The sequence below is a fragment of the Ruegeria sp. BHSA118 genome (assembly GCF_059613405.1).
The window spans coordinates 1-56,466 of record NZ_JBXWSM010000020.1 but is presented as its reverse complement, the minus strand read 5'-3'; the positions used below and the strand labels follow the sequence as shown (position 1 = coordinate 56,466).

At 57.7% G+C, this 56,466-nt stretch carries 51 protein-coding genes, 1 tRNA gene and 1 pseudogene; 38 read left to right on the top strand and 15 right to left on the bottom strand.

From position 1 onward, the window contains the following. Positions 1–131 precede the first annotated feature (131 nt). Positions 132–1,799, bottom strand: a complete 1,668-nt coding sequence (locus AC2FNN_RS08575) for a GMC family oxidoreductase (RefSeq protein ID WP_496757913.1) — start codon at positions 1,797–1,799, stop codon at positions 132–134. Between the two features lie 211 nt (positions 1,800–2,010). Here AC2FNN_RS08575 and AC2FNN_RS08570 point away from each other — a divergent pair, with 211 nt between their 5' ends. Beyond that, on the top strand, positions 2,011–2,922 hold the full coding sequence (locus AC2FNN_RS08570) for a LysR family transcriptional regulator (protein WP_496757912.1): 912 nt from the start codon (positions 2,011–2,013) through the stop codon (positions 2,920–2,922). A gap of 267 nt (positions 2,923–3,189) precedes the next feature. Here the strand turns inward: AC2FNN_RS08570 and AC2FNN_RS08565 are convergent, their stop codons facing one another. Next, on the bottom strand, positions 3,190–3,699 hold the full coding sequence (locus tag AC2FNN_RS08565; RefSeq protein ID WP_496757910.1) for a MarR family winged helix-turn-helix transcriptional regulator: 510 nt from the start codon (positions 3,697–3,699) through the stop codon (positions 3,190–3,192). A 77-nt stretch (positions 3,700–3,776) separates the two neighbouring features. On the opposite strand from AC2FNN_RS08565, the gene AC2FNN_RS08560 reads away from it, so the two are divergent. Both AC2FNN_RS08560 and AC2FNN_RS08555 read left to right on the top strand, forming a co-directional pair. Beyond that, positions 3,777–4,664 carry an EamA family transporter gene (locus AC2FNN_RS08560; protein WP_496757908.1) on the top strand — a complete coding sequence of 296 codons (888 nt, stop codon included), beginning with the start codon at positions 3,777–3,779 and terminating at the stop codon, positions 4,662–4,664. Between the two features lie 12 nt (positions 4,665–4,676). Continuing rightward, a complete protein-coding gene (locus AC2FNN_RS08555; protein ID WP_496757906.1) occupies positions 4,677–5,318 on the top strand; it encodes an NAD(P)-dependent oxidoreductase in 642 nt (213 codons plus the stop codon). A gap of 76 nt (positions 5,319–5,394) precedes the next feature. On the opposite strand, the gene AC2FNN_RS08550 is transcribed toward AC2FNN_RS08555, so the two are convergent. Continuing rightward, positions 5,395–6,489: a Gfo/Idh/MocA family protein gene (locus AC2FNN_RS08550; protein ID WP_496757904.1), complete on the bottom strand. Its 1,095-nt coding sequence runs from the start codon at positions 6,487–6,489 to the stop codon at positions 5,395–5,397. Positions 6,490–6,501: 12 nt separating this feature from the next. Beyond that, positions 6,502–7,212: a GntR family transcriptional regulator gene (locus AC2FNN_RS08545; RefSeq protein WP_496757902.1), complete on the bottom strand. Its 711-nt coding sequence runs from the start codon at positions 7,210–7,212 to the stop codon at positions 6,502–6,504. Between the two features lie 104 nt (positions 7,213–7,316). Between AC2FNN_RS08545 and AC2FNN_RS08540 the strand changes: the two genes are divergently transcribed. From AC2FNN_RS08540 to AC2FNN_RS08515, 6 genes are read left to right on the top strand one after another with little or no spacing between them, the layout of a single operon-like run. Then, positions 7,317–8,471: an LLM class flavin-dependent oxidoreductase gene (locus AC2FNN_RS08540; RefSeq protein WP_496757900.1), complete on the top strand. Its 1,155-nt coding sequence runs from the start codon at positions 7,317–7,319 to the stop codon at positions 8,469–8,471. Beyond that, positions 8,471–9,361: an aldo/keto reductase gene (locus AC2FNN_RS08535; protein WP_496757899.1), complete on the top strand. Its 891-nt coding sequence runs from the start codon at positions 8,471–8,473 to the stop codon at positions 9,359–9,361. The genes AC2FNN_RS08540 and AC2FNN_RS08535 overlap by 1 nt, the downstream gene beginning before the upstream one ends. Then, the gene (locus AC2FNN_RS08530; protein ID WP_496757898.1) at positions 9,361–9,876 is read left to right on the top strand and encodes a flavin reductase family protein; all 516 of its coding nucleotides are present in this window, start codon (positions 9,361–9,363) and stop codon (positions 9,874–9,876) included. Before AC2FNN_RS08535 ends, AC2FNN_RS08530 begins: the two co-directional genes overlap by 1 nt. Before the next feature lie 53 nt (positions 9,877–9,929). After that, positions 9,930–10,517, top strand: coding sequence for a TRAP transporter small permease (locus tag AC2FNN_RS08525; RefSeq protein WP_496757896.1), 588 nt, complete (start codon positions 9,930–9,932; stop codon positions 10,515–10,517). Continuing rightward, positions 10,518–11,807, top strand: coding sequence for a TRAP transporter large permease (locus AC2FNN_RS08520; protein WP_496757894.1), 1,290 nt, complete (start codon positions 10,518–10,520; stop codon positions 11,805–11,807). 24 nt (positions 11,808–11,831) lie between these two features. Further along, positions 11,832–12,893, top strand: coding sequence for a TRAP transporter substrate-binding protein (locus AC2FNN_RS08515; RefSeq protein WP_496757893.1), 1,062 nt, complete (start codon positions 11,832–11,834; stop codon positions 12,891–12,893). A 30-nt stretch (positions 12,894–12,923) separates the two neighbouring features. On the opposite strand, the gene AC2FNN_RS08510 is transcribed toward AC2FNN_RS08515, so the two are convergent. Further along, the gene (locus tag AC2FNN_RS08510) at positions 12,924–13,394 is read right to left on the bottom strand and encodes a tetratricopeptide repeat protein (RefSeq protein ID WP_496757892.1); all 471 of its coding nucleotides are present in this window, start codon (positions 13,392–13,394) and stop codon (positions 12,924–12,926) included. A gap of 3 nt (positions 13,395–13,397) precedes the next feature. Between AC2FNN_RS08510 and AC2FNN_RS08505 the strand changes: the two genes are divergently transcribed. From AC2FNN_RS08505 to AC2FNN_RS08460, 10 genes are all read left to right on the top strand, one after another. Further along, entirely contained in the window at positions 13,398–14,681 is a 1,284-nt protein-coding gene (locus AC2FNN_RS08505; RefSeq protein ID WP_496757890.1) for a cytochrome-c peroxidase, read from the top strand. Positions 14,682–14,814: 133 nt separating this feature from the next. Continuing rightward, positions 14,815–15,915 carry an MHYT domain-containing protein gene (locus AC2FNN_RS08500; RefSeq protein ID WP_496757889.1) on the top strand — a complete coding sequence of 367 codons (1,101 nt, stop codon included), beginning with the start codon at positions 14,815–14,817 and terminating at the stop codon, positions 15,913–15,915. Between the two features lie 139 nt (positions 15,916–16,054). Next, the gene (locus AC2FNN_RS08495; protein WP_496757888.1) at positions 16,055–16,888 is read left to right on the top strand and encodes an FAD binding domain-containing protein; all 834 of its coding nucleotides are present in this window, start codon (positions 16,055–16,057) and stop codon (positions 16,886–16,888) included. Between the two features lie 12 nt (positions 16,889–16,900). Continuing rightward, a complete protein-coding gene (locus AC2FNN_RS08490; protein WP_496757887.1) occupies positions 16,901–17,431 on the top strand; it encodes a (2Fe-2S)-binding protein in 531 nt (176 codons plus the stop codon). Then, positions 17,428–19,845: an aerobic carbon-monoxide dehydrogenase large subunit gene (locus AC2FNN_RS08485; RefSeq protein ID WP_496757886.1), complete on the top strand. Its 2,418-nt coding sequence runs from the start codon at positions 17,428–17,430 to the stop codon at positions 19,843–19,845. The genes AC2FNN_RS08490 and AC2FNN_RS08485 overlap by 4 nt, the downstream gene beginning before the upstream one ends. 138 nt (positions 19,846–19,983) lie before the next feature. Further along, complete coding sequence (locus tag AC2FNN_RS08480) at positions 19,984–20,817, top strand: AAA family ATPase (RefSeq protein ID WP_496757921.1); 834 nt, start codon at positions 19,984–19,986, stop codon at positions 20,815–20,817. Further along, positions 20,817–22,004: a vWA domain-containing protein gene (locus tag AC2FNN_RS08475; RefSeq protein WP_496757885.1), complete on the top strand. Its 1,188-nt coding sequence runs from the start codon at positions 20,817–20,819 to the stop codon at positions 22,002–22,004. The genes AC2FNN_RS08480 and AC2FNN_RS08475 overlap by 1 nt, the downstream gene beginning before the upstream one ends. A 12-nt stretch (positions 22,005–22,016) precedes the next feature. Further along, positions 22,017–22,829: an XdhC family protein gene (locus AC2FNN_RS08470; RefSeq protein WP_496757883.1), complete on the top strand. Its 813-nt coding sequence runs from the start codon at positions 22,017–22,019 to the stop codon at positions 22,827–22,829. 106 nt (positions 22,830–22,935) lie between these two features. Then, on the top strand, positions 22,936–23,388 hold the full coding sequence (locus tag AC2FNN_RS08465) for an SRPBCC family protein (protein WP_496757882.1): 453 nt from the start codon (positions 22,936–22,938) through the stop codon (positions 23,386–23,388). A gap of 293 nt (positions 23,389–23,681) precedes the next feature. Then, positions 23,682–24,011: a cupin domain-containing protein gene (locus AC2FNN_RS08460; RefSeq protein WP_496757880.1), complete on the top strand. Its 330-nt coding sequence runs from the start codon at positions 23,682–23,684 to the stop codon at positions 24,009–24,011. 294 nt (positions 24,012–24,305) lie between these two features. Here AC2FNN_RS08460 and AC2FNN_RS08455 read toward each other — a convergent pair. Together AC2FNN_RS08455 and AC2FNN_RS08450 are read right to left on the bottom strand one after the other, a co-directional pair. Further along, positions 24,306–24,382 (bottom strand) — tRNA-Pro (locus AC2FNN_RS08455). Between the two features lie 400 nt (positions 24,383–24,782). Beyond that, a complete protein-coding gene (locus AC2FNN_RS08450) occupies positions 24,783–25,898 on the bottom strand; it encodes a THUMP domain-containing class I SAM-dependent RNA methyltransferase (protein WP_496757878.1) in 1,116 nt (371 codons plus the stop codon). Between the two features lie 297 nt (positions 25,899–26,195). Here AC2FNN_RS08450 and AC2FNN_RS08445 point away from each other — a divergent pair, with 297 nt between their 5' ends. From AC2FNN_RS08445 to nqrF, 6 genes are read left to right on the top strand one after another with little or no spacing between them, the layout of a single operon-like run. Further along, complete coding sequence (locus tag AC2FNN_RS08445) at positions 26,196–27,539, top strand: Na(+)-translocating NADH-quinone reductase subunit A (protein ID WP_496757877.1); 1,344 nt, start codon at positions 26,196–26,198, stop codon at positions 27,537–27,539. Positions 27,540–27,544: 5 nt separating this feature from the next. After that, a complete protein-coding gene (locus AC2FNN_RS08440) occupies positions 27,545–28,753 on the top strand; it encodes an NADH:ubiquinone reductase (Na(+)-transporting) subunit B (protein WP_496757876.1) in 1,209 nt (402 codons plus the stop codon). After that, the gene (locus AC2FNN_RS08435) at positions 28,746–29,573 is read left to right on the top strand and encodes a Na(+)-translocating NADH-quinone reductase subunit C (protein WP_496757875.1); all 828 of its coding nucleotides are present in this window, start codon (positions 28,746–28,748) and stop codon (positions 29,571–29,573) included. Before AC2FNN_RS08440 ends, AC2FNN_RS08435 begins: the two co-directional genes overlap by 8 nt. Further along, positions 29,573–30,226, top strand: a complete 654-nt coding sequence (locus AC2FNN_RS08430; protein ID WP_496757873.1) for an NADH:ubiquinone reductase (Na(+)-transporting) subunit D — start codon at positions 29,573–29,575, stop codon at positions 30,224–30,226. Before AC2FNN_RS08435 ends, AC2FNN_RS08430 begins: the two co-directional genes overlap by 1 nt. Then, a complete protein-coding gene (nqrE, locus tag AC2FNN_RS08425; RefSeq protein ID WP_050603817.1) occupies positions 30,226–30,834 on the top strand; it encodes an NADH:ubiquinone reductase (Na(+)-transporting) subunit E in 609 nt (202 codons plus the stop codon). Before AC2FNN_RS08430 ends, nqrE begins: the two co-directional genes overlap by 1 nt. Positions 30,835–30,844: 10 nt before the next feature. Further along, on the top strand, positions 30,845–32,068 hold the full coding sequence (gene nqrF, locus AC2FNN_RS08420; RefSeq protein WP_496757871.1) for an NADH:ubiquinone reductase (Na(+)-transporting) subunit F: 1,224 nt from the start codon (positions 30,845–30,847) through the stop codon (positions 32,066–32,068). Positions 32,069–32,127: 59 nt separating this feature from the next. Here the strand turns inward: nqrF and AC2FNN_RS08415 are convergent, their stop codons facing one another. Further along, a complete protein-coding gene (locus AC2FNN_RS08415; RefSeq protein ID WP_496757869.1) occupies positions 32,128–33,141 on the bottom strand; it encodes an NAD-dependent epimerase/dehydratase family protein in 1,014 nt (337 codons plus the stop codon). A 235-nt stretch (positions 33,142–33,376) separates the two neighbouring features. Here AC2FNN_RS08415 and AC2FNN_RS08410 point away from each other — a divergent pair, with 235 nt between their 5' ends. Next, positions 33,377–34,090 carry a metallophosphoesterase family protein gene (locus AC2FNN_RS08410; RefSeq protein ID WP_496757868.1) on the top strand — a complete coding sequence of 238 codons (714 nt, stop codon included), beginning with the start codon at positions 33,377–33,379 and terminating at the stop codon, positions 34,088–34,090. 11 nt (positions 34,091–34,101) lie between these two features. On the opposite strand, the gene AC2FNN_RS08405 is transcribed toward AC2FNN_RS08410, so the two are convergent. Continuing rightward, the gene (locus AC2FNN_RS08405) at positions 34,102–34,626 is read right to left on the bottom strand and encodes a CBS domain-containing protein (RefSeq protein ID WP_171636230.1); all 525 of its coding nucleotides are present in this window, start codon (positions 34,624–34,626) and stop codon (positions 34,102–34,104) included. A 123-nt stretch (positions 34,627–34,749) separates the two neighbouring features. Between AC2FNN_RS08405 and AC2FNN_RS08400 the strand changes: the two genes are divergently transcribed. The 7 genes from AC2FNN_RS08400 (at position 34,750) to AC2FNN_RS08370 (ending at position 42,205) form a co-directional block, all read left to right on the top strand. Further along, complete coding sequence (locus AC2FNN_RS08400; protein ID WP_170345279.1) at positions 34,750–34,935, top strand: hypothetical protein; 186 nt, start codon at positions 34,750–34,752, stop codon at positions 34,933–34,935. A 66-nt stretch (positions 34,936–35,001) separates the two neighbouring features. Next, positions 35,002–36,027 carry an FAD:protein FMN transferase gene (locus AC2FNN_RS08395; protein ID WP_496757866.1) on the top strand — a complete coding sequence of 342 codons (1,026 nt, stop codon included), beginning with the start codon at positions 35,002–35,004 and terminating at the stop codon, positions 36,025–36,027. A 15-nt stretch (positions 36,028–36,042) separates the two neighbouring features. Continuing rightward, positions 36,043–36,279 carry a (Na+)-NQR maturation NqrM gene (gene nqrM / locus AC2FNN_RS08390; RefSeq protein WP_496757865.1) on the top strand — a complete coding sequence of 79 codons (237 nt, stop codon included), beginning with the start codon at positions 36,043–36,045 and terminating at the stop codon, positions 36,277–36,279. Positions 36,280–36,350: 71 nt separating this feature from the next. Continuing rightward, positions 36,351–38,021 (top strand): sulfatase-like hydrolase/transferase, encoded by a 1,671-nt coding sequence (locus AC2FNN_RS08385; RefSeq protein WP_496757863.1) that lies wholly within the window; start codon positions 36,351–36,353, stop codon positions 38,019–38,021. A gap of 192 nt (positions 38,022–38,213) precedes the next feature. Continuing rightward, entirely contained in the window at positions 38,214–39,737 is a 1,524-nt protein-coding gene (gpmI, locus tag AC2FNN_RS08380) for a 2,3-bisphosphoglycerate-independent phosphoglycerate mutase (RefSeq protein WP_496757862.1), read from the top strand. Further along, complete coding sequence (locus tag AC2FNN_RS08375; RefSeq protein WP_496757860.1) at positions 39,728–40,858, top strand: murein hydrolase activator EnvC family protein; 1,131 nt, start codon at positions 39,728–39,730, stop codon at positions 40,856–40,858. The genes gpmI and AC2FNN_RS08375 overlap by 10 nt, the downstream gene beginning before the upstream one ends. Before the next feature lie 6 nt (positions 40,859–40,864). Continuing rightward, on the top strand, positions 40,865–42,205 hold the full coding sequence (locus tag AC2FNN_RS08370; RefSeq protein ID WP_496757858.1) for a S41 family peptidase: 1,341 nt from the start codon (positions 40,865–40,867) through the stop codon (positions 42,203–42,205). Between the two features lie 42 nt (positions 42,206–42,247). On the opposite strand, the gene AC2FNN_RS08365 is transcribed toward AC2FNN_RS08370, so the two are convergent. From AC2FNN_RS08365 to AC2FNN_RS08355, 3 genes are all read right to left on the bottom strand, one after another. Next, entirely contained in the window at positions 42,248–43,774 is a 1,527-nt protein-coding gene (locus AC2FNN_RS08365) for an MFS transporter (RefSeq protein WP_496757857.1), read from the bottom strand. A gap of 78 nt (positions 43,775–43,852) precedes the next feature. Next, positions 43,853–44,212, bottom strand: a complete 360-nt coding sequence (locus AC2FNN_RS08360; protein ID WP_496757855.1) for a hypothetical protein — start codon at positions 44,210–44,212, stop codon at positions 43,853–43,855. Positions 44,213–44,223: 11 nt separating this feature from the next. Continuing rightward, positions 44,224–44,985: a DUF6478 family protein gene (locus tag AC2FNN_RS08355; RefSeq protein WP_496757854.1), complete on the bottom strand. Its 762-nt coding sequence runs from the start codon at positions 44,983–44,985 to the stop codon at positions 44,224–44,226. 253 nt (positions 44,986–45,238) lie between these two features. On the opposite strand from AC2FNN_RS08355, the gene AC2FNN_RS08350 reads away from it, so the two are divergent. From AC2FNN_RS08350 to AC2FNN_RS08335, 4 genes are read left to right on the top strand one after another with little or no spacing between them, the layout of a single operon-like run. Continuing rightward, positions 45,239–48,346, top strand: coding sequence for an ABC transporter transmembrane domain-containing protein (locus tag AC2FNN_RS08350; protein ID WP_496757853.1), 3,108 nt, complete (start codon positions 45,239–45,241; stop codon positions 48,344–48,346). Then, positions 48,339–49,223, top strand: coding sequence for a CPBP family intramembrane glutamic endopeptidase (locus AC2FNN_RS08345; RefSeq protein ID WP_496757920.1), 885 nt, complete (start codon positions 48,339–48,341; stop codon positions 49,221–49,223). Before AC2FNN_RS08350 ends, AC2FNN_RS08345 begins: the two co-directional genes overlap by 8 nt. 60 nt (positions 49,224–49,283) lie before the next feature. Beyond that, complete coding sequence (gene accD, locus AC2FNN_RS08340; RefSeq protein ID WP_496757852.1) at positions 49,284–50,213, top strand: acetyl-CoA carboxylase, carboxyltransferase subunit beta; 930 nt, start codon at positions 49,284–49,286, stop codon at positions 50,211–50,213. Then, positions 50,210–51,484 (top strand): bifunctional folylpolyglutamate synthase/dihydrofolate synthase, encoded by a 1,275-nt coding sequence (locus AC2FNN_RS08335; RefSeq protein ID WP_496757851.1) that lies wholly within the window; start codon positions 50,210–50,212, stop codon positions 51,482–51,484. The genes accD and AC2FNN_RS08335 overlap by 4 nt, the downstream gene beginning before the upstream one ends. Before the next feature lie 44 nt (positions 51,485–51,528). Here AC2FNN_RS08335 and zapE read toward each other — a convergent pair whose 3' ends face one another. Further along, a complete protein-coding gene (gene zapE, locus AC2FNN_RS08330; protein ID WP_496757849.1) occupies positions 51,529–52,596 on the bottom strand; it encodes a cell division protein ZapE in 1,068 nt (355 codons plus the stop codon). A gap of 148 nt (positions 52,597–52,744) precedes the next feature. On the opposite strand from zapE, the gene AC2FNN_RS08325 reads away from it, so the two are divergent. Next, a complete protein-coding gene (locus AC2FNN_RS08325; protein ID WP_496757847.1) occupies positions 52,745–53,980 on the top strand; it encodes an MFS transporter in 1,236 nt (411 codons plus the stop codon). Between the two features lie 45 nt (positions 53,981–54,025). On the opposite strand, the gene AC2FNN_RS08320 is transcribed toward AC2FNN_RS08325, so the two are convergent. Next, positions 54,026–56,065 (bottom strand): bifunctional aldolase/short-chain dehydrogenase, encoded by a 2,040-nt coding sequence (locus AC2FNN_RS08320; RefSeq protein WP_496757846.1) that lies wholly within the window; start codon positions 56,063–56,065, stop codon positions 54,026–54,028. Positions 56,066–56,140: 75 nt separating this feature from the next. Further along, positions 56,141–56,466, bottom strand: a pseudogene (locus AC2FNN_RS08315) (S-methyl-5-thioribose-1-phosphate isomerase); the annotation flags it as partial.

The window sequence follows — 56,466 nt, the reverse complement described above, 5'->3', positions numbered from 1 at the left end:
CCTCGGGGCCTGAATTTTTTCGCGCCCAGCAGGGTCAGGCGTGCAGCACCGAATGCCGGTCACCGGAAGATCGGAGAACGGCTTGTGCGTGGTTCCTCCGGGAAGTTGTTGCACCCGGATGCCTACAGGGTTTATTGACCCGCCAACATCCAGCCTGCGGCCTTTTCTGCAATCATGATCGTGGGCGAATTGGTGTTGCCACTGGTGATCTCTGGCATGATCGAAGCATCGACGACGCGCAGCCCAATCACCCCCTTCATGCGCAAATGCGGATCGAGAACGGCGGTTTCATCATCCTCTCGGCCCATCTTGATCGTACCAACCGGGTGAAAGATCGTGCTGGCGATGTCGCCTGCCAAACGGGCCAGTTCCTCGTCGGTTTGATACTGAATGCCCGGCTTGAATTCTTCCGGCTCGTAAGCTTCCATCGCGGGCTGAGACATGATTTCGCGCACCTGCCGCAAGCTTTGAGCGGCAACCCTGCGATCTTCGTCTGTGTCGAGATAATTGGGGGTAATCTGGGGCGGCTGACGGAAATCCGAAGACGCGATGCGGACATGCCCGCGGCTGGTCGGATTCAGGTTGCAGACGCTGACAGTGATGGCGGGGAAATCATGCAGGTCTTCGCCAAACGCCTCAAGGCTCAGCGGCTGGACGTGGTATTCGACGTTGGCGTGCGGTCTTGCCGGATCAGACCGGGTGAAAGCCCCCAACTGGCTGGGCGACATGCTCATCGGGCCAGAGCGCTTCAGCACGTATTCCAGTCCGATCTTGGCCTTGCCTATCAGCGAATTGGCCAGGGTGTTCAGCGTCTTGGTGCCCTTGACCTTGTAGACCGCGCGAATTTGCAGGTGATCCTGTAGGTTCTCGCCCACATAGGGCGCATCCATGACGACATCAATTCCGTGCTTTTTCAGAAGCGCCGCCGGGCCGATCCCCGACAGTTGCAGGATTTGCGGCGAGTTCACGGCGCCCGCAGACAAAACCACCTCCTTTGAGGCCTCGACCGCAATGGGCTGTCCTTTGTGGCGGACTACTGCGCCGGTACAATGCAGCCGACCAGCCTCGCCTGTTTCGAAGGTCAGTTTCTCAACCTGCGCCTCTGTCCAGATCGTCAGGTTCGGGCGCGACTTGGCGGGGCGCAGAAATGCCTTGGAGGTATTCCAACGCCAGCCAGAACGCTGGTTGACGTCGAAATAGCCAACCCCGGCATTGTCGCCGGTGTTGAAATCATCGGTCTTGGGGATGCCGTTTTCGACCGCGGCTTCGGCAAAACTGTCCAGAACATCCCAGCGCAGTCGCTGTTTTTCCACCCGCCATTCGCCGCCATGCCCGTGCAGATCGGAAAACCGGCTGTTGTCGCCAGTGCGTGGGTCGGCACCGTCATCCAGCCGGTAGTGGTTCTCATGAGCCTTGAAGTCGGCCAGCGCGTTTTCCCAGTTCCACGCCTCTTCACCGGTGAGCTTGGCCCAGTTGTCATAGTCGCGGGCCTGGCCCCGCATATAGATCATCCCGTTGATCGAGGAACACCCGCCCAGCGCCTTCCCGCGCGGGTAAAGCAGGCTGCGCCCGTTCAGCCCCTTAGCGGGTTCGGTTTTGTACATCCAGTCTGCGCGCGGGTTGCCGATGCAATAGAGATAGCCAACCGGAATGTGTATCCAGGGATAGGTATCGGGCTTGCCCGCCTCAAGCAGTAAAACCCGGTTCCCTGGATCGGTGCTCAGCCTGTTGGCCATCAGGCACCCGGCCGATCCGCCACCAACCACGATATAGTCGAACCTGTTTGCGCCGTCAGACATCTTTGTCTTCCACCTGTTCTGTCGTTGCTTCGCCATTTGCGCACCGGCAAGGAAACGGATTCCTGTTTTCTGGTACGAGGCACTTTTTATTCACCTCCGAGGGTGGGGGCGGTTCCCCACCACCACACAACGCTGGTTTTACCGATCTCTGCGGGAGCGGCGGGCAAAAAGCTAATGACAATTTGCACAATACCATATTAGTAAATTTTATATGGACCGGTTTTCGAGCATTAACACCATCCTGGCCTTCGTGACGGTGGCCCGGGAAGGCAGTGTTTCACGCGCAGCCGAGGTGCTGAACCTGACACAGCCGGCCATCAGTCATCAAATCAAGCGTCTTGCCGAAGATACGGGGCTTACCTTGTTCAACCGAACCGCAACCGGGTTGCAGATCACTCATGACGGCACTGCGGTATTGGCGAAGGCTCAACACGTCCTCGATGCAGTCAGTGATTTCCAACGCAGTGCCCACCAGCGCGTTGGGCGCTTGAGTGGAAAACTGACGATCGGCACGATCGTCGATCCGGAGTTCATCCGGTTGGGGCGTCTGTTGGCGAATTTGCGCGCAGAGCATCCTGATGTTGAAACCGAACTGAAGCACGGGGTCAGCGGAGATATTTTGACATGGCTCAGGCGGGGTCGGGTTGATGCCGGGTTTTACCTGTGTGGGCCCGATGACCTATCCAGCATCGGGTCGGACGGAGACGATCCGGTGCATGCCATCAAGCTGGCCGAATTCACGTATCGCGTGATCGGGCCGGCTGGCTGGCAGAAGCAGGTGGAAGAATCCGACTGGTCTTCGCTTGCAGCCCTTCCTTGGATCGGCACGCCCGAAGCCTCTGTTCACCATCGCCTTCTGGCCAAGGTTTTCGAACGCCACGCCTGCCGCCCGAACGTGGTTGCGCTGGTGGATCAAGAAGCTTCGATGCTTGAAATGGTGAGATCGGGTATTGGCCTGAGCCTCTGCCGCGAGTCCATCGCGCTGCATCAAAAGCAATCCTTCGGGCTTGCCGTCTGTAATTCCGTGTCAGTTCCTGCGTGCCTGTGTTTCGCGGCATTAGAACGTCGCAAAGACAACCCGATGATAGCCGAGACATTCGACCTGTTGCTCCGGTCCTGGTGATCGCGCCTGGAGAGGCTGCAAAAATACCCTCTGAGGTGTGTTGCAAATTGCCATCCGACGCGTTCTGCGCGTGGTACGGCGGACGGCGCTTCGTCTCGCGAAATGCAAGTTCGCATGGTTCAGGACTTTGGGCCTGCGGCCAAAGTCCGGTCTGGCGGGTGCCGCGGAAGCGACGGCAGCCTTCAACCAATTGCCGGTCTGGGCCGTCCATATCGGTACGACATAGGACCAACAGGTCGTGGTCATGCGTTGCACCTTGAAAGACGATCATTCGCGCGAATTCACCCCACTTTCGGAGTTCACCCTTTCATCCAGTGTTTTCAGAAGCCTGTTCAAGTCCTCGGCTTCTGCCGAAGTTAGTCCGCGCAAAAGGCGATGCTGTGTGTCGACATGATCGACGACGGCTTTCTCGATCGTCGCAAATCCGGCTTCCGTCAAACGGATCAGAAACCCGCGCTTGTCTTCGGGGTTTGGCACCCGCTCGACGAGGCCGTGTTTGACGAGTTGATCGATGCGATTGGTCATTGTTCCTGAGGTCACCATGGTCAGGTCCAGCAATTCCCCAGGGGATAAGCCATCGGTTTTTCCGGATCTGCGCAGGGTCGCCAGGACATCAAAGCTGGCGGCGTTCAACCCATGAGCCTTCCAGGTTCTTTCCATTTCACCCCGAAGCTTGGCAGTCAAACGTGACAGCCGACCGATGATTTCCATCGGTCCGACATCAAGGTCGGGCCGGGCCCTGTTCCATTGGGCAATGATGCGGTCTACGTGGTCCATGAAACTATATTGCGGAGTTATCTCTTGACGTCAAGATAAATAGGTATATCTTGACGTCAAGATAATGGAGGTCCGCGATGAGACATCTCGACATTGCACTAACAGCCATTGCGCCGCTGGTTTGGGGCAGCACCTACTTTGTTACGACGGAATTCCTTCCTTCAGGGTATCCGGTGACGATGGCCGCCCTGCGCGCTCTGCCTGCCGGCCTTCTGCTGCTGGTAATGGCGCCGCGCTTGCCGAAAGGAATTTGGTGGCTGCGCATTTTCGTTCTCGGCGCGCTCAACTTCACGCTTTTCTGGGCCTTTCTGTTTATCGCAGCCTATAGGCTGCCGGGAGGGGTCGCGGCGACGGTCGGTGCGATACAGCCTCTGATCGTCGTGTTCCTAGCCGCGATGCTGCTTGGGACAGCGATCAGAGCGTCGGCCGTGATGGCTGCCTTGATCGGCATCTTTGGTGTCGGGCTGCTTGTCCTCGGGTCAGGTATAAGGCTTGATCCCTTTGGTTTGATTGCCGGAGTTTGCGGGGCGGCCTCGATGGCGGCAGGCACGGTCCTGACTCGGAAATGGCAACCTCCGGTGCCGCTGCTTACCTTCACCGCCTGGCAGCTGACCGCCGGCGGTCTGTTGCTGGTGCTTCTGGCCGTCTTCATCGAGCCGCCGCTTCCAACACTGGATGCACGAAACCTCTCAGGCATCCTCTACCTTGCGCTCATCGGGGCTGCGCTCACTTATATCCTGTGGTTTCGCGGTATCTCACGGATAGAGCCAGGGGCCGTCTCGGCGCTTGGTTTTCTCAGCCCGCTCTCCGCCGTTCTGATCGGCTGGGCCTTGCTGGGTCAGGCGCTGACACAGATGCAGATCGCCGGGGCCGCGCTTGTCTTTGCAGCAATCTGGCTTGGTCAAAGGGCGGTGCGTACCCGCCCATCTGACCTTTCGAAGAACCCCATCCGCTACCCATCGTAAAGGAGAACTCCGATGAAACTCATAGTATTTGGTGCCACTGGCGATGTCGGTTCTCGCGTCGTAACGGAAGCGCTTGCTCGCGGGCATCTCGTAACCGCAGCTATTCGAAACGAGGCAGCGATTGCCAAGCTGCCCGAGGGCGTCAGACCGGTCATCGCGGATGCGACAGATCCCGCAACCCTCGTTGCAGCCATGGAGTCGCAGGACCTTGCGATCAGCGCGTTGCGCTCTCCGCCCGGGCGCGAAGGCGAGATCGTGGCTCTGACGCGTTCGATCCTAAATGCTGCATCACGCACGGGTCTTCGGGTGATCATCGTTGGCGGCGCCGCGCGGCTACATCTGCCAAACGGCAGTCCGCATACGGTTTTGTCAGATCCGGATTTCTTGCCGGACAACATCGTTCCGACAGCCCGTGCATCGATGGCGCAATGGGAACTCTGTGCCTTTGAAACATCGGCAAATTGGACTTATGCCAGCCCTCCAGCCCTTTTGCAGCCCGGCCCACGCCTGGGCGCGTTCAGAACCGGTACCGACACGCTGCTGGTCGATGAACTGGGCAAATCGGAGATATCGATGGAAGACTTTGCCGTTGCGCTGGTAGACGAGGCACAATCAGCTAATTTCCCGAGGGCTGCGTTCACGGTCGGTTACTAGCACTCGTTCAAAAACGCCGGGGAAAGGCAGACCGGCCAGCCGGGCAGCAGGCCGGGCTGGGACCAGCGGGGGCAGGTCACATCAAGTAAACCGTTTCACCGGTTTCAATTGCCTGTTGTGCCGCTTGCCCCATCCTGACAGCCCAGAGGCCGTCCTTCAAACTTACATCCGGTTTTGCCTTTTCGCCCCGGAGCACGGACAGGAACCCTTTGTGCTGATAGTAGGTCGACCCATTGTGATCCCCTGCCGCCAAAAGGGTAGGGTCCACCGGAACGTCCATTGATACCGGACCTTTTGGATTGCGCGGGCTCAGGATCACCTGCGGCAGCGGCGGGGCTCCCAAATGATCGGGCCAGAATCGTCCGGGTCCGGGAACAAACGCCTCGATTTTGGCGTCCGGTCCTACGGCCGATATTTCTTCTTGATAGCGTGAGCCTTCGGCAAACATGCAAAGTTCCAACATCGCGCGCGCACCCGAAGCAAAGTCGACCAGAACATAGCCGTGATCCAGAATATCCGGGGTTTGACCGTCGTAACTCTCGTCCAGATGGTTCACCGCCTGCCCGCCGCTTGCTGTGATACGCACAGGATCGGATTGCAATATCAGACGCATCAGGTCGAAGAAATGGCAGCATTTCTCGACGAAAGTACCACCGGTATTTCGGTTGAACCGGTTCCAGTTACCGACCTTGTCCAGGAAGGGAAAACGATGCTCGCGGATCGACAGCATCTTCACCCCACCTGTCGCCTCAGCCTTCCCGATCAAAGCAGCAATAGGGGGCATGTACCGGTATTCCATCGCGACCCAAATCGGGCAGGGGTAGTCGCGCTGCAACTGGTCGAGCCGGGGCGTGTCCTGCGGGTCGGTGAACAATGGTTTTTCTACCAAAAGCGGCAGAGGGCGTGTTTCAGCAATTTCGCAGATCTGGTCCACATGAAGATGGTTCGGGCTGACAATGACGACGCAGTCCAGTGCCTCTACCGCCAGAAGCTCTTGCACGGAACCTGCCATGGTTGCAGTTGGCGCAATTGCCTTGGCGGCTTTTGCCATCTCCTGATCGGGTTCAAAGATCGCAGCCACACTGGTACCTTCCAGCAATCCGATATTGTGCAGGTGCTCTTGCCCCATCATTCCGCATCCAATCAGCCCGTAATTGATGGTCCGGGTCATGTGCGTTTCCTTTTACTTCAGACGTTGTACGTAGTTGGCCCGATCCGGGTCGAACCAGGTTTTTGAGAATTCGACGGGTTCGGCGCTTTCTGACCAGCTGAACCGCTCGATGTAACCGACCGATTGGCCCGCTGGCTTGGTGAAGTCAGAAGGTGTCCAGTACGGTAGAGGCCGGACCGAAACCCTGTCTTCGGCTCTTGTGATCCAAAAACCCAACTGGCGCTGATAATATCGATAGAGCGAGTCGGACAGCAGGCTCTGGTCGATCAGGCCCGCTGATTCGTCCAGCCAGATTTCTTCGACAGCGATGATTGTATCATTCAGGTAGCGCATCCGCCGGACACGCGAACCGGCGTCAGAAGCACCGAATTTCGGCAGATCGATCGGCTTTTTCAGATGGTCAACCGACAGGATATCCGCACGAGGCAGGCCACCCCCTTCGGGCAGTTCCAGCCTGAACATCGCATAGACGCTGTTTTGTGTACCGGTCTCGCGGATGTAGTTGCCCGAGCCTTGGATGCGCTCCAACATCCCCTTTTTTTCTAGCTCAGAGAGCGATTTTCGCAGCGTTCCAACCGAGACATTCAACTCTGAGGCCATCTCGCGCTCGGGCGGCAGGCGCTCACCATCAATAAGACGACCAGCCGCGATGTCACGGATCAGAAGTTCTGCGATCTGAATATATACCGGCAGGGCATTGGGGTTTCGGTTGGATACAGGCAAGGCGGGCGCTTCACTCGGTCGCAGGAAAATTGATACACTATTGATCTACATCAAAGCGATTGCTACGCAAGAGGAAAGTCAAAGATGTACGGAGCGTGAATCAAATGAGCATCGTCCCCATCACATCCCCCGATCTGGATGCGGCCGAAGTTTCGTGGTTCGCTGCGCTATGTTCCGATGATTACCAGTTCCTTGGCGTTCCCGATGGTGACCTGCGGTCGAGTTGGGAGCATTGCTCGAACATTGTGAAAGAGGCCGAAGCGCAGGGTTTTCGCAACATCCTCTGCCCGTCCTCCTATCAGGTGGGTCAAGACACGCTGAGCTTTGTCGCCGGCTGCGCCCCGATCACCGACCGGATCAACCTGCTGGCCGCCGTGCGCTGTGGCGAGATGCAGCCGATCATGCTGGCCCGCACCATCGCAACGCTGGATCACATGCTTAAGGGGCGGTTGACGGTCAACATCATCTCATCCGACTTTCCCGGTGAGAAAGCCGACAGCGCGTTCCGCTATCAACGCTCGCGCGAAGTGGTGGAGATTCTGAAACAGGCCTGGACGCAGGATGAGATCAATCATGAAGGCCAGGTCTATAACTTCTCGGGCCTGACCACCGACCCGGCCAAGCCCTATCAGACAGGCGGGCCGCTGCTTTATTTCGGCGGCTATTCTCCCTCTGCCTTGGACCTGTGCGGCGAGCATTGCGATGTCTATCTGATGTGGCCCGAAACCAAGGAACAACTGGCTGAACGGATGAAGGCTGTTCACGCCGTCGCTGAAAGCTACGACCGCACGCTGGATTACGGGTTGCGTGTCCATATGATCGTTCGCGATACCGAGGCTGAGGCGCAGGAATACGCGGATTACATCGTCTCGAAGCTGGACGACGAATATGGTCGCGCCATCCGCGAACGGGCGCTGGATTCGACCTCGCTGGGTGTGGCGCATCAGGCCAGAAACCGCGATCTGGCGGATGAATACGGCTATGTCGAGCCCGGTCTCTGGACAGGTGTTGGCCGCGCGCGTTCGGGCTGTGGGGCGGCGCTGGTCGGATCGACCGATCAGGTCATGACCAAGATCGAGGAATACCAGAAGATGGGCATTCGCGCTTTCATCTTCTCGGGCTACCCGCATCTGGACGAAGCCCGCCATTTCGGCGCCCGCGTGTTGCCGAACCTGAAAACCTGTTCCCTTCCCAAAGCTTACGGAAGCGTTCCCAAATCGACCCCGGCCACACCGCTGGGCAACGGAGAACGCCGCTGATGCAACGTGTGAAACTATCTGACTCGCTGGAGATGAGCCGCCTTGTCTATGGCATGTGGCGGTTGGGCGATGACAGTGACACGTCCGTGGGTCATGTCGAGGCCAAGATTCAGACCTGTCTGGATCAGGGCATCACCACCTTCGATCAGGCCGACATCTATGGCGGCTACCAGGCCGAGGCCGTGCTGGGTGCCGCCCTACGCGCCAATCCAAGCCTGCGTCAGAAGATGGAGATTGTCACCAAATGTGACATCGTCGCGCCGGTTGGCCGGTACGCGGATGCGAAAGTAAAATACTACGACACCTCGCGCGCCCATATCCTGAAGTCCATCGACACGTCGCTGTCGGAAATGGCGATTGACCACATCGATCTGCTGCTGATCCACCGCCCGGATCCCATGATGGACCACCATGAAACCGGAGCCGCTCTGGATGAGGTTGTCGCCAATGGCAAGGTCGGCGCGGTGGGCGTGTCTAATTTCCGCCCGTGGGATTGGTCGTTGCTGCAATCGGCGATGAAAACGCAGTTGGTCACCAACCAGATCGAAATTTCTCTGGGTCAGATCGGCCCTTTCACCAACGGTGATCTGGCGTTTCACCAACAGCACGGCCATCCGTTGATGGCATGGTCGCCGCTGGGTGGAGGCCTGTTGATGGCCGGAAACCCGCCGGTTGGGGTCGTTGCCGATGAAATCGCAGCCGGGTTCGGCGTGGATCGCGCCGCCGTCGCAGTGGCGTTCCTTTTGGCCCACCCGGCCAACATCCTGCCGGTTTTGGGCACCAACAATCTTGACCGGATCAAACGTGCCTCGGACGCATTGAAAGTCAATCTGGATCGCGAAAGCTGGTTCCGCCTGTATGAGGCGGCACTGGGGCATGAGGTACCATGATGAACGCAATCTCAAGGGACATGACACGCACCTTCATTCCGCATAAGGACGACACACGTACCCTGCGCGACGCCTTCGGTCGCTTTGCAACCGGCGTCACAATCGTCACCTGCGACAGCGCGGACGGGCCGGTCTGCATCACCGCCAACAGCTTTTCGTCGCTCTCGCTTGACCCACCGCTGATCATGTGGGCCGGAGACCGAAATTCGCGTCGCTTCCCCTATTTCCAAAAGGCGCGCCATTTCAGCGTGCATGTGCTGTCTTCGGACCAGGCCGAGCTGTGCTTCGGCTGCTCGAAAGACGCCTTTGCCCTGCGCGGTATCGATCATGAGCGGTGCACGAACGGAACGCCGCTGCTGTCGGATTGCCTGGCGCGGTTCGAATGCGAACAACATGCGTATCACGATGCGGGCGATCACGTTATTGTCGTAGGAAAAGTTCTTAAGGTCAGCATGGCGGATGGAGACGCGCTGACCTTTTACGCCGGGAAACTCGGCCAATTCGCGAAAACCTAAACGCGATCTGACGACCGTGGGACAAACCCGCGGCTGAACAAGGGAGGATCCGCATGGGCGGACTGGCATCGGCGTTAGCGCCGATTGCATTCGTGAACGAAACCGCGCTGCGTCTGGGCCGCGCGGTTGGTGTCGTTGCGATTGCACTCATGGTGATCGCAATCCTGATACAGGTGTTCTTCCGATATGTTCTGGGCAACGCGCTGCCCTGGCCGGATGAGGCCGCGCGCTTTTGCATGTTGTGGATGACCGGCCTGATGGCCCCCACCGCCTTTCGGCGCGGCGGATTTGTGGCCATCGACATGCTGGAACGGTTTCTGCCGCGCCTCATCGGGCAAACGCTCAACCTGTTTCTGCTGCTGATCTCGCTGGCCGTGCTGCTGGTGGCGGTCAACATCGGCTGGTCCGAGGTCACCGGCTTTGGCGGCAAGTTCGCCACTGCCGCGCTGTATCTGCCCACTTCTTTCGGGTTCGACGAATGGTATCGCATTCCGCGCAGTTGGATGATGGCATCGCTGCTGGTGGGGATCATCCTGCTGATCTCGGTGAATATCGAGCTGATCCTACGATCCTTCATCACCTTGCTGGGCGGCGGCCACCTGTTGCCTGAAATTCCTGATGCGGCAGTGGGGGCCGAATAAATGCTGATCTGGTTCCTGCCCACCTTCCTGATTTTCCTGCTGATCGGCCTGCCGGTCTTTTTCGCTTTGCTGGCGGCGCCCGGAATCCTGCTGTGGCTGAACGGCCAGACGAACGACATCACCCTGCTTTATCGCAATGTCTATAACGGGATGGACAGCTTCCCTCTGATGGCGATCCCCTTCTTCATGCTGGCCGGCGAGCTCATGAATCGAGGCGGCATCACCATCCGTCTTGTCGAGTTTTCCCAGGCTCTGATGGGCCATCTGCGCGGTGGTCTGGCGCATGTGAACGTGCTGAGTTCGATCCTGTTTGCGGGCCTCTCGGGGTCCGCCGTGGCGGACACCTCGGCGCTTGGGTCGATGCTCATCCCGGCGATGGAGAAACAGGGCTATACCCGGAAATTCGCCGCCGCGATCACGGCGGCGAGTTCGGTGATCGGGCCGATCATTCCGCCCTCGGGCATCATGATCATCTATGCCTATGTGATGGGCGAAAGCGTGGCCGCGTTGTTCCTTGCGGGTATCGTTCCGGGCGTGTTGGTCGGTGTCGGTCTGATGCTGATGATCAAACTGATGGCCGACCGCTATGACTTCCCCGTCGCCAGCCGCAAATACACATGGCCCGAGCGGCGTCAGGCCAGTTTGAAAGCCTTCTTCCCACTTATGACACCGGTCATCATTCTGGGCGGTATTCTGGGTGGTATCTTCACCCCGACCGAAGCGGCCGCTGTTGCCGTGGGCTATGCCTTCATCATCGGCTTCTTCGTCCTGCGAACATTGACATGGAAAGAGGTCCCCGAGGTGCTCAGCAATGCAGGCATGACCTCAGCCGTTGTTCTTCTGCTAGTCGGCGCGGCGATGGCGTTCAAAACGGTTGTCAGCCTCAGCCATGCGCCGGAACAACTGGCCTCGCTGATCCTCAGCCTGTCGGAAAACCCGCTGATCCTTCTGTTCTTGATCAACCTGCTACTGTTCATCGTCGGCATGTTCCTGGACGCAGGCCCCGCGATCATCATCCTTGGACCAATCCTCGGCCCGATCTTCACCAGCCTCGGCGTCGACCCGATCCATTTCGCCATCATCATGAGCGTCAATCTGACCGTCGGCCTTGCCACGCCCCCCATGGGGCTGGTCCTGTTCGTGGCCGCTGCCGTCTCGCGGGAACGGGTCGAGACAATCGCCAAGGCGATCCTGCCGTTTCTGGCGGTCGAAATCATCGTGATCTTTCTGATCACCTACATCCCCGCACTATCAATGACGATCCCGAGGATAACGGGATTTGCAAACTGACTGAGTATCACAGGGAGGAAACGCATGCTCGGAAACTTCATCAAAACAGCGGCGATTGCCACATCGCTTGTGGCCGCGTCTGCAGTCGCGGCGACGGCTGCGGACTATACGCTGCGCGCCACAGCCAATTCGAACGAAAATGACGAGGATTACGACGGTCTGATCGTTTTCAAGAACTATGTCGAGGCGGCGTCGAACGGCGCGATCGAGGTCGAACTGTTCATTGGCACACAGCTCTGCTCGAACGGGGCAGAATGCCTGCAAGGCGTGGCGGATGGCACCATCGATATCTATATCTCCACCTCGGGCGGGGCTTCGGGCATCTTTCCTTACGTGCAGGTTCTGGACCTGCCCTATCTGATGGCTGATGACCGGATCGCCGAACATGTTCTGTCGGGCGATTTCACCCGCACCATGCGCGACATGGCGCTTGAGGACTCGGGCGGCGCAATCCGTCTGATGACCATCGGTAACACCGGCGGCTGGCGCAACTTTGCCAACACACAGCGCCGCATTGCCGAACCTGCGGATATGGAAGGTCTGAAAATCCGCACTGTCGTTGCCGACCTGCCGCAGGAACTGGTCAAAGCACTGGGCGCGTCACCTACACCGATCCCGTGGCCGGAACTCTTCACCAGCTTCCAGACCGGCGTTGTCGAGGGGTCCAAAAACGGCATCACCGACATCATGGGCATGAAATTCCCGGATGCGGGTCTGCAATATGTCACGCTGGACGGCCACGCCTATATGGGCGCATTGTGGTGGATGAACAACGCCAAGTTCCAGGAGATGCCCGAGGATCTACGCCGCGTCGTGGTCGACGGGTTCTATGCCCTGCAACAGGCCACTTTCGCCTCCCCCAAGCGCAAGTCGATTCAGGCCTATGAGGATTTTGTGGCCGGTGGCGGAGACCTCTACGTGCTGACACCCGACCAGAAGGCTGCGTTCAAAGAGGCCGCAACGCCAGTCTATGATTGGTTCCAGTCCAACGTTGCGCGTGGCGATGAGATCTTTGCTGCACTGACCGAGGCGGTCGCGGCGGCAGAGGCGGACGTCAACGCCGCTCGCGATGCGGATCTGAAGTAAACGGTTGGGCCGGGCTTTGCGGCCCGGCCCTTATCGAAACGGGTACATCCACCCTTTGTAGTCGTTGACCAGAACATGCGCCTTTTCGATTTGCTCCGGCGACATTTTCTTGACCACTTCCTCAAGGCTGATCGCCGCATCGGGATCACCTCCAATGGCGCTGAGCGTGTACCACATGTAGGCTCGCACCAGATCGGGCGCAGGCATGCCCAGACCCAATTCATAATACCAGCCAACGCCCGACTGCGCCCCCGGATGCCCCTTCATCGAGGCGCGCAGATACCATTCAAAGGCCCGTTCGTAATCCCGCTCGACCCCCAAACCCACCCCATACATCACGCCGATCAATTCTTCAGCCTCGGCGTTGCCCGAGCGCGCGGCTGGAAGAAGTTCTTCGCGCGCGGCTGCAAACTGTCCGGCTTCCATCATATCGCGCGCTTGTTCCAGTTCAGCCAGAGCCGGAGAAGCAAAAACGCAAAGGGCAAAAACAAGCTGGCGCATGGGATGGTTGCCTTCTTCTGGGTCGGGGCCGCTGTGGCACAGGATTTGCCGCGCCCGCTGACCGATGATGACTTTATCCCCTTTGATATGAAACAGGCCGCCATCGGTCATCAACTGTTTTACGACCCGATCCTGTCAGGCAACCGCAACATCACCTGCGCCCATTGTCACCATCCGGACTTTGGCACTTCGGACGGGTTGTCGCTGGGCATAGGAGAAGGCGGGCAGGGGTTGGGGCCGGACCGCACACCCGGCACCGGGGCTGACAGAATACGCAAACGCATCCCTCGCAACTCTCCGGGCCTGTGGAATCTTGGGGCCAAGGACATGCACACCGTTTTTCACGACGGCAGGCTGAGCATTTCCGACGTCTACGGCAACGGCTTCAATTCCCCGGCGCAGGAGTGGCTGCCCGAGGGCCTGAATTCCCTGCTGGCGGCGCAGGCTCTGTTTCCCATGACCTCACAATTCGAGATGGCGGGCAATGTGGCTGAAAATGAGGTCACGGGCGCGGTGCATGATCGTATCGACAAGGGCTGGCCCATTCTGGCGAAACGCGTCCGCACCGATCCGCGCTATGGTCCGGCCATCGTCGCCGCCTTTGATGAGGTTGAGACGACCGAGGACATCACGATCACCCAAGTCGCCAACGCTCTGGCCGCTTTCATGGCGATCGAGTGGCGTAGCACCGACAGCCCGTTTGACCACTATCTTGCCGGTGGCACGAAGGCCCTTTCACCGGCACAAATCGAGGGGATGAAGCTGTTTTACGGCAAAGCTCGCTGCTCTTTTTGCCACGCCGGGCCGCTCATGTCAGATCAGAGGTTCCATGCACTGGGCTTGCCACCCTTTGGGCCGGGTCGCACTCGGCAGTGGGATCCCTTCGTCCGGGATGTGGGCCGCATGGGTGAAAGCAACCGCCTTGAGGATGCCTACAGGTTCCGCACCCCGATGCTCCGCAACGTTGCCCTGACCGCGCCTTACGGTCACAATGGCGCCTTCCCCGATCTTGAAAGCGTCGTTCGCCATCATTTGGATCCGCAGGCAAGCCTGGACAAATGGACCCCACAAATGGCTGCCTTACCCGAGGTACCATGGTTGCAAGAAACGGATTTCCTGGTTTGGCAGGACCACTATGAAATGGAACGTCAACGCAAAAAAATTGACATTGATCCGATCCAGCTTGCGGAATTGGAAATACAAAACCTGATTGCTTTTCTGCATTCGTTGACGGGTCGCAGTGTAGACTCGCCGATATTCGGTGTGCCGAAAGGGTTTACTCCTTAGCCATCCCCCACATCGTCAAGCTACAGCCAGAGAACCGGATCATTTCTCTCTGCCAGGATGATCAGATTGGATTGTCCCGTGAATTGCAGTTTGCTAACTTCGTGCACGCGCTGGGGAGGGCGTGCATACCTTAATGTTGGACTATTCGCATAACGCGTGGCTCGTGGCGGCCTCATTGGCCGTGGCGTTGATGGCAGGGTTTACCGGCCTTTATCTGACACATGGAGCGTCCAAACTCGACAACCAGAAGCGAAAGTTCGTTGTTGCGCTTGCAGCAGTTGTTCTGGGCGGGGGCATCTGGTCGATGCACTTTGTTGCAATGCTGGGATTGCAGCTTCCGATCCTGTTCTACTATGACGCGCTGGTTACCCTGATTTCAGCTCTGGTCGCCATTCTGATGGTTGGTTTGGCGTTGTTGCTTTTGCATTTCCGTCCCAGAACCATGCCAACCATTGTGGGGGCCGGTGTAATCGTCGGATTGGGCATCGTGGTCATGCACTATGTCGGAATGACGGGGATGGAGCTGTGCCGACCGGTCTATGATGCGCTTGACGTGGTAATTGCGACCCTCGCCTCGGTTGTGCTGTCCGTGCTTGCAATCTGGGTTGCTTATGACAACCGGACACAGCGCAATATCCTGCTTGGAACCGTCTGTTTTGGTTTGGCGGTGTTTACCATGCATTTCGTGGCGACCGGCCTGACCGATTTTGTTGCCAGTGACAATGCCAGCGGGGCCGGGCCTGCGCTGAACAATCAGGTTCTGGCCATGGGCGTTACCATTGCGGTTTTCCTGATCTGCGGGGCGTTCCTTCTGACGGGTGTCACTTTCCTTGGGTTCAACGATGAGGTTGCAGTTTCACCCGACACGTCCGGGCCGGAACCCAATGCACCGGTTCAAATGCGGGCCGGTATTCCTTTCGAGCGCGAGGGGCAAACCTTCTTCAGTGAATCCGGTAAGATCGCGGCCATTCGCGCCGAGGGGCACTATACCGTTCTTTATATTGGGGCCGAGAAGCTTTTTTGTCCTTGGTCGATTACCGAAGCGGAAAGCCGCTTGAAACCGGAAGGATTCCTGAGGGCGCATCGCAGTTATCTGGTAAACCCAAAACATGTCACGGGTTTCGAACGACACAAGGATAACGGTACCTGCTATTTCGACGGAGTGGACGCGTTGACGAAAGTACCAGTCAGCCGATCCCGTATGACCGACGTCCGAAAGGCTCTGGGTCTCTGATCGCAACTCGTGCAGTTAATTCGCATTTCGTGAAACAAGCCACGCACCCCGTTTCCGCCTGCTGGAACGGCTGATCCCGTCGTCTTTTCCTTGCCACAGGGCCCCCAAGGCATTTCGTCCGGACCCAGGGAGGAAAAACATGATACCAGCCGGTTTTGAGTATCACCGGCCAGGCGATATCGCTTCGGCCATAGACATTCTACAGGAACACGGAGATGAAGCGCGCGTGATCGCGGGTGGGCACAGCCTGATCCCGATGATGAAACTGCGCATGGCCGAGATGGGCCATCTGGTCGATTTGCAGGCAATCGACGAATTGAAGGGCATCGAGATCGGGGTTGACACGGTCACACTCGGCGCGATGGTGACCCAGCACGAATTGATCACCCATGGCGGTCTGGCCTCGGCCATTCCTTTGCTTCGCGAGGCCGCGTTGCAGATTGCAGATCCCCAAGTGCGATATATGGGCACTGTTGGTGGGAATGTTGCCAATGGTGATCCGGGCAATGACATGCCGGGATTGATGCAGTGCCTGGACGCGACGTTTGAATTGTCTGGCCCTGACGGAACCCGCAGCGTGGCGGCGCGAGATTTCTACGAGGCCGCCTATTTCACCGCGCGCGAGGATGAAGAAATCCTGACCCGGATTTCTATTCCGGTGCCGGGTGCGGGTGTCGGGCAGGCGTATGAAAAGCAGAAGCGCAAGATCGGCGACTATGCGACGGCCGCTGCCGCGGTGATGGTTGGCAACGGTCAGGCATCCGTCGCGATGACCAATCTGGCGGATACGCCCATCTGGTCCGAAAACGCAAGCAATGCGCTGGCTGAAGGGGACGTCAGCGGCTGCGTGGCTGCGATGCTCGACGCGATTGACCCTGTGGCCGACAATCGCGGGCCCGTCGAATTCAAGAAACACGTGGCCGCCGTGATGCTGCGCCGCGCCATCGACCGTGCGCAAAGCCGCGCGGTTTGAGGAGGGGAACACATGTCGAAAATGCACGTCAAACTCACCGTGAACGGCAAACAGGTCGAAGGTCTGGCCGAGCCGCGCACGCTGCTGATCCACTTCCTGCGGGAAGATCTGAAAATCACCGGCCCTCATATCGGCTGTGAAACCAGCCATTGCGGGGCCTGCACTGTGGATATCGATGGCAAATCGGTCAAATCCTGCACCACCTTCGTGGCACAGGTGAACGGGGCCGATGTCACCACCGTCGAGGGGCTAACCAATGACGATGGCAGCCTTGGTGTGTTGCAAGAGATGTTCCGCGAACATCACGGGCTGCAATGCGGTTTCTGCACGCCGGGCATGATCACCCGCGCGCATCGCTTGTTGCAGGAAAATCCGAACCCGACCGAGGAAGAAATCCGCTTTGGTATGGCGGGCAACCTGTGCCGCTGCACCGGGTATCAGAACATCGTCAAGGCGATCTCGGCCTCGGCTGACATGCTGAATGCTCAACAGCCCTCAAGTAGCGAAGCGGTAGGGCAAACAAAAGTGGAGGCCGCGGAATGAACGATCAAACCATGACCCCCGAAGAACGCGCCGCCAACCTCAAAGGAATGGGCTGCGCCCGTAAACGCGTCGAGGATGTGCGCTTTACCCAAGGCAAGGGCAATTATGTCGATGACATCAAGCTAGACGGCATGCTGTTCGGCGCGTTCGTCCGTTCGCCTTATGCCCACGCCCGCGTCGTCAATGTCGACAAGGACGCCGCGCTGGCCGTGCCCGGTGTGGTTGCCGTGTTGACCGCCGAGGATCTGGCGCCGCTGGGTCTGCATTGGATGCCGACACTGGCGGGTGACAAGCAAATGGTGCTGGCTGATGGCAAGGTTCTGTTCCAGGGCCAGGAAGTTGCCTATGTCGTCGCTGAAAACCGGTACATCGCAGCGGATGCGGCAGAGCTGGTTGAAGTTGAGTACGAAGAGCTACCTGTTCTGACGGACCCCTTCGAAGCGCTGAAATCAGACGTTGTCCTGCGCGAAGACCTTGCGGGTCAGACCGAAGGCGCCCACGGGCCGCGTAAACATCACAACCACATCTTCACCTGGGAGCAGGGTGACAAGGACGCGACAGAGGCTGTTCTGGGAGAGGCCGATGTCGTGGCCGAAGAGATGATCTATTACCATCGGACCCACCCATGCCCGTTGGAGACCTGCGGCTGTGTAGCCTCGATGGATAAGGTGACCGGCAAGTTGACGCTGTATGGCACCTTCCAGGCCCCCCACGCGATCCGAACCGTTGTTTCGCTGATCTCTGGCCTCGCCGAACACAATATCCGGGTGATCAGCCCTGATATAGGTGGTGGTTTTGGCAACAAGGTTGGCGCTTATGCAGGCTATGTCTGCTCGGTTGTCGCCTCGATTGTCACCGGCCAGCCGGTGAAATGGGTCGAGAACCGGATGGAAAATCTGATGTCCACCGCGTTTGCTCGGGATTACTGGATGCAGGGCAAGATCGCCGCGACCAAAGACGGCAAAATCACCGGTCTGTGGTGTCATACGACGGCGGATCATGGTGGATTTGACGCCTGTGCCGACCCGACCAAGTTCCCGGCGGGGTTCATGAACATCTGCACCGGGTCGTATGACATCCCCACCGCCTATCTGGCCGTGGATGGGGTCTATACCAACAAGGCACCGGGCGGTGTCGCTTATCGTTGCTCATTCCGGGTGACCGAGGCTGCCTATTTCATCGAACGGATGATCGAGGTTCTGGCCATCAAACTGAATATGGACGCGTCCGAGCTGCGCCGGATCAACTTTATTCGCAAAGATCAGTTCCCGTATCAGTCAGCGCTGGGATGGGAGTATGACTCAGGCGATTATCACACCGCTTGGGACAAGGCGCTGAAGACCGTGGACTACGAAGGTCTGCGGGCGGAACAGGCGCAACGGATCGAGGACTTCAAAGCCGGAAAGACCCGCAAACTGCTGGGCATCGGCCTGACGCATTTCACCGAAATCGTCGGGGCCGGACCGGTCAAGAACTGCGATATCCTTGGGTTGGGCATGTTTGACAGCTGCGAAATCCGCATTCACCCGACCGGGTCGGCCATCGCGCGGCTGGGGACGATCAGTCAGGGTCAAGGCCATGCCACAACTTTCGCCCAGATCATCGCCAGTGAGATTGGCCTTCCTGCCGATGACATCACGTTGGAGGAAGGTGACACCGATACAGCGCCTTATGGGCTGGGGACATATGGGTCTCGGTCGACGCCTGTCGCCGGTGCGGCAACGGCAATGGCTGCGCGCAAAATCCGCGCCAAGGCGCAGATGATCGCGGCTTACTTGCTGGAGGTCCATGATGACGACGTCGAATGGGATGTGGACAGGTTCTCAGTCAAAGGCGCGCCAGAGCGATTCAAGACGATGAAGGAAATCGCCTTCGCCGCCTATAATCAGGCGATCCCGGGGCTGGAGCCGGGTCTGGAGGCGGTCAGCTACTATGATCCGCCGAACATGACCTATCCGTTCGGGGCCTATATCTGCGTCATGGAGATCGACGTGGATACAGGTGAATGGGACGTCCGGCAGTTCTATGCGCTGGACGATTGCGGAACCCGGATCAACCCGATGATCATCGAAGGGCAGGTCCATGGGGGCGTGACCGAAGCGCTGGCCATCGCGATGGGTCAGGAAATCGCTTATGATGAGATGGGCAACGTGAAGACCGGTACGTTGATGGACTTCTTCCTGCCCACGGCATGGGAGACGCCCAACTACACCACCGATCACACTGTGACGCCGTCACCACATCACCCGATCGGTGCCAAAGGTGTGGGTGAGAGCCCGAATGTCGGCGGTGTGCCTGCGTTTTCAAACGCGGTGCATGATGCGTTTCGGCCATTTGGATTGGTGCAAAGCCACATGCCGCATGACCATTGGCGCATCTGGAAGATTGCCAACGGGTTGGGGATGCACGGGTAGTCGGTTTCGAACCGGCTGTCGCCGGTCCGACCGAACGGAGGGGGTTCTACCCCCTCCGAACCTCCCCCGGGATATTTTTAGCCAGATGAAGATTGGATCCTGGTTTTGACTTTGAGCGATGTGCAGAATGGATTGGCCATGCAGGGCTATGTTGCCGACGACCGGTTGGCGATGGCGTTGCACCTGGCGCAGACACTTGGGCGTCCGCTGCTGTTGGAAGGCCCGGCAGGGGTCGGAAAGACCGAAGTCGCGAAGGCGTTGGCAGCACAGCGCGCCGCGCGATTGATCCGGTTGCAATGCTATGAAGGGCTGGACGCGAGCCATGCGATTTACGAATGGAACTACCAGCGGCAGTTGCTGGCTATTCGTGCAAGCGAGGCACAGGGCGGCACCTGCGAAACGCAGCTATTTTCCGATGATTACCTGTTGAAGCGACCATTGTTGGAAGCGATCAGCGAAGAAGACCCGCCTGTTCTGCTGATCGATGAAATCGACCGCGCGGATGAGGAGTTTGAGGCCTACCTTCTCGAGATTTTGTCGGACTTTCAGATCACCATCCCGGAACTCGGCACCATCAAGGCGCGGTCGCGGCCCATTGTGATCCTGACGGCGAATGGGACCCGGGACCTTTCAGAAGCGCTGCGGCGTCGGTGCCTGTACAGCTTCCTCGACTACCCATCGCGTGATAGGGAAATGGCAATCCTGAAAGCCCGTATGCCCGAAGTCGAAGGGTTGCTGGCGCGCCAGATCATTGGCGTTGTGCAGGCATTGCGCAAAGAAGATCTGGAGAAAACTCCCGGTATTGCCGAAATGCTGGACTGGGCGGCCGCCCTTTCGGGGCTGGGCGTCAACGACATGGCGCAGTCCCGCGACGAGGTTCAGGCCACGCTTGTCTGTCTACTTAAAACCGCAGCCGACTATGACGCAGCTCCATCCGAAGTGATGGACCGCCTTATCGGAAAGGTGGCGTGATGCAGGTGACACGCTTCCCCTCTCGCGCGTCAGGTTTGGCGGATCGTATGTCCGGCTTCATCGCGCATTTGCGTATGAACGGATTGCGCGTCGGGCCTGCCGAGACGGGGGACGCATTGGCTGCGCTGGCGGCGGTTGATGCAACGGATGTCAGACGGGCCCAGCAGGCACTTTGCGTGTTGCTGGCCGGCGACGCCGACGATTGGCGTCGGTTTGATGACCTGTTCGAAGCCTATTGGTTCAACACCGGCAAGCAACGCACAGGAACCGCCCAAACCGCGCATGTGCGGGTTCAATCCGCCAGGCCGATGATCTGGCAACAGGAAAGCCAGGATGCGCGGGCTTCCGAGGCCGGCAAGGATCAGGCCGCCGCACCTGATACCGGAGATGGGGAGGCCGCGGGGAGAGACGGGAAGCTTATCGCAACCCGTACGGCGAACCTGTCGCGCCGGGATTTGCGCGAATTGATGGACGAAGACGCCCTGAGGCAGGCCGAGCAAGCCGCAACGGCTTTAGCGCGCGCTATTCGCGACCGGCGTTCGCGCAGGCGCAAAAAGGCGCTGCGCGGCCCGGCTTTGGATATGCGTCGGATACTACGCGCCAGCCTCGCAAGAGGTGGGGAGCCCATGGATCTGTACTGCCGCGCCCGCCCACCTCGCCCGATGCGAATCGTGGCCTTGTGTGACGTCAGCGGTTCGATGACGATCTATTCACGGGTTTTTCTGGCCTTTCTCAAGGGGCTGATCGGCAGTGGAACAGAGGCGGACGCCTATCTTTTCCACACCCGCCTGATGCGCGTTACGGATGTGCTGCGCGACCATGACTCGTTGCGCGCGGCGGGGCGGCTGTCGCTTATGGCCGAAGGATTCGGAGGCGGCACGGATATCTCGGGCAGCCTTGAGCATTTCCTGAACGGATACGGCGCGCGGGCTTTGAACGGGCGGACCATCGTGCTGATCCTGTCGGACGGGTATTGCAGTTCCGACCCTCAGGCCCTGGGGGATGCTTTGTCCCGGATACGGCGAAAGGCGCGGCGGATCGTTTGGCTGAACCCGCTGAAAGGCTGGCGCGATTATCAGCCCATCGCAGCGGCGATGCAGGCGGCTGAACCCCATCTGGACGCGCATCTGCCGGCCAACACGCTGGAAGCGTTGGCGGCATTGGAATCCGAATTCCGAAAACTGTGAAAGGACAACACCATGGCAGGTTTCGACATTTTCGACACGATTGAAGATTTGCGCAGCAAAGGCGACGCCTTTTGCGTGGCAACGGTCCTTCGTACTGCCGATGCCACCTCGGCCAAAGCTGGTGGCAAGGCGGCAATAACACAAGATGGACGGATTTTGGGCCATCTGGGCGGAGCATGCGTGCAGCGCGCCGTTCGTGCATCCGTACAAGAAGCCTTTGCGAGTGGAACTCCGAAAATGATCCGCGTGAAACCCTCGGACAAGGTGGTGGCGATGGCAGATTCCGATGGTGTTCAGACGTTCAAAAGCGGGTGCCCATCAGGCGGAACGGTCGATTTGTTGATCGAGCCATATCAACACGCGCCGCGCCTGATCATTTTTGGTGAATCTCCAATAGCCCATGCTCTCGCGTCTCATGCGGCGTTGGCCGGATTGCGCGTATGTTTGCCCGAGGGTTCCGGCAGTTCGGTGGATTCTGTCAGCTTTGATCCTGAAGATGTAACCGCACTGGGCGTCGAGCCGCGCGATTTCGTTGTAGTCGCCTCGCAGGGGCAGGGGGATGGCGCTGCGTTGAAGGCTGCCCTGGAAACTCCGGCACGCCGGGTGTCCATGGTTGCAAGCCGCCGTAAGGCGCAGGTGTTGTGCGACAGGCTGATGGCTCAGGGGTTGGCCTCTGAAAAAACCAAACGGCTCAAGTCACCGGCGGGTCTGGATATCGGTGCCATCGACCCGCATGAGATCGCACTGTCGATCCTTGCAGAAATCATCCTTTGGCGAAATGCAGGCACTTCCGAGGAGACTTCGCATGATGAAAAAATGGCGTGATTGGTTGCGCGCCTTTAGGGCGGCGCAACCCGAAATGACCCCGGAAGAAGCGACCGAGGCAGCGCTTCGCGTTTACCCCAGATGTTGTTGAGAAAAGGACCCTCAGATGGAACTGAATGACGAAATCCGTATCGCTGCTCCGCGAGATGTCGTGTATCGCGCGTTGAACGATCCGGATGTGCTACGGGAATGCATCCCCGGTTGCGAGGAATTGATACAACATTCTGCTGAGCATCTTGAGGCCAAGGTCGTATTGAAGATCGGTCCCGTCAAAGCACGCTTCAGCGGGGAAGTGACATTGGATAACTCCAATGCGCCAGATGAGTTTTCTCTGACCGGTGAAGGTAAAGGAGGTGCAGCGGGATTTGCCAAAGGTGGCGCAGATGTTTCTCTTGCTCCGGATGGGGAAGAAACGGTGCTGTCCTATACCGCGAAGGTCGAAATCGGCGGAAAGATAGCACAGCTGGGAAGCCGGTTGATCGCGGGTACGGCGAAGAAGCTCTCGGCCAAGTTTTTCGACAGGTTTGGTGAAACCGTCGCCGAGCAATTTGCCGACTAGAAGAGCTTGCCAAACACTTCCTTGGTCCTTCTGCGCATTGTGTCGTGCTCTTAAAGCGCGGTTTTGCAACTTGGATAGAAAAAGACCCGCCTGTGGCGGGCCTTTGCAGATCAATCCGGGTGTCCGGTTCAGCCGAGCTTTTCAGTCAGCCGGGTCGGTGATTGCGAGGCCCCGGCGATCATCACCGCTGCCGTTCACGCAGGTCACCGTTGGGTCCGGGAACCGGATAATTCGGACGGCCCGAAGGCCGCAACCTATCTGCCGATGCCTTTGGCGCAAGAAAGGATGGCATAATGGCGCCCCCAATTCGACAGCTGGCAGCGGGCCACCCTGAAACCGGCTTTGGGCCATCCTCACTTGTGGTTGAAGGCGATTTTACCACTTCGGACACGTCCGAAACCATCAGCAGCTTTTTCGGGAGCAAAGATGAAAAGATTTCGGTCGCTGTGTGGGTATGCGCACCCTGCCGGGAGGAAATCGATGCCTACCCGGTCGATGAAATGATGACCGTGATATCAGGTTCGGTCACATTGATCAGCTCTGACGGGGCAGCGCAGACCTTTACCGCCGGAGATACCTTTTTCATTCCCAAGGGCACCCCCTGCAACAGAGGAAACAAATAGCGACATTGCCAAGTGTTCTCCGCACCCGCGGGGATGAACCTTCTGCCGAAGAGTGGTGTTTTGAAGCCCTGGAAGCTTGAATAAGGGTCCAACGCAGTTGGCCGCACATGTCCGCAATGCGGGCTGCACGTGCTGCATTCAATCAATTTATTCAATGTCTCATTTGAGCCGTTCGTTCAAAATTGAGATTCGAACGAGCGACACGTCAGGCAACCGGGGGAAACTTCAGTTGGCAGAAAGGTAAGTAAATTGGTCAAAAGGCAAAATGTTTCTACATTTGACAGTTGATTTCATTGGTCGGAGTGAGAGGATTCGAACCTCCGGCCCCTGCCTCCCGAAGACAGTGCTCTACCAGGCTGAGCTACACTCCGACCGTGGCGGGTGATCTATACGCGGCGCGTCTGATGCGCAAGAGGATTCTGTAATGCGATCACCCGAATCTTTCGATCTCAACAACCCGAAAATATATGGCAGCGGACCAATGGGCACGGAACCCGGTGATCTGAGCGGGTCGCCGTGTTTACGGTTCGAAAAAACGAGCGTTTGCATGTTTGCGTTCTGCTGGTTGACCGGCGCGCAAGGTGTCTGCCAACCTGTTCACCCCCCGCCGGGCAGGTCGCGATTGCACCGGTGTCAAGACGTCGTCTGGTTCACAGGCTTGTTGAAAGGCAAGGGAATCGCACCCCTTTGAGGCGGAAAACCTCTGGTTTCTTTGTCCGCTTTCGCCCGCGCAGCCAACCTCATTAATTGGTTGTGAAGTGTCCCAGGCAATCACGGCAAGGGATCTGTTTTGTACAGACGAATTTTGGTTCCACCATGGTCGACGACCGGTCCTGGCGCCAGCAAAGGCAGGCGTGTGGCCCGGGCAAGCCCCGGAGCGCTGGTGATCACGCCGACCCGCCATCCCTGGAACCGGTTCATCAAGGTCTTGCCCATCGCACCATAGACCGAACGCAAGCGTCTTTCGTCACCAATCCGCGCCCCGTAGGGCGGGTTCACAATGACCAGCCCCGCGGGACCTTCGGGGGGTTTTATGTCACTGACGGAACGCTGTTGAAACCGCGTCACAGCGCCGACTTGGGCCCTTTCGGCATTGGCAGTTGCCGCGTCAACCGCGCCCGAATTGCGATCCGAGCCGTAGAAGGTAAGCGCGCATTCCGCCGTCTTCGTTTCCCTCCGCATTTCCTGCCACTGATCAGCGTCAAAGCCCACCAGGTCTTCGAATGCAAAACTGCGGGAGCGGCCGGGGCGCAGTCCCAGAGCGATCTCGGCGGCCTCGATCACGAAGGTACCCGATCCGCACATCGGGTCCAGTACGGGTTCATCGCCCGAGTAGCCACATTCTCTCAGGAACATGGCGGCCATTGTTTCGCGCATTGGGGCCTTGGCAATGGCTTCCTTGTGACCGCGTTTGTGCAACAGCTCGCCGGAACTGTCGACCGAGATCGTGCAGATGTCTTTCTCGATTCGAAGCAAGACCCGAAGGTTTGCGTCGGATGAAATCGAGGTGCCCAATGTCTCGGATATTGCCTGTTCGATCCTCTGACGAGCTGCACCGGCGTGATAAATTCTGGATTTGCGGCTGATGGCTTCCACCTTGACCGGCACATCAGGACGCAAAACGGTGCCCCAAGGGAATTTCCGGGCACGTTTGTCCAATTGGGCAAGGTGCACGGCGGGGAAACTGCCCAGTCGCACCAGAACCTTGTTGGCGCCGCGCAGTGTCAGGTTGGCACGCCAGACCTCGGGCCATGAACCCCGGCATGTCACGCCACCTGGTACAGTTCTGACCTGCGCGAATCCGTTGAATTGCGCCTCGTCACCAAGAGGCGCTTCGAGGCCCGGCGTGGCAACCAGAAAGATTTCCAAATCTGTGTCTTTTTCCATTCCGGTTGCTTACACTGGAACCTTGGTGGGCGCGATATGCAATTATACGCCATGGATTCAGAAGAAATGACCGATCAATCGCAGGATTGTGTGGTTCATCCTCAAGTTTTGGCGGTAACAGGTTTGCGTTTGTGACCTTCCCCGCGTAAAGGGTCCTTGATCGGAAATACGCCTGCGGATTTTGGACCGTTTTCGACGCTTTTGCGACGGAGGTTCGAAAAAACCGCGCTATTGCATGACCCCGAAAGGGCGTTGGCAGAGCTGGCGCAGAAAAGAGGCTTGGAAGAACGTAGCAACATGCAAACTTTCAAACTGAAAAAGGGGCTGGATCTGCCAGTGGAAGGCGCTCCTGACCAGACCATTCACCCTGGCCCCGAATACTCGACCGTAGGCGTCCTGGGCGGTGACTACATCGGCCTGAAACCCAAGATGCTGGTGCAGGAAGGCGACAGCGTTGTACGTGGCGCGCCGCTGTTCTGTCACAAGGACGCGCCTGACGCGATGATGGTCGCCCCGGTAAGTGGCAGGGTTGTCGCGATCAACCGTGGTGCCCGTCGGGTGCTGCAAAGCGTCGTGATCGAAGTGACCGACGCCAATGACGCCGGTGTGGACTTCTCGGGTATAGGGGGTGCTGACAGCGCTAAAGGTGTGACGGCCAAGCTGTGCGCCGCCGGCCTGTGGACGTCGTTCCGCACGCGTCCCTATTCGAAAATGCCGAACCCCGGCATCAAACCGGATGCGATCTTTGTCACCGCCATGGACAGTGACCCGCTGGCCGCTGACGCTGCGACGGTCATTGCCGAAGCACCCAAGGAATTTACCGCCGGTTTGGCGGCAATCAGCACACTGACCGAGGGCAAAACCTATCTTTGCCAGAAAGAGGGTGACACGATACCCGGCGCAGATGTCGCCGGTGTCGAAACTGCATCTTTCGCAGGCCCGCACCCATCGGGGTTGGCCGGAACGCATATTCACTTCCTCGAACCCCTAGCAGGCGACAAGCAGGTCTGGACCATCGGGTATCAGGATGTCATCGCCATTGGCCGCCTGATGCTGACCGGCCATCTGGATCCGAATGTCGTGATTGCCCTGACGGGGCCGGGTGCGCGCCAACCGCGTTTGATCCGTACCGTGATGGGCGCATCAACTGATGATCTGACCCGCGACGAAGCCAATGTGGACGGCACGCCCCGTATCATTTCGGGTTCGATCCTGTCGGGCCGGCACGCTGAAGGCCCGACCGCCTATCTGGGCCGGTTCGCGCGCCAGATCAGCATCATCCGTGAAGATCCCGATCAAATCCCGTTGGGCTGGATTCGTCCAATGCCGTCGAAATACGCGGTCCAGCCTGTATTGGGTTCGGCATTTGCAAAAAAGCTGTATGCCTTCACATCCAACCTGAACGGCGGTCGTCGTGCCATGGTGCCCACAGGTGTTTTCGAAGAGCTGATGCCGCAGGACTATCTGCCCACTCAGTTGCTGCGGGCGCTGCTGGTAATGGATACGGACACTGCCCAGGCCTTGGGTGCGCTGGAGCTGGACGAAGAAGATCTGGGCCTTGTGGGCTTTGCCTGTCCGGCGAAATATGAATACGGGCTGGCGCTGCGCGACTGCCTGACCAAAATTGAAAAGGAGGGCTGAGCCGAATGGGTTTGCGCAGCTTCTTTGACAGGATCGAGCCGAACTTTACCAAGGGCGGCAAGTACGAAAAGTACTTCCCCATCTACGAGATGGTGGAAAGCTTCATCTATACTCCGAAAACCGTGACCACGGTGGCGCCGCACGCGCGGTCCTATGTGGATATGAAGCGGATCATGACCTATGTCGTGATCGCGACGATCCCCTGCATCCTGTGGGGGATGTGGAACACCGGCTATCAGGCGAACTCGGCGATTGCTTTGCTGGGTCCTGAATCGGCCACCGGCTGGCGGATTGCCTTGTTGCAGATGTTCGGGATTTCGCTGGACCCGTCCAGCATCTTTGCCAACGTCATGCATGGTCTGATGTATTTCCTTCCGATCTACATCGTCACGCTGGTCGCGGGCGGTATCTTCGAGGTCATCTTTGCCACCGTGCGCGGTCATGAGGTGAACGAAGGTTTCCTCGTAACATCAATGCTTTACACACTGATCATGCCTGCTACGACGCCGCTGTGGCAGGTGGCTTTGGGCATCATCTTCGGCGTTGTGATCGGTAAGGAAGTGTTTGGCGGCACCGGCAAGAACTTTCTCAACCCCGCGCTTGTGGGGCGGGCGTTTTTGTATTTCGCTTATCCGGCGCAGATGTCGGGTGATTCAGTCTGGACACCCGTTGACGGGTTCTCGGGCGCAACTGCATTGGGCGTGTCTGCGGCCGAAGGCGTGCAGGCGCTGGCCGCTGAAGGCATCACCTGGTCGAGCGCGTTTTTCGGCACCATTCAGGGCAGCTTTGGCGAGACATCGACACTGGCCTGCATGATCGGTCTGGCTTTCCTGTTGATGACCAAGATCGCCAACTACCGCCTGATTGTGGGCTGTCTGGCGGGCACCATCGGCTTTACCCTGCTGTTGAACCTGATCGGATCGGACACCAACCCGATGTTCGCGATGCCATGGTACTGGCACATCGTGCTGGGCGGTTACGCTTTCGGGCTGGCCTTTATGGTGACGGAACCGGTTTCGGCCAGCCACACCAATATAGGGCGTTATATCTATGGCGCTCTGATCGGTGTCATGGTCGTGATGATCCGCGTAATCAACCCGGCTTTCCCCGAAGGCATGATGCTGGCAATCCTGTTCGGCAACGTCTTTGCACCGCTGATCGACTATTTCGTCGTGCAAGCCAACATCAAACGGAGGGCGCGTCGCCATGTCTGATACGCAATCCCCGGATCAAAACGAGGCACCCAAGGGCGCATTGGCCAAATTCCTGGCGGCCTCGCCGGATTCTGTTGGCAAGACGATCTTTATCGCCGTTGCCGTCTGTCTGGTCGCCTCAATGGTCGTGTCGGCTGCGGCTGTCAGCCTGCGCCCAGTGCAGGAAACCAACCGCCTGAAAGACAAGCAGGTCAACGTTCTGCAGGTGGCGGGCGTGTTCCAGCCCGGCATCGACGTGACCGAGGCCTTCGCCGCTTTTGAACCACATGTGCTGGAGCTGTCCACAGGCGCCTTCGTCGATGATCAGTTTGACCCAACCACGTTTGACGACATCGCCGCCGCCAGCGATCCAGAGCTGAGCGTCGCGTTGGACAATGACCCCGCCGGTATCGGACGCAAATCCAAATACCGTGTTATCTATCTGCTGCGTGACGACGCGGGTGATCTCGACAAGGTGATCCTGCCGCTGCACGGATACGGTCTTTGGTCGACGCTCTATGGATTTATCGCGCTTGAGAACAACGGCAACGATATCTACGGCCTGCAATTCTATCAGCATGGTGAAACTCCGGGTCTTGGGGCCGAGGTGGACAACCCACGCTGGAAAGCCTTGTGGAACGGGAAAAAGCTGCGCGACGAAGCGGGTGATCTGCAAATCACCGTTGCCAAATCGCAGCCCGCCGCCGGGCCAGATTTCTATGTGGATGCGCTGGCGGGGGCCACGCTGACGTCGGTCGGTGTCGATAACCTGGTGAAATTCTGGATGGGTGATGCGGGCTACGCTCCGTTCCTGGCCAAACTGCAAGCAGGAGAGATTTGATGTCCCAGACCAAGAAAGAGATGCTGGTCGACCCGCTTGTCGACAACAACCCGATTACCCTGCAGGTGCTTGGCATCTGTTCGGCACTGGCGGTGACCTCGTCGCTGCAAGTGTCGTTCGTGATGGCACTGGCGGTGACATTTGTGACGTCTTTCTCGTCCTTCTTCATCTCGTGCCTTCGCAACCAGATCCCTGGTTCGATCCGGATCATCGTTCAGATGGTGATCATTGCCTCGCTGGTGATCCTCGTGGATCAGGTGCTCAAGGCCTATGCCTTCGAGATTTCGAAAACCCTGTCGGTTTTCGTTGGTCTGATCATCACCAACTGTATCGTGATGGGCCGTGCCGAGGCGTTTGCGATGAAGAACCCCCCGGTTGCGTCCTTTATCGACGGCATGGGCAACGGCATGGGCTATGGCCTGATCCTGCTGCTGGTCGGCTTTATTCGCGAGTTGTTCGGGGCAGGGTCGCTGTTCGGCGTCACCATTCTGGAGACCGTCAACAATGGCGGCTGGTACGTGCCGAACGGCATGCTGCTTCTGCCACCGTCGGCGTTCTTCATCATCGGTCTGATCATCTGGGCCTTCCGCACCTGGAAGCCGAACCAGGTGGAAGAGCGTGAATACAAAATTCAGCAGGTAGAGGCCCACTGATGGAAGGTCTGATCTCACTGGCCGTAAAGGCCATCTTTGTCGAAAACCTTGCGCTCAGCTTCTTCCTGGGGATGTGTACCTTCATCGCCGTGTCCAAGAAGATCTCGACCGCGCTGGGTCTGGGTATTTCGGTCATGGTCGTGCAGGCCATCACCGTACCTGCCAACAACCTGCTGCTGAACTATCTGCTCAAGCCAGGTGCGCTGGCCTGGGCCGGGTTCCCGGATGTGGACCTGACCTTCCTTGGCCTGATTTCCTATATCGGCGTGATCGCGGCGATGGTGCAGATCCTGGAGATGGTTTTGGATAAATACTTCCCACCGCTTTACAATGCGTTGGGGATCTTTCTGCCACTGATCACGGTGAACTGCGCCATCCTTGGCGGGTCGCTGTTCATGGTAGAGCGTGACTATAACTTTGCCGAGGCGGCGACATATGGCTTGTCTTCCGGTTTTGGCTGGGCGCTGGCAATCACCGCAATGGCCGGAGTCCGGGAAAAGCTGAAATATTCAGACATCCCTGATGGTCTGCAAGGTCTGGGCATTACTTTCATTACCGCAGGTCTGATGGCTATGGCCTTCATGTCCTTCTCGGGCGTGAAACTGTAAGGGGGCGTTGATGGAAACCTTTACCTTAGGCGTAGCTCTTTTCACCTTAATCGTTCTGGCATTGGTGGCCATCATCATGGCCGCACGATCCAAGCTGGTGTCGACAGGAAACGTCAACATCACGATCAACGGCGAAAAGACCATTTCCGTTCCGGCAGGTGGCAAGCTGCTACAGACGCTGGCTGCCGAGAAGCTGTTTGTTCCTTCGGCCTGCGGTGGCGGCGGCACCTGTGCGCAGTGTCGGGTGCGGGTGCATTCGGGGGGCGGGTCTATCCTGCCAACCGAAGAAAGCCATATCACGAAACGCGAAGCCTCATGTGGTGATCGCCTGTCTTGCCAGGTGGCCGTCAAGCAGGACATGGATATCGAAGTTCCGGAAGAAGTCTTCGGCGTCAAGAAATGGGAATGTACCGTTCGGTCGAACGAAAACGTAGCGACCTTCATCAAGGCGTTGACGCTGGACCTGCCCGAAGGTGAGGATGTGAACTTCCGTGCCGGTGGCTACATCCAGATCGAAGCGCCTGCACACCAGTTGAAATACACGGATTTCGACATTGAAGAGGAATATCGCGAGGATTGGGATCGCTTCAATCTGTGGCAATATGAATCGGTGGTGAGCGAACCCATCGAGCGCGCCTATTCGATGGCCAACTACCCGGACGAAAAGGGCATGATCATGCTGAACGTGCGGGTTGCTTCGCCACCTCCGGGGTCAGAAGGCATCCCGGCCGGTCAGATGTCGTCTTACATCTTCAACCTGAAGCCGGGTGACAAGGTCACGATTTCGGGCCCATTCGGCGAGTTCTTTGCCCGCGAAACTGACAAAGAGATGGTCTTCATTGGCGGCGGCGCCGGTATGGCACCAATGCGCAGCCATATCTTTGATCAGCTCAAGCGTCTTGAGAACCGCAACCGCAAGATCAGCTTCTGGTACGGTGCGCGTTCAAAGAAAGAGATGTTCTTTGTCGAAGACTTCGACAGTCTGGCTGAAGAATTCGACAATTTCGAATGGCACGTGGCCCTGTCGGATGCGCAGCCAGAGGACGATTGGAAAGGCTATACCGGCTTCATCCACAATGTTCTTTTCGAGGAATACCTCAAGAACCACCCCGCGCCTGAAGATTGCGAATACTACATGTGTGGTCCGCCAATCATGAACCAGTCGGTCATCAACATGTTGCTGGATCTGGGCGTGGACCGCGAAGACATCATGCTCGACGATTTCGGCGGGTAAGGAACAAAAAAGAACCGGCGTTGAAGACGCCGGTTCTTTCATTTGGCGATCGGCCCGCGTTATTTTCCGTAATACTCTCGATACCACGCGACGAATTGTGTGATACCGTCTTTCAGATCTGTCTGGGGACGATAGTTCGTCAGTCTTTGTAGCAGCCGATTGTCCGCCCAGGTGGCATGAACATCACCCATCTGCATCGGCATGAAGTTCTTGATCGCCTTCTGCCCCACGGCCTGTTCGATGGCTTCTATGAAATCCATCAGGCGCACTTTTTCTCCGTTGCCGATATTCACAATGCGATAGGGCGCGACGGGCGACAGGCTGTCTCCGTCTTCGATATCCTCGCGGCTGGCTGGCCGTACCGGAGGCACGTCGATCAACAATCTGATGCCGCGCGCAAGGTCTTGGACATGGGTGAAATCCCGGTACATGTCGCCGTGATTGTAAATATCTATCGGGCGGCCATCCAGGATGGCGGCGACAAATTTGAAATACGCCAGATCCGGCCGCCCCCAGGTGCCGTAGACGGTAAAGAAGCGAAACATGGTCGTCGGCAAATCCCACAGATGCGCATAGGAATGCCCCATCGCCTCATTCGCCTTTTTTGTCGCAGAATAGATGGTCAGCTGGGTATCGGCTTTTTCCGTCTCGGTGAACGGCATGTCTTCGTTGGCACCGTAAATGGAAGAGGTCGATGCCATCAAAAGATGATCCACCTTATGCTGCCGTGCAATTTCCATCACGTTGAAAGTTCCAACGACATTCGATTCAACATAGCTGCGGGGGTGTTCCAAACTGTGTCTGACACCGGCTTGAGCCGCCAGATGAACGATGACTTCCGGCTGAAATTCCTCGGCGACCTGCATCAGCCGATCAAAGTTTTCCAACCGATCCTCGGTTGCAGTGAATCCGGGTGTCTGAAGCAGAATTTGATGCCGACGCTGTTTCAGGACCACATCATAGTAATCCGTCATCCCGTCGTATCCATGCACGCGGAACCCTTCCTCTAACAGCAGTTTTGCCAGATGGAACCCGATGAACCCCGCAGAGCCCGTAATCAAAACCCGTTTCATAGAACCCTCAAAACGCCCTGCACGATCATCGCTGAACAAAAGGTTCTGCCCCTGATGCCGGGTCAAACATTTTGAACTGCGCCGAAGGTCATATCGAACATCCAGGCGTCATTGGTCAACTCTTTGCTGATTCAATCAGATGCTCATTGCCGCCAATGGGCGAGAAGGATAGGGATCAACATGTATGATTACGAACTGGATCAGACGGAGGTTCGACCGCAGGGCGGGGCGGACAATGAATGCAGTGTCTTGCGACATTGCTCCGGCCGAGAAAGTGACGGCCGTGGGCGATATTCACGGTCGTCTGGACTTGTTGCAGGCGTTGTTGCCCAGACTGGACGATCAGAGCTTGCTGGTCTTTGTCGGAGATTACATCGATCGGGGGCCATACAGCGCGCAGGTGCTGCGCCACCTGTTTCACCTGAGCGAGACGTCAAGAGGACGCGTTCAATGCCTTCTTGGAAACCACGAAGAGTTTCTGTTGCAATTCCTGGAGGCACCGGAACGCAACGCTCGGATCTGGTTTCAAAATGGGGGTGTGCAAACGTTGGCGTCTTTCGGGCTGAAACCGCCCGGGGATATCGACAACAACCAGCAGGTTCGAAAACTGGCGGATGATCTTCGCCTTAAGATGGGGGAAAGCCTGATCAACTGGCTTGCCGACCGGCCTTTGACCTGGACCACCGGCAACGTCACTTTCGTTCATGCGGCGCTGGACCCCCGACATCCGATTGAGACCCAGGATCGCCAGATTTGCCTTTGGGGGCATCCCATGTTTCCCAGGTTGGCCCGCAACGATGGCCAATGGGTGGTGCATGGCCACATCATCGTGGACCTGCCCCGGGTCAGGAACCGGGTGGTTTCGATTGACACGGGCGCTTTCGCTTCGGGTCGATTGACAGCCGCCGAGATCAACGCCGGAAGTATTCAATTCACCTCGACCGGATGAATAGTGGGCCTTTAACCGACGATCATTTGCTTCATGCGAAGCGCTTCATATTCCAGCTCTTTGAGACGGAAGTGGACAACGTCTCCGATCGTGATGACGCCGCACAAATTGCCGTCGCGCAGCACTGGCATGTGGCGAAAACGGCCTTCGGTCATTGTTTTCAGGACTTCATTCAGCAGGTCATCCGGTGTGCAGGTCTTAACATCCCTGGTCATGAGGTCTTCGACCGATTGCGGAAGGGTCTGGCCGGGTGTATCTGCCATTCGCCGAACGATGTCGCGTTCTGACAAGATCCCCTGCAATGCCCCGTTCTGATCCGTCACGAGAACAGCACCGATCCGCTTTTCCTTCAGCGTGTTGACCACAGAATGGATGGTGTCATTTGGCCGCACCGAAAACACCGCGTCCCCTTTACCTTCAAGCAGCCTGGCCACGGTTGTCTGCGAATGTGACAGGTTCGATTCCGCAGACTGGCTGTACGTCGTCTTGTCAGCCTTGTCGCCACGCGAAGGCGACTGGTAAGAGGTTGGAGCCATGGGCAATCTCCTTGTGGTTCTTGCAAAGTCTTTCCCTTTTACCTTAGCGCAGCTAAACGACCTGTATAGGGTGCAATTGCGCCGATCGGCAAAAACGCAGGCCCGGAAAGGACGTTCAAGCCATTGAGTGAACTCTATCTTACTCCACCCATAGCGGCATTGATCTTCTTTGCCGTTGTTGTATGCGGCCACAATTTCCGCATGGCGTGGAAGCAGCAGCCACCGGGTTGGCAAAAACGTGCGTGGTTGTTCGGCGTTCCGGCGGGGGTCGGCCTTTTGGTACTGGGTTTCCTGCCGCTGAAGATGTGATCGCAGTTTGACTCTGGCGGGGGCCACTGGCATATGCCGGGCACAGAATTTCCCGGAGATCGACCGATGCGTCTTATGCCTTTACTGGCCGTTGCCACCCTTCTTTCCGGCTGTTTGTTCGACAAGGAACCCGAGGTGGTTCGTCTGTCGGGCGAAACGATGGGCACGACCTTCAACATAACCGCGATCGGCGAAGATCTTGATGAGGTCGCATTGGCCGCAGCTGTCGAAGAGACGCTGGCCAAGGTGAACGCCAAGATGTCCAACTGGGATCCAAAATCCGAGGTTTCCGTTTTTTCGGCGTCAACCAGCACAGCCCCCGTTCCGGTCTCGGACGAACTCGCGCTGGTCCTTTCGGCAGCCAATGACGTGCACGAAAAAACCGGTGGGACCTTTGACGTAACTCTGGGCCCGCTGATCGAACTTTGGGGCTTTGGCCCGCGCAAGCCCGAGGATCCGGTGCCATCGGATGCCGAAATCGAGGCCGCGTTAAGCGGCGTTGGGCAAGCCCGTTTGCTGACGCTCGATACCGAAGCCGGCACGCTGTCGAAGGCTGATCCGCAGGTGGGCATCAACCTGTCGGCGATTGCGAAGGGATATGGCATCGATGCGGTTGCCGGCGCATTGCAGGATGCCGGTATCGACGATTACCTTGTCGAGATCGGCGGTGATCTTGTCGCCAAAGGCAAGAATGAGCAGGGCGAAGCCTGGCGCATTGGCATCGAAAAACCTGAAACGGGCGCTCAGAGCATTCAATTGATCGTTTCCCTGGATGATCGTGGCATGGCCAGCTCGGGCGATTACAAGAATTTCTTCGAACAGGATGGTGTGCGTTATTCGCATATTATCGATCCGACCACGGGACGTCCGATCACACATCGCACGACCTCTGTCACGGTTCTGGCGGAAAACGCAATGTTGGCAGATGCCTGGGCAACGGCCATGCTGGCTTTGGGTCAGAAGAAGGGAATGGACATTGCGGAAAAGCATAAACTTGCCGTGTACTTCATTTCGCGGGATGTGACAGGCGGCGAAGATGCCTATATTACGTCGCACAGCACCGCGTTCAAAGACGCTTTGGGAACAAACTGACAGGCAGGAACCGAGATGAGCACTTTTATTCTGGCCTTTATTCTTTTGGCGCTTGTCATGGTCGGCATGTCATTGGGTGTCATGCTGATGGGCAAGACCATCAAAGGCAGCTGCGGCGGCCTGAACGCGATCTCGGGCGCTGATAAATGCGTTGTGTGTCAAAAGGATGTCGATCCGGACAGCCCGCTGCGCGATCAATTGCAGTGCAAACGTGCCAGGAAGATGCTGGAACAGTTGGAACATCAGGTCTGAAGCAAGTTTTGCTTCGCTCTGCGGATGGAAGTGGCTAACTAGGTCCCATTGACTTTCGGGGAGGCACCGCGTTGGCCAAGGCAAAGAATATCCTGTTCATCATGTTCGACCAGCTGCGCTGGGATTATCTGAGTTGTTACGGGCACCCACATCTGCATACTCCGAATATCGATCGTCTGGCCGCGCGCGGTGTCCGCTTTGACCGGGCCTATATCCAGTCACCGATATGCGGCAGTTCCCGCATGTCGACCTATACCGGGCGCTATGTGCATTCCCATGGGGCCTCATGGAACAACATTCCCCTCAAAGTGGGTGAGATCACGTTGGGCGACCACCTGCGCAAAGCGGGAATGGATTGCTGGCTGGTCGGCAAGACCCATATGGCCGCCGATGCCGAGGGGATGGCCCGTCTTGGGTTGGAGCCTGACAGCATCATCGGGGCCCGCGTCGCGGAATGCGGGTTTGACGTGTTCGAACGCGATGACGGGTTGCGCGCAGAGGGTCCGGACGGGTTCTATGACCCGGACGGGGCAAAGAAATACAACCATTACCTTGCAGACAAGGGATACGAGAGCGACAATCCGTGGCATGATTTTGCCAATTCCGGTCTGGATGCCGATGGCAATGTGCTGTCGGGGTGGTTCCTGAAGAATTCATCCGAACCTGCAAATATCGCGGAAGAGGACAGTGAAACACCATATCTGACCACCCGTGGAATCGAGTTCATGGACAGCCATGACGGTCCGTGGTGCTGTCACCTCAGCTACATCAAGCCTCACTGGCCTTACATCGTGCCGGAACCTTACGCTTCGATGTACGGGCCCGAACATGTTGTGCCCGTGGTTCGTTCGGAAGCTGAGCGAAAGAAAGCCCACCCCGTCCTGAAGGCCTTCATGGACACGAAGGTCGGGCAGGCATTTTCACGAAAGGATGTTCGCGAGGCGGTGATCCCGGCTTATATGGGGCTGATCAAACAAGCGGATGACCAGATGGGTCGTCTGTTCGACTGGATGGAGAAAACCGGGAGGATGGACGACACGATGATCGTGCTGACCTCGGATCACGGTGATTTTCTGGGCGACCACTGGATGGGTGAAAAGACATTCTTCCACGATGCCTCCACCAAAATGCCGCTGATCATCTATGACCCGTCACCCGAAGCGGACGTCACGCGCGGCACCACCTGCGACGCGCTGGTCGAGTCGATCGATCTGGCGCCGACGTTTCTGGAACTGGCAGGCGGCGAAAAGGCCGGGCATATTCTCGAGGGGCATTCTCTGCTGCCGATCCTGCATGGTCAGTCCGACAAGACGCCCCGAAAGATCGTGATCTGCGAGTATGACTATTCCGCGTCCCCCATCGCGCAGCGACTGAATGCATCGGTTCGCGATGCGGTGATGTTCATGGTCGCGAATGAAAAGTGGAAGCTCATCCATTGCGAGGGCGGGTACAGGCCAATCCTGTTCGATCTGGAAAACGACCCCGATGAACTGGTGGATCTGGGTGACAGCGCGGATCATTCGGATGTCATCGCGCAGATGTACGATCACCTGTTTGCCTGGGCGCGGCGCCCGTCACAGCGCACCACCCGATCCGAACAGCAGTTGATCGATATGCGGACCCGAAGCGGGGGCACGGGCATCATGATCGGTATCTACGACGAAAACGACACGCCGCTGGAGCTGACGGTCAAGTATCGCAACCGCAAGGCGAAGCCATACACGCGTTACCTCAAAGACTAGTCTCGTCCGCGTTTTCACCGATAGAACCACGATGGCTTCGCGTCAAAGAATGCAGGGGATCATTGTCTCCCAGCGATGGACCGAAGCCGCCAGGCCTTTTGATTAATTCTGCGCAAATTGCCGCAAAGATGGTTCACCCCTTGCCGGCCAGACGCTAGAAGAAGACCCAAGAGCAGTAATCGGAGAATATCAATGCCAACCCCCAAACCCGTTGTTCTGTGCATTCTTGATGGGTGGGGCGTGTCAGACGACACTCAGGCGAACGCGCCCTATCTGGCGAACACGCCGACCTTTGACGCGATCATGGCCAAATGCCCGCACGCCACGCTGACAACGCATGGCCCGGACGTCGGTCTGCCCAGCGGGCAGATGGGTAATTCCGAAGTCGGTCATACAAATATAGGTGCGGGCCGCGTTGTGGCCATGGATCTGGGGCAGATCGACCTGGCCATCGAAGACGGTTCGTTCTTTGGCAATGAGGCATTGCAGGCATTCATTTCCAAGGTCAAATCCTCAGGGGGGACGGCTCATCTCATGGGGTTGGTCTCGGATGGTGGTGTCCACGGGCACCTGAACCACATCATCGCGGCAACCAAGGCCATTACGGATGCCGGTGTTCCGGTCGCCCTTCATGCCGTCACGGACGGGCGCGACGTGGCCCCCAAATCTGCGCTGACCTATTTTTCCCAGCTGGAAGAACGGCTGCCCGAGGGGGCCCGTGTTGTCACGGTAAGCGGTCGCTATTTCGCCATGGATCGCGACAATCGCTGGGAACGGATCGCAGAAGCTTATGACGCGATGATCAACGGCAAGGGCAGGGCGGCCAGCACCGCACATGGCGCCGTGGACCATGCCTACAACCAGTCTGAGTCTGACGAATTCATCACGCCGACCGTGTTGCAAGGTTACAAGGGCGTCAGCGACGGCGATGGCTTTTTCTGTCTTAATTTCCGCGCAGATCGTGCTCGCGAAATCCTGCGCGCGATTGGTGAACCGGGCTTTGCCGAGTTCGAAACCGGGCCGCGGCCGAAACTGTCGGCGCTGCTGGGTATGGTAGAGTATTCCGACGGTCACAACGCATATATGACCGCGGTTTTTCCGAAACGGGCGATTGTGAACACACTCGGGGAATGGGTCGCTAAGCAGGGGTTGCGTCAGTTCCGGCTGGCTGAAACCGAAAAATACCCCCATGTCACTTTTTTCCTGAACGGGGGCAAGGAGACCCCTGAACAGGGTGAAGATCGCTATATGCCCAAATCACCCAAGGTTGCGACCTATGATTTGCTACCCGAGATGTCCTCGGCCGAGGTCACAGCCAAATTTGTCGAGGCGATCGAACAAGGTTACGACCTGATCGTAACCAATTACGCCAACCCTGATATGGTCGGGCATACCGGCGACCTACAAGCTGCGATCAAGGCATGCGAGGCCGTTGATGCGGGGTTGGCTCAGGTCGTTGCCGCCTTGGAAAAAGCAGGCGGAGCAATGATCCTCACCGCCGATCACGGTAACTGTGAAGTGATGGTTGATCCGGAAACCGGCGGTCCGCATACGGCGCACACGCTGAACCCGGTGCCCATAGCTTTGGTCGGAGGGCCAGAGGGCGCGCAGGTGCGTCAGGGGCGGTTATCTGATCTGGCACCAACCCTGCTTGATCTGATGAACCTGCCCAAACCGCCGGAAATGACCGGAGAAAGCCTGCTGTCATGCGGCTGACCGCCCTAGCGATTGTGCTGCTTTCCGCTTGTCAGGCCTTTGCCCAGACCGACTCTTCTCGGGCAGCATTGGATGCGGCAAGGATGCTGGAACAGGCGTCGATCTCTTTGAGCGAAGCAGAAGGCGCACGGGATCGGGTGCGGGCGCTGACCGAAACGATACAAGCCTATGAGGCCGGGCTGAGCGCGATGCGCACTGGTCTGCGCAAGGCTGCAACACGCGAAGCGCAACTGAGCGCACAACTGAGGGCGCGTGAAAAGGACGTCAGGCAGTTGCTTGGCGTATTGCAAACCATCGAAACGACCGCACCGCCAGTGCTGATGTTGCACCCGTCAGGCCCATTGGGCGCGGCGCGGGCCGGAATGATGCTGTCTGAGGTCACGCCTGGTCTCAATGCAAAAGCGCAAGCGCTGGCACAGGACCTGCAAGAGGTTCAGACCTTGCGTCTGCTGCAACAAAGCGCCTCGGAAACTTTGACCGAAGGGCTGCGCGGTGTGCAGGACGCCCGCACGCGGTTGAGCGAAGCGATTGCCGACCGCACTGATTTACCGCGTCGGTTTGTCGAAGACCCGGTGCGCACGGCCATTCTGATATCTTCAACCGAGACTCTGGATGGCTTTGCAAGCGGTCTGTCAGAGATTTCAGAGGGCGAGATCATTGAAACCGACGCAAGCATCCTGGATCAGAAGGGAAAGATTCCCTTGCCGGTACAGGGCGTCTTGCTGCACAAGGCCGGAGAGCCGGACGCCGCAGGGGTCGCCCGCGCTGGTCTGGTCATCGGCACCCGTTCCCGTGCGCTTGTAACATCCCCCACTGCGGCCACGATCCGCTATCGCGGGCCATTGCTGGATTTGGGAAACCTGGTCATTCTGGAACCGCAACCGGGGCTGTTGTTCGTGTTTTCGGGCTTGCAAGAGGTCTATGGTCAACCCGGGCAGGTGATCCCCAAAGGCACTCCGGTCGGCCTGATGCCGGGTGAAACGCCGGAAATCGGCGCAATATTGTCAACAAGCGGTGATGGCACTGGAACTGATCGTCCAGAAACGCTCTATATAGAGGTAAGAGAAGATAACACCCCGGTGGACCCGGAAACTTGGTTTCGGACCGACAAGGATGGATAAACGAGTATGAAGAAATTTGTGATGGCCGGTTTGGCCGGAACTGTGGCAGGCATTCTTGCGACAACGCAGATTGCAGGTCCCCTGCTGGCGCAGGAGGCTGTGAACAAGGCCAGCGTCTATGAACAGCTTGATCTGTTCGGTGACATTTTCGAACGCATCCGTGCGCAATATGTCGAAGAGGTCGAGCCAGAAGAACTTATCGAGGCGGCAATCGATGGTATGCTGACCTCTCTTGATCCGCATTCCAGTTATCTTTCGCCTGATGATGCCGAACAGATGCGCGTGCAGACCCGGGGCGAGTTCGGTGGATTGGGTATTGAGGTGACGCAGGAAGACGGTTTTGTCAAAGTCGTATCACCCATCGACGACACACCGGCTGACGAGGCCGGGATCGAAGCCGGAGATTTCATCACACATGTGGATGGCGAAAGCATTCTGGGCCTGACACTGGACAAGGCGGTGGATCTGATGCGGGGTCCGGTGGGCTCCGAGATCGTTATTACCGTCGTGCGCGAAGGCGAACCTGATCCCTTTGATGTCACCATTATCCGTGACACGATCAAGCTGACCGCCGTTCGCGCCCGCACCGAAGGCACAAGTGTCGTCCTGCGGGTAACGACCTTCAATGATCAGACCTTCCCCAACTTGCAGGAAGGGTTGAAGGAACAGATCGAAGAAGCCGGTGGCATCGACAAGGTCAATGGTGTCGTACTGGACCTGCGCAACAACCCGGGCGGTCTGTTGACACAGGCCATCAAAGTTTCGGATGCGTTCCTGAACGAAGGGGAAATCGTCTCGACCCGTGGACGGGACCCGGAAGAGGGTGAGCGTTTCAACGCCACCCCCGGCGATCTGGCAGAAGGCAAACCCATTGTCGTGTTGATCAATGGCGGTTCGGCCTCGGCATCTGAAATCGTCGCGGGCGCGTTACAGGATCATCGCCGGGCCATCGTGGTCGGCACCAAAAGCTTCGGCAAGGGGTCGGTTCAGACGGTGATGCCGCTGCGGGGTGATGGTGCGATGCGTCTGACCACGTCCCGGTACTACACCCCATCGGGGCGGTCGATTCAGGCTCTGGGTGTCAGCCCTGACATCATCGTGGAACAACCCCGCCCGGCGCCAGAACCGGAAGAGGAAGAAACCAACGCCCGTTCGCGCTCCGAGGCCGACCTGCGCGGTAGCCTCAACAATGACAGCCTGAGCCAAGACGAGATCCGCCAGATCGAAGAAGATCGCGCCAAGGCCCAGGCAACGGCAGAGCTGAGGGAAGAGGATTACCAGCTGGCCTATGCCATCGATATCCTGAAGGGTCTGTCGGCCTTCAACCCCAACGGGCCATCGCAGTAAAACGGTAAGGGCTGCGCATGTCGCGGCCCTTACTGACCGGCTTCAGCTTTCGATCCGGTGCAGTTTCTTTTCGTCGAGAAGCAGCGCCAGAACGAGACCGACCGAGACGGACAAGGCCGAAAAGACGAAAGCCATACTCATTCCGCTGTCAAAGGCCGCCGACAATGCTCGTTGAACCGTCTCTGCCTCACCGGATGACAACCGGCTGATTACCGCGTGGGCGGACGGCGTATCAAGTGTTCCGCCGTTGATCGCCCGAAGCTCAGCTTCGGTCAACTTTATGCCCGACGCGGCCACACTCTGGCGAAGCTCAGACAGGCTGACGACGTACATGATGGCCGTGGCACAGGCGACAGAGATTGCGCCATAAACCAGGTGGGTCATGAAGCTCAGGCCGCCAACCAGACCAGCCCGTTCCGGCTTCACGGCACACATTGCAGCAGTGCCGGACGGCCCAACCGTCAAAGTTGCGCCCAGTCCGATCATCGCCATACCGGGCAGGATACGAAAGTACCCCAGATCACTGGGCAGCACGGCAATGGTCGCAGCGCCGATCGTTGCGATCAGATATCCCCAAAGCAGTAACCTTTTAGGGCCGAAATCATTGTAAAGCGTGCCCGAAACAACTGATCCCACGGCAAGCAACACGGTCAGCGGCGCCAACCCAAGTGCCGATTCAAACGTCGACCAACCCAGCACCTTTTGCATGTATTGGGGAAAATACAGCAGCCCCACAAATGCCGCGGACACGTTGAACATGTTCAGGCCAAGGGTGATGCGAAACTCGCGGTTTTGCATCATCTGCGGCAAAAGCAGTGGCTCTGTCACGCGTTTTTCGACTTTGGGGAACAGAATGAAAAGCGCAGCGCTGGTGAAAAACAGCATCAGCAACGGAATGGACGTCCACCCCCAGTCCGCGCCCACATCCAAACCGTAAAGCAGCAACAAAACGGCAAAGGACAACACACCCATTCCGGCGAGGTCGAGGTGTTCATCCGGTTTGTGCTGTGTTTCGCGCTCCATCAAGATCAGCGCGGTGGCCATCGAAATGCAGGAAAAGACCACATTGGCAAGGAAGAAGTAGCGCCACTCTCCCAAGTTCACGGCCAATCCGCTGATCATCGGACCAAACACGTTGCCGGTGGTCACACCCGCCAGAATCAGCCCCATCACCAAGGCTCGATGTTCTGGTTTTGATACTTTGGTGGCCCCGAAGGCCAGCGTGCAGGGCCACACACAACCCGCGCCGATGCCTTGCAGCGCACGCGCAATGACAAGAAAATCAAGACTGGGCGAAACAAAGCACATGACCGAGGAAAACAGAAAGATTGACAGGCCAAAAAGCATCATTCTGCGGTGGCCGTACATGTCGCCAAGCCGCCCGCCTGCGACCATGGTCATGGCGAAAAACAAGGCATAGATGTTCAGAACCCATTGGGTGCTGGTGATATCGGCGTCAAAGCTGCTTTCGATCGCAGGCACCAGCATCAGGGCGCCGGTAAAATCAATACCGATACCAAATCCGGTAACCATCAAAGCGATGACTTTGACTATGCTGCTGCGATCCATGATTAGGCGCGATCCGTTCTGGAGACGCCAATAATGCACGAATTTTGCAAGATTGACAGGAAAACCAGCCGGAACGGATCAGGGGTCGTCTCGGCAGATCCGACGGAAAGCGCGTTTCAGCATATCCAGTTCAGCCCGCAGCAAATCAATTTCGGCCCTGAGGTCATCTGCGGCTGGCTCACCCGCAATCACCGTGAAGCTTCCCAGTTTCTCGGTCGTGGCTGCATCTGCAACGACGAAAGTGTGAACGCCTTCGGACAGGGCGGCAACAGGCACCTGTATGCGCAAGTCCCATCCATCTTTTGCGGGCGACAGGTCAACATCGTTCAGGGTTTCGCCCTGATAGCTTACCTCGGGGTTAGGCGGATTGCTGGCTTGAATGTGGCCTTGCCAGATTCCGTTTTCGAACCGGATGAAGGTTAGCTTGGTCTGCGTCATGACTGATCTTCTCACAAATCGGCGCGATGAAAACGGCAAAACGTAAGATCCCGCACCACCATGCGATTCATCTCGGGCGTATCAAAAATCAGATCCAGCCAGATTTTTTCGATCCTGCGCTCATTCAGGGGGAGGTGCGCCAGATCAAAATCCACGGCTTTTGATACTTCGCCGGGATCAAGGATTCGCAACACCTGTTCCATATTGGGTCCGTGCTGAATGTTGAGGCGTGCGAACACGCCCAATGGCTTTTCACACTCGATCAGGGTTTCCACCCTCACCAGGTGCTCGCGCGTCAGGTGAATTGCAGCGTCCTCAGGCAATTCGACCGAAACGGACAGAAAGGACCCCCCAAAGCTGAAAACCTCGACCACGAGACTGAACGGAGCCAGATCTCTGTCCCCTTTGTTCCGGACTTGCCGCACGGCGATTTCAGAAAACGGGCAATCGTGGAACAGGCTGACCTGACTGTCCAGAACGGTCTTTCGCGGGGCCGAAGCCACACCTGGTTGCGTCAGGGGTCCACACCATAGGTCGGGGCGGCAGCTCCAGTCCGTTCCGACGGGTTTGGGAAACTGCGTGGACCCTATCGATGGCCGGATCAGGCGGCTGTCTGCCTGCTGAATCAAATGGTCAAGATGCCTGCGCAAACCGCGGGCCTGATCCCGTTGCAAACGCAAATCCGCCTGGCTGGCATACGGCGCCTGATGCGCGGCCCGACGCCAGCGCCCCAGAATCTTGCGATGAAAATAGCGATCCAGAATCCTGCCCATGGCCACGTCGTCCGATAATGTTCGGCCTTAGTCAAGGACAACGGCATGAACAAAACCGCAATAACGGAATTGCTATCGAAGCCCCCGTGTTTTCCTGTTGGGGTCCGTCCACAATTTGGTTAGGCGCAACATGCTGAAACTGACCCGGTCTATTCTTGCAATGTACCGGGTCAGTGCTTACCGTTTGGCTCCTGCAAAGTGGGTTATCCCAAGAACAGCCACACAACAGTTTAGCGCATGACAAGGCCAGGTTATGGAGTCCACTTTATTTGCCTTCATTTGGAAATATTCGAAGAAACAGCAACTTGTTCTTCTTCTGCTGACGGTCCTGTCGTTCCCGTTTCTTTACGCTTCGCTGGAATTGCCCAAACAAATCATCAACGACGCAATCGGCGCGCCGGGTGACACGGTAACCATCTGGAACTTCACCGTGACGCAGGTTCAGTATCTGATGATACTGTGCGTTGCATTCCTGGCGACGGTGATCGTGAGCGGTGTCATGAAGATGCGCATCAACACGATGAAGGGCGTCCTTGCCGAGCGCATGCTGCGTCGCCTGCGCTATACGTTGATCCAACGGTCGATGCGGTTCCCGAAACCCTATTTTGCGACCACCAGCCAGGGTGAGCTGGTATCGATGATCACGTCCGAGGCCGAACCGATGGGTGGCCTGATGGGGGATGCCATCGCGCAGCCGGTTTTCCAGTTCGGCCAGATGATGACGATCGTCACCTTCCTGTTCATGCAAAGCGTTTGGTTCGGGCTTGCCAGTATCGCGCTGATCCCGCTTCAGGCCTGGCTGATCCCCAAGCTTCAGCGGCAAATCAACCTTCTGAACAAGGACCGCATTCAGGAAGTTCGACGTCTGAGCTCGGAAATCGGCGAAACTGCGGCGGGTATCAGCGATCTGCGGACCAACGGAGGGTGGCGCTATCGTCTGGCGCAATTCAGCCATCGGCTGGGGAACCTGTTCGAGATCCGCTTCAAGATCTACAACAAAAAATTCTTCATGAAGTTCCTCAACAACCTGATAACTCAGATGACACCTTTCCTGTTTTATTCAGTGGGTGGATATCTGGCGATTACCGGTGAGGTGACCGTCGGTGCGCTGGTAGCCGCGTTGGGCGCCTACAAGGATCTGAGCGGCCCATGGAAGGATCTGCTGACCTATTACAACCAGGTGCAGGACATGTCTTTGCGGTGGGAAATCGTCACCGAGAGATTTGCGCCTGACAACATGATACCGGAAAAGCTGTTCGAGGGAGAACCTGAATCCATCCCGCGTCTGACTGGCGACATCGAGCTGCGAAATGTGACGGTTCGCGACAGCGATGGGAAAACCGTTCTCGAAGATATTGATCTGACCATTCCGCGTGGCGCGCGCGTCGCAATTCAGTCTGGACAGGCGTCGGAACGCAGCGCGTTGGGACAGGTTCTGACACGCGAGGTGTTGCCGGCTCAGGGTGAGGTGATCATAGCGGGGCATGATCTGCCGGGTCTGCATCAGGCCGTCATCGCGGCCCGGATCGGCTATGCCTATTCGCGCCCTTACCTGTTTGACGGAACGTTGGGCGACAACCTCATGATGCCTTTGCGCACGCATCCGCGACATGAAGCAGATACGCTCAGGGCCCCGACGCGGTGGCAGATCGAAGCTGTCCGTGCAGGCAACTCACCGGATTCTCTGGGCGATGAATGGATTGACCCGGGTCTTGCCGGTCTTGACGATATCGACGACATACGTGACTGGTGGTTTCAGCTGGTCGAAGCGATGGGCATCGACGAGTTCATGTTCCGCCGCACATTGCGTACGCGGTTCGACCCGGAAGTTCACCCGGTTCTGGCACAGGAAGTTGTAAATTTACGAGGGACCATCGCCAAGCGCCTGGCTGAAAAGGGGCTTGATCGCTATGTGTACCGGTTTGACCCCGATCGCTTTAACCCAGCAGTTCCACTGGGCGGCAACCTGTTGTTCGCGGCACCATCCAGGGACATCTCTCCGGATATTTTGGCGGGTGACGAACGGTTCGTTCAGATGCTCAGCGCCCATGATCTGGTGGACGACGTGATCAGTATCTCTCAGGCCGTCATGGACACGCTCAGCAAGACCTTCGGGCGGGACGGGGCGGATCACCCGCTGTTCCTGAAGCTTGGCATGTCCAAGGACATGTATCACAAATTGCTGGATATCGAAGAACGGCGCAAAGCCAAAGGTGACGTGGCGGTGAGCGACCAAGAGCGCGCATTGCTATTGACGGTGCCGTTCCTGTTGACGGCCGAGCAGATCGGCCCGAACTTTCCGGAAGAATACAAGGAAAAGATTCTTGCCATCCGAAAAAGCCAGGCCAAGCGGCTGCTGGACGCGATGGGCGGCATGTTTATGTCAGTTGCGCCGGACATCTATGTGCCGCGCCTGACTGTGATGGAAAACGCGATCTACGGTCGGGTGTCGTTGATGGCCGGTGCACACGCGGACGAAATAGAAGACGTTGTGGCCGAAGCCATGAACGAAGCCGGCCTGCGGCGCCGTGCAGCTGCCATCATCTACGACCTGCCAACAGGCCTGGGCGGGAACAATCTGCCGACCGTCTTTCAGGAGCGTGCCGCATTCTCACGCGCGGGTATCAAACGGCCTGACGTCCTGATTCTGGACAGGGCCCTGGCAAGTCACGATTCCGAAAGCCGGCTGCGCACCCGCCTGAAATTACGGGAATTGTTGCCGGATTCCATTATGATCTTTATGGAAGATCACTTTGCACACCCCGAAGCGTATGATCTGTTTGTGGCAATCAAGGATGGCCGTATCGATGGTGTGTCACGATCCAAAACCACGCCAGAAGACAGCACGTCGGACGATCTGAGCCGCAAGCTTGAGATCATTTCGGCGACCGAGTTGTTTTCCGGAGTAGATGGCCGCAACCAGCGGCTGCTGGCTTTCTCAGCGCAATGGTACGAAGCAGCAGCGGGGCAAGTCATCTTCTCGCGTGGTCAAGCGCCTGACGCGGCGTATCTGTGCGTCTCAGGGCAGGCCAGGCTGGACTGGCCCACGGATGATGGACAAAAACGCCCGATTTCGATCATCGAGCCCGGGCGACTGATCGGTGATCTTTCGATCATAACAGGAGAGCCCAGACAACTGGACCTGGTCGCCACCGAAGATTGCTGTTTCCTGCGTATCGGCGCCGAGGAACTGCGTGCCGTGGTTGAAAGCGACGCTTCGGTTGCAACGCAATTGCTACAGACTGTTGCGGGGTATCTGACTACGTTGTCCACAAGAATCAATGCGGCGCAGAACCCCGAGGAACTGCTCCCGACCATTACGGATCAGGCGATTCAGGAAAGCACGGGTGAAAATGCCTAAAGCATATTCCGCTCATGACCATCTGGTCGAAACCGCACGCGGCAAACCGGAAATCTGGCGCCTGTTGCTGGGGCTTTTGCTGGTTGCCGTGCTGGTCAGCGTTCTGAACATGGTGTTTTTTACCGTGGTTGCCGGGATGGGCCCGGAAAGCTGGGCGCAGACGCTTCTGATGGGCGGTTCACCCCTCGCGCTGCTGTTGCTGTTGGCCAGTTTCGGTTTCATCATTCTGGGCGTGGCCGTCGCCGCGCGGCAGGTTCAGTACAGGTCTTTGGTGTCCATCGTGGGCGGGTACCGATTGGCTGCGGGCCAATTCCTTAAAGTGTTGAAAGCACTGCTTGTTTTGGGCGTTGTCGGGTTCCTGCTGCCGCCCTACGGCTTTGGCGGATCCCTGTCGCAGAACCTGTCATTGTCAACCTGGCTTCTTCTGTTGCCGGTTTCGGCCCTGGTTGTTCTGGTGCAGACCAGCGCCGAAGAGCTGTTGTTCAGAGGGTATATTCAGCAAACCCTGGCAGCCAGATTCCAATCGCCTGTTATCTGGATGGGGGTACCATCCATCCTGTTTGCAGTTGGACATTACACGCCGGACATGGCTGGCGACAACGCGTTGCTGATTGCGCTATGGGCTTGCGTTTTCGGTCTGCTGACGTCAGACCTGACGGCACGGGCCGGAACACTGGGGCCAGCTATTGCCTTGCATTTTTTCAACAACATCATTGCGTTGCTGTTCATCTCGTTGCCTGACAACCTGAACGGACTGGCGCTGTTCACCCTTCCGTTTGATGCATCTGACGCTGAACAGCTTCGTCCCTGGCTTCTGGTGGATCTTGCCGTGATGTTCGTTTGCTGGCTGGCAGCGCGACTTGCGCTCAGGCGTTGATTGCAATTCCTTCCGTGGCGTCCTATTTGACGTCAACACCGCACAAGCCAAGGTTCCGACATGAACTGGATCACAAACTACGTCCGCCCCCGGATCAACTCGATCTTCTCACGCCGCGAAGTGCCTGAAAACCTCTGGCACAAATGCGACGAATGCGGAACGATGCTGTTCCATCGCGAGCTGGCGGAAAACCAGAATGTCTGCACACAGTGCGACCACCACATGGCGATCACACCGCGTGAGCGGTTCGAGCACTTGTTTGACGGCGGCATCTTTACCGAACTTGAGGTGCCCGCGCCAAAAGACGACCCGTTGCAATTCCGCGATCAGAAGAAATACCCCGACCGCATGAAGGCAGCGCAGAAGAAGACAGGCGAAAAGGAAGCCATGCTGGTCGCCTTGGGTGAAATTGGCCGCACCCCCATTGTGGCCGCCGCACAGGACTTTTCGTTCATGGGCGGATCGATGGGGATGTATGTCGGCAACGCGATCATCGCCGCCGCGCAGGAAGCGGTAAAACTCAAACGGCCGCTGATCCTTTTCTCGGCAGCCGGTGGCGCCCGTATGCAGGAAGGTATCCTCAGCCTGATGCAGATGCCGCGCACCACTGTGGCAGTCGAGATGCTGAAAGAAGCCAACCTGCCATATATCGTGGTACTGACTCATCCGACAACCGGTGGCGTTACTGCGTCTTATGCGATGCTGGGCGATGTCCATATCTCGGAACCCAACGCGCTGATCTGCTTTGCCGGGCCTCGCGTGATCGAGCAGACGATCCGCGAAAAACTGCCCGAAGGCTTTCAACGCGCCGAATACCTGCTGGATCACGGGATGCTTGACCGTGTCACCAGACGTACCGAAATGCGCGATGAACTGATTACCATCACGCGGATGCTGATGAATTTGCCACCGGCGATCATGGGCGATCTGCCTGCACCGGAACCAACCGACGCAATCGAGGCCCCCGCTGAAGAGACAGATAAGAAATGACGGCCAGGACGTCCGACGCCATCCTCGACCGGATGATGGCGCTGCACCCCAAGATCATTGATCTGACCTTGGACCGTGTCTGGCGTTTGCTGGCGGCATTGGACAATCCGCAGCTGAAATTGCCGCCGGTCATTCATATCGCCGGGACCAACGGCAAGGGCTCGACTCAGGCGATGATCAGAGCGGGGCTGGAAGGGGCAGGGCGCTCTGTACACGCCTATACCTCGCCGCACTTGGCCCGTTTTCATGAACGTATTCGATTGGCCGGAGAGCTGATCTCGGAGCCAGAGCTGACGGCGGTTCTGGATGAATGCTACGCTGCCAATGGCGGCGAAAACATCACTTATTTCGAGATCACCACATGCGCCGCCCTGTTGGCCTTTGCCCGCGCCAAGGCAGATTTCACATTGCTCGAGGTCGGGCTGGGCGGGCGTCTGGACGCCACAAACGTGATCGAAAACCCGGCCGTCACGGTTATTACCCCTGTATCCATCGACCATGAACAGTTCCTGGGTGATACTTTGGGCAAGATCGCGGCGGAAAAGGCGGGCATCATCAAGCCCGGCGTTCCGTGCATTGTCGGCCCACAACAGGACGAAGCGCTTGAGGTCATCGAATACACGGCCGCCCGATTGGGTGCGCCTTTGTTGGTTCATGGTCAGCACTGGCACGTGCAGGAAGAAAACAGGCGTCTGATCTATCAGGACGAAACCGGTTTGCGGGATGTGCCCCTGCCCAACCTCCTGGGCGCACATCAGGTTCAGAATGCTGGCGCAGCGTTGGCAGTTTTGCGCCATCTGAACATGGGCGACGACGCATACGAAGCTGCCGTGACAAAGGCCGAATGGCCGGCGCGAATGCAGCGTCTGAAATCCGGCCCGCTTGTCGATCAGGCCCCGCAGGCCGAAATTTGGCTGGATGGTGGTCACAACGCAGCCGCCGGAATCGCGTTGGCGGACGTGCTGACGAGACTACCGCAAAAACCCACGCACATGATCTGCGGCATGCTCAACACCAAGGATGTGACAGGGTATCTTGCACCTCTGGCAGAGAAGGCGACAAGTCTGACAGCCGTGTCCATTCCAGGCGAGGCGGCGACGCTCAGCGCGGAAGAAACCGCTGCGGCTGCGGCCAGGGTCAACCTTCCTGCATCCACCGCTGACAGCGTAGCGGACGCATTGAAAGTGATCACGGACAACGACCCGCAGGCGCGTGTTCTGATCTGCGGCTCGCTCTATCTGGCCGGAAAAATTCTGCAAGAAAACGCGTAGACGCGTTCCAGCCTCATGACCTGGCTGACACAGTCTTGGGCGGATCAGCGCCCTTGTCGCCCCCAATCCTGATCCTGCATTTCCCGAAGGCGCGATGCAGTGCGTTCAAATTCGAAGGTTCCTTCGCCTTCGACATACAGCATCTCGGGTTCGGCCGCAGCCGAACAGATCAAACGCACCCTGGCTTCGTAAAGCGCATCAATCAGGGTGACAAAACGCTTGGCCTCGTTGAAATTGTTGCGCGACAGGCGCGGGATGTCCTCAAGCACCAATACTTTTACCTCTTCGGCGATCGCAAGATAATCACCTGGCCCAAGCATGCGGCCACACAGATCATAGAATGAAGCCCGCGCCACCCCGTTGCGAAAGGCGGGCAATTCGACGGCCCGGCCTTTGATGTGCAACACAAGCGGATCAGCGGGTCCACCGGCAAGATCTGTCCAGACCTCTCTGATCTTCTGCCGGGCTTCTGGGCCAATCGGAGTGAAATAGACCGGGGCACCCTCCAACCGGTTCTGCCGGTAGTCCGTGGGCGACACCAATTCCCACACCTGCGACTGCTCTTTGATATGCGCGATGAACGGCAGGAACAGCTGCCGGTTCAGCCCATCCTTGTACAGGTCGTCGGGATGCCTGTTCGACGTGGTAACCACAACCACGCCGCCCTCGTGCAACAAGTCAAACAGCCGCCCGACAATCATTGCGTCCGTAATGTCGGTGATCTGCATTTCGTCAAACGCGAGCAAGCGAACTGAATTGACCACCTCCTTCGCCACCGGTGCCAGGGCATCCTCGACATTCTGTTGCCGGGCCTTGTGCATTCCAGCGTGAATTTCCTGCATGAAAGCGTGAAAATGCACGCGTCGTGCCGGGATATTGCCCAGTGTATCGACGAACATGTCCATCAGCATGGATTTCCCACGCCCGACACCGCCCCATAGGTACAGTCCTTTGGGTGGCGGAGGCGCCTTGCGGAAAAGCCCGCGTTTGACCGGCTTGGACAGGGCCGCCCGGATACGTTCGAATTGGGGCAGAACGGCCTCTTGCGCGTCGTCGCGTGTCAGGGTTCCGTCCGCGATGCGGGCCTCGTAAAGCGAAATAAGATCCGTCATGAATCCGAGCCTTACCCGTCGCTTCGCCCGTTGAAAAGAAGCCATTTTGGGCGACACATCAATTTTGTTTATCCGTGACCGCAAATCTGCTGAATTGACGCTGACACCAAAAGTAATACGGTCCTGCGGACGTAATGCCTGAGGTTCCATGCCCCAATCCGCCCGCTTGTTGAATCCGATTCTGATTGTCGGATGCATCATCATCACGGTCAGCTTTGCCGTTCGTGCGTCGTTCGGCGTATTCCAGATTCCGATAGCGGATGAGTTCGGATGGCTGAGGACCGATTTCTCGATGGCGATTGCAATTCAGAACCTGGCCTGGGGTATCGGGCAGCCGATCTTTGCTGCGATTGCCGAAAAGGTGGGCGACCGCCGAGCCATCATCCTCGGCGCTCTCACTTACGCGGCTGGAATGGTGCTGACGGCGTGGTCCGTTATACCGTTCGAGCATCAAATATACGCGTGGCTGGTGGGTTTCGGCATCGCCGGGACCGGGTTTGGCGTGGTTCTGGCGGTTGTCGGACGCGCGTCTACCGACGAAAACCGGTCCATGTCGCTGGCCATCGTTACCGCCGCGGGCAGCTTTGGGCAGGTTCTTGGGGCACCGACCGCTGAATGGTTGCTGACTTTCCTACCTTGGCAGCAGGTTTTTGTCGTGTTCGCCGCGGCAATTCTTGCCCTTGTGCTGACCTTGCCCTTCATGCGCGCACCACAGCCCGTTTCGAAGGCAGAGATGCAGGAAAGCATGAGCGAGATTCTGGGCAAGGCGTTCCGCGATCCTTCCTACGCGCTGATATTTCTGGGTTTTTTCAGCTGCGGATACCAACTGGGCTTCATCACCGCACATTTCCCGGCTTTCGTGACCGAGATGTGTGGACCAATCCAGCCCGGAGGCGTACTTCATTCTATCGGGATCACCTCCACATCCGCACTTGGTGCTGTGTCGATTTCATTGATCGGTCTGGCCAATATTGGCGGCACGCTACTGGCGGGTTGGGCCGGCAACCACTTTCCGAAGAAATATCTTCTGGCCGCAGTCTATACGGGCCGGACGATTACCGCGGCTTTGTTCATCGTGTTCCCGATCACACCCTTTACAGTCATCGTGTTCTCGCTGGTGATGGGGTCGCTTTGGCTGGCCACCGTGCCGCTGACTTCGGGGCTCGTCGCGCATCTATACGGTCTGCGCTATATGGGAACGCTCTATGGCTTTATCTTCTTGAGCCACCAGATCGGCAGCTTCCTGGGCGTCTGGCTTGGCGGACGCATGTATGACCAGTATGGCGACTATAACATGGTTTGGTGGATTGGGGTCGCGATTGGTGCCTTCAGCGCCATAGTCCACCTGCCGATCCGTGAAAACCGATCAGCAGTTCCTGCCTGAGGCACATCGATACGCCACAGGCAGGGAACCAATCGGGCAAAGGCGTTACCGAAGTTCGGCCTCGGTATTGCCGCCATCCACCGTCACGACATGACCGGTGGTGCGTTCCATCAGCGCCAGCGCAACAAAGGCGTTCGCGACATGCTTTGCCTCGACTTCGCGGCCCAGCAGGTTGCCTGACATATAGGTTTCCTCGGAAACGCCACGTGCGGCAGCGCGTTCCTGAATGAACCCATCCGTCAGCAGGCCAGACCGAATTCGATCTGCATTCACCCCGTTCACACGGATTCCATATTCGGCTAATTCAAGCGTCAACTGGCGCAACAGGAACAGGGAGGCGGCTTTTGGCGTGCCATAGGCCCCCATGTTCCGGCCCGGGTTGATCGCCTGTTTTGAGATATTGAACAGGATCTGACCGCCGCGGCCCTGAGCTTGCATCACTCGGGCAGCCTGTGTCGCAAACGCTTTGTGCGCGAAGAAATTCAGTTCAAAAGCAGCACGGAATTCCTCGTCGCCAAGATCCAGCAAAGCGCCCGAAGTCGCCGACCCGGCATTCGATACCATTACATCGAGCCCACCAAACCGGTGTATCGCCGCCGCAATCGCGGCATCTGCGGCGTCTCTCTCTGTTACGTCGCAGGCAAATGTTGAATGCCATGTGCCAAGGGTCGATTTGGCCTCGGCCAACGCCTGTTCATCCCGGTCCACCAAAACGACATTTGCACCGGCATCAGAAAAGGCCTTGGCGGTGGCCAGACCTATCGCCCCTGCACCGCCGGTCACCATCACAATCTTGCCCTGAAGCGGCGGTGGTGAGCTTTTGCCTAGCTTCGCCTGTTCCAAGGACCAGTATTCACAATCAAAGCGATCTTTTTCATTGATGGGGAAAAAACCGCCCGCGTCTTCGCCCACTGATCGCACCCGCAGGTTTTGTTCCGCAAGATCCGCCGCTGCCGAGGCAGCCTTTGCGTTTGGACCCATTCCCAGGATCCCCACGCCCTCGATCCAGGCATGCTTGGGGTCTTGGGGCAGCAGTTTCTTGGGTTCGTCAGCCTGCGGCGCCTGCCGTTCAAAATACGCCCGATAGTCTTTGGCGAACTCTTCGACCTTTGCCTTGATCCGCGACCGCCCCCCAGACAAATCCGACGCGCGCAATACAAGCGGGCAGCCTTTTGTCCGCAATACGTGATCCGGTGACGCCATGCCCCGCCGGGACAGTGAATCAATATCCGGACGATCGAAAAACTGCATGACATCCGGCCCGTTGCGGAGGTCAAAAACCGGCATCGGGTCATCCCGTTTGGCCGCAACTTCGGCGATGACCCCGCGCAGGATCGGCAATACCTCAAGATTCTCAGCCGTATCGCGGCGGCCAATTGTCGTCAGGTCCTTCATTCCGAAATAGGCAGCGACTTCGTTGGTATGGGCCACGATCCGGTCATAGCTTTCCTGCGCCGTCGCGCCGAACGTGAAATGCCCGTGCTGAAGCAGCAGAAGCCCTTCGACATTCGGGTTTTCGTCAAACACCTCGGCCGCCTTTTTGGCCAGCCCGAAGCCAGGCATGATATAGGGCACAATGCCCAGTCGGTCGCCAAAAATCTCGCGGCAGACGTCCTCGGCATTTGGCAGATTGGCGAGCACCAGAAAGGGTGTCGCGTGCGTATGATCCACGTATTTATGCGGCAGAAATGCATGCAACAGAGTTTCCACAGAGGGGTTCGGAGAGCCCGAATCCAACAGATTGGCGCGCTGAACATTGACCATCTGCGCATCTAACAGATGGTCCAATGCGCGCAGTTTCATCAAAGGATCAAGCCACACGCCCGGCAAGCCCGGTGCCTCGATGCTGTCCAGATCCCACCCAGATCCCTTGACATGCAGAACGCGCTGCGGATCGCCGAACAGATCGGGGCGTTCCAGTTTGACTGACGTGTTGCCTCCTCCGTGCATCAGGAGGTCCGGGTTCTGACCGATCAGCCGCGAGGTATAGACACGTTCGCCCAGTTCCTGATCTGCGGGATCTGTTCCGGCCCGGTCACGCCATTTCCGTGCCTCATCGGCCCTGTACCAGTTTTCAATCATCATTCATTCTCAGCAAGTTAAGCGGGTGCATGATCCGCGTGGGCGATTGCACAATTCAGGACTGTGCTAAACAAAGTATTAACAAGCCCGTTCGGGAAACAACCGGGCAAGCCCGTCGGCAGAAGCCTCGCTGACGCCGCGTTCGGTAATAAGCCCCGTCACCAGCCGGTTTGGGGTGACATCAAAGGCAGGATTGCCACCTTCCGTGCCATCTGGTGTCACGCGTACATCCGAGATATTCCCCTGCTCATCAACGCCCATGACATGGGTTACTTCCCTGGCATCACGTTCCTCGATCGGGATTTCGGCCACACCATCGCGAACGGTCCAGTCAATCGTAGGCGAGGGCAGGGCGACGTAAAATGGCACACCGTTGTCCCGCGCAGCCAAAGCTTTCAGATAAG

Bases quoted from the DNA above. Each gene is read 5' to 3' on its own strand.
- AC2FNN_RS08555 (WP_496757906.1), top strand. From the start codon at position 4,677: ATGAAACTCATAGTATTTGGTGCCACTGGCGATGTCGGTTCTCGCGTC.
- AC2FNN_RS08565 (WP_496757910.1), bottom strand. From the start codon at position 3,699: ATGGACCACGTAGACCGCATCATTGCCCAATGGAACAGGGCCCGGCCC.
- AC2FNN_RS08495 (WP_496757888.1), top strand. From the start codon at position 16,055: ATGATACCAGCCGGTTTTGAGTATCACCGGCCAGGCGATATCGCTTCG.
- accD (WP_496757852.1), top strand. From the start codon at position 49,284: ATGAACTGGATCACAAACTACGTCCGCCCCCGGATCAACTCGATCTTC.
- AC2FNN_RS08530 (WP_496757898.1), top strand. From the start codon at position 9,361: ATGAACGCAATCTCAAGGGACATGACACGCACCTTCATTCCGCATAAG.
- AC2FNN_RS08480 (WP_496757921.1), top strand. From the start codon at position 19,984: ATGCAGGGCTATGTTGCCGACGACCGGTTGGCGATGGCGTTGCACCTG.
- AC2FNN_RS08500 (WP_496757889.1), top strand. From the start codon at position 14,815: ATGTTGGACTATTCGCATAACGCGTGGCTCGTGGCGGCCTCATTGGCC.
- AC2FNN_RS08365 (WP_496757857.1), bottom strand. From the start codon at position 43,774: ATGGATCGCAGCAGCATAGTCAAAGTCATCGCTTTGATGGTTACCGGA.
- nqrF (WP_496757871.1), top strand. From the start codon at position 30,845: ATGGAAACCTTTACCTTAGGCGTAGCTCTTTTCACCTTAATCGTTCTG.
- AC2FNN_RS08460 (WP_496757880.1), top strand. From the start codon at position 23,682: ATGGCGCCCCCAATTCGACAGCTGGCAGCGGGCCACCCTGAAACCGGC.
- AC2FNN_RS08395 (WP_496757866.1), top strand. From the start codon at position 35,002: ATGCGTCTTATGCCTTTACTGGCCGTTGCCACCCTTCTTTCCGGCTGT.
- AC2FNN_RS08415 (WP_496757869.1), bottom strand. From the start codon at position 33,141: ATGAAACGGGTTTTGATTACGGGCTCTGCGGGGTTCATCGGGTTCCAT.
- nqrM (WP_496757865.1), top strand. From the start codon at position 36,043: ATGAGCACTTTTATTCTGGCCTTTATTCTTTTGGCGCTTGTCATGGTC.
- AC2FNN_RS08430 (WP_496757873.1), top strand. From the start codon at position 29,573: ATGTCCCAGACCAAGAAAGAGATGCTGGTCGACCCGCTTGTCGACAAC.
- AC2FNN_RS08320 (WP_496757846.1), bottom strand. From the start codon at position 56,065: ATGATGATTGAAAACTGGTACAGGGCCGATGAGGCACGGAAATGGCGT.
- AC2FNN_RS08445 (WP_496757877.1), top strand. From the start codon at position 26,196: ATGCAAACTTTCAAACTGAAAAAGGGGCTGGATCTGCCAGTGGAAGGC.
- AC2FNN_RS08575 (WP_496757913.1), bottom strand. From the start codon at position 1,799: ATGTCTGACGGCGCAAACAGGTTCGACTATATCGTGGTTGGTGGCGGA.
- AC2FNN_RS08375 (WP_496757860.1), top strand. From the start codon at position 39,728: ATGCGGCTGACCGCCCTAGCGATTGTGCTGCTTTCCGCTTGTCAGGCC.
- AC2FNN_RS08570 (WP_496757912.1), top strand. From the start codon at position 2,011: ATGGACCGGTTTTCGAGCATTAACACCATCCTGGCCTTCGTGACGGTG.
- gpmI (WP_496757862.1), top strand. From the start codon at position 38,214: ATGCCAACCCCCAAACCCGTTGTTCTGTGCATTCTTGATGGGTGGGGC.
- AC2FNN_RS08410 (WP_496757868.1), top strand. From the start codon at position 33,377: ATGAATGCAGTGTCTTGCGACATTGCTCCGGCCGAGAAAGTGACGGCC.
- AC2FNN_RS08355 (WP_496757854.1), bottom strand. From the start codon at position 44,985: ATGGGCAGGATTCTGGATCGCTATTTTCATCGCAAGATTCTGGGGCGC.
- AC2FNN_RS08505 (WP_496757890.1), top strand. From the start codon at position 13,398: ATGGTTGCCTTCTTCTGGGTCGGGGCCGCTGTGGCACAGGATTTGCCG.
- AC2FNN_RS08520 (WP_496757894.1), top strand. From the start codon at position 10,518: ATGCTGATCTGGTTCCTGCCCACCTTCCTGATTTTCCTGCTGATCGGC.
- AC2FNN_RS08470 (WP_496757883.1), top strand. From the start codon at position 22,017: ATGGCAGGTTTCGACATTTTCGACACGATTGAAGATTTGCGCAGCAAA.
- AC2FNN_RS08405 (WP_171636230.1), bottom strand. From the start codon at position 34,626: ATGGCTCCAACCTCTTACCAGTCGCCTTCGCGTGGCGACAAGGCTGAC.
- AC2FNN_RS08440 (WP_496757876.1), top strand. From the start codon at position 27,545: ATGGGTTTGCGCAGCTTCTTTGACAGGATCGAGCCGAACTTTACCAAG.
- zapE (WP_496757849.1), bottom strand. From the start codon at position 52,596: ATGACGGATCTTATTTCGCTTTACGAGGCCCGCATCGCGGACGGAACC.
- AC2FNN_RS08435 (WP_496757875.1), top strand. From the start codon at position 28,746: ATGTCTGATACGCAATCCCCGGATCAAAACGAGGCACCCAAGGGCGCA.
- AC2FNN_RS08345 (WP_496757920.1), top strand. From the start codon at position 48,339: ATGCCTAAAGCATATTCCGCTCATGACCATCTGGTCGAAACCGCACGC.
- AC2FNN_RS08350 (WP_496757853.1), top strand. From the start codon at position 45,239: ATGGAGTCCACTTTATTTGCCTTCATTTGGAAATATTCGAAGAAACAG.
- nqrE (WP_050603817.1), top strand. From the start codon at position 30,226: ATGGAAGGTCTGATCTCACTGGCCGTAAAGGCCATCTTTGTCGAAAAC.
- AC2FNN_RS08485 (WP_496757886.1), top strand. From the start codon at position 17,428: ATGAACGATCAAACCATGACCCCCGAAGAACGCGCCGCCAACCTCAAA.
- AC2FNN_RS08550 (WP_496757904.1), bottom strand. From the start codon at position 6,489: ATGACCCGGACCATCAATTACGGGCTGATTGGATGCGGAATGATGGGG.
- AC2FNN_RS08535 (WP_496757899.1), top strand. From the start codon at position 8,471: ATGCAACGTGTGAAACTATCTGACTCGCTGGAGATGAGCCGCCTTGTC.
- AC2FNN_RS08450 (WP_496757878.1), bottom strand. From the start codon at position 25,898: ATGGAAAAAGACACAGATTTGGAAATCTTTCTGGTTGCCACGCCGGGC.
- AC2FNN_RS08560 (WP_496757908.1), top strand. From the start codon at position 3,777: ATGAGACATCTCGACATTGCACTAACAGCCATTGCGCCGCTGGTTTGG.
- AC2FNN_RS08490 (WP_496757887.1), top strand. From the start codon at position 16,901: ATGTCGAAAATGCACGTCAAACTCACCGTGAACGGCAAACAGGTCGAA.
- AC2FNN_RS08515 (WP_496757893.1), top strand. From the start codon at position 11,832: ATGCTCGGAAACTTCATCAAAACAGCGGCGATTGCCACATCGCTTGTG.
- AC2FNN_RS08360 (WP_496757855.1), bottom strand. From the start codon at position 44,212: ATGACGCAGACCAAGCTAACCTTCATCCGGTTCGAAAACGGAATCTGG.
- AC2FNN_RS08325 (WP_496757847.1), top strand. From the start codon at position 52,745: ATGCCCCAATCCGCCCGCTTGTTGAATCCGATTCTGATTGTCGGATGC.
- AC2FNN_RS08465 (WP_496757882.1), top strand. From the start codon at position 22,936: ATGGAACTGAATGACGAAATCCGTATCGCTGCTCCGCGAGATGTCGTG.
- AC2FNN_RS08335 (WP_496757851.1), top strand. From the start codon at position 50,210: ATGACGGCCAGGACGTCCGACGCCATCCTCGACCGGATGATGGCGCTG.
- AC2FNN_RS08525 (WP_496757896.1), top strand. From the start codon at position 9,930: ATGGGCGGACTGGCATCGGCGTTAGCGCCGATTGCATTCGTGAACGAA.
- AC2FNN_RS08510 (WP_496757892.1), bottom strand. From the start codon at position 13,394: ATGCGCCAGCTTGTTTTTGCCCTTTGCGTTTTTGCTTCTCCGGCTCTG.
- AC2FNN_RS08540 (WP_496757900.1), top strand. From the start codon at position 7,317: ATGAGCATCGTCCCCATCACATCCCCCGATCTGGATGCGGCCGAAGTT.
- AC2FNN_RS08370 (WP_496757858.1), top strand. From the start codon at position 40,865: ATGAAGAAATTTGTGATGGCCGGTTTGGCCGGAACTGTGGCAGGCATT.
- AC2FNN_RS08475 (WP_496757885.1), top strand. From the start codon at position 20,817: ATGCAGGTGACACGCTTCCCCTCTCGCGCGTCAGGTTTGGCGGATCGT.